The sequence below is a fragment of the Chromobacterium fluminis genome (genome assembly GCF_011602385.1).
In the GTDB taxonomy this organism is placed as follows: domain Bacteria; phylum Pseudomonadota; class Gammaproteobacteria; order Burkholderiales; family Chromobacteriaceae; genus Chromobacterium; species Chromobacterium fluminis.
This window is the reverse complement of sequence record NZ_JAAOMA010000016.1, coordinates 1-54,950: the sequence shown is the minus strand read 5'-3', so window position 1 is coordinate 54,950 and position 54,950 is coordinate 1. Positions and strand designations below refer to the sequence as shown.

The 54,950-nt window shown below is 64.0% G+C and carries 55 protein-coding genes (1 of these 55 running past the window's edge); 28 read left to right on the top strand and 27 right to left on the bottom strand.

The window, feature by feature from the left end; translation table 11 throughout:
* The 3 genes in view from HA052_RS12860 to HA052_RS12850 are tightly spaced (each overlapping or abutting the next) and all read left to right on the top strand, a layout consistent with a single transcriptional unit that may run on beyond the window.
* On the top strand, positions 1-98 hold the 3' end of the coding sequence (locus tag HA052_RS12860) for a PilW family protein (protein ID WP_166452221.1). Its footprint begins 754 nt before the window's first position; only the last 98 of its 852 coding nucleotides appear in the window; the start codon falls outside the window, past its left edge; its stop codon occupies positions 96-98.
* On the top strand, positions 95-778 hold the full coding sequence (locus HA052_RS12855; RefSeq protein ID WP_166452220.1) for a pilus assembly protein: 684 nt from the start codon (positions 95-97) through the stop codon (positions 776-778). Before HA052_RS12860 ends, HA052_RS12855 begins: the two co-directional genes overlap by 4 nt.
* A complete protein-coding gene (locus tag HA052_RS12850) occupies positions 775-1,200 on the top strand; it encodes a type IV pilin protein (RefSeq protein WP_166452261.1) in 426 nt (141 codons plus the stop codon). Before HA052_RS12855 ends, HA052_RS12850 begins: the two co-directional genes overlap by 4 nt.
* Here the strand turns inward: HA052_RS12850 and HA052_RS12845 are convergent.
* From HA052_RS12845 to metX, 4 genes are read right to left on the bottom strand one after another with little or no spacing between them, the layout of a single operon-like run.
* The gene (locus tag HA052_RS12845; protein WP_166452219.1) at positions 1,197-1,550 is read right to left on the bottom strand and encodes an MliC family protein; all 354 of its coding nucleotides are present in this window, start codon (positions 1,548-1,550) and stop codon (positions 1,197-1,199) included. The two genes, HA052_RS12850 and HA052_RS12845, sit on opposite strands and share 4 nt — an antisense overlap.
* A complete protein-coding gene (locus HA052_RS12840; RefSeq protein WP_166452218.1) occupies positions 1,547-2,815 on the bottom strand; it encodes an AmpG family muropeptide MFS transporter in 1,269 nt (422 codons plus the stop codon). The genes HA052_RS12845 and HA052_RS12840 overlap by 4 nt, the downstream gene beginning before the upstream one ends.
* A gap of 52 nt (positions 2,816-2,867) precedes the next feature.
* The gene (metW, locus tag HA052_RS12835) at positions 2,868-3,473 is read right to left on the bottom strand and encodes a methionine biosynthesis protein MetW (protein WP_166452217.1); all 606 of its coding nucleotides are present in this window, start codon (positions 3,471-3,473) and stop codon (positions 2,868-2,870) included.
* On the bottom strand, positions 3,470-4,612 hold the full coding sequence (gene metX, locus HA052_RS12830) for a homoserine O-succinyltransferase MetX (protein ID WP_081549048.1): 1,143 nt from the start codon (positions 4,610-4,612) through the stop codon (positions 3,470-3,472). Before metX ends, metW begins: the two co-directional genes overlap by 4 nt.
* A gap of 220 nt (positions 4,613-4,832) precedes the next feature.
* Between metX and HA052_RS12825 the strand changes: the two genes are divergently transcribed.
* The 5 genes from HA052_RS12825 to ybaK all read left to right on the top strand — a co-directional run bounded on the left by HA052_RS12825 (position 4,833) and on the right by ybaK (position 8,261).
* Positions 4,833-5,015: a protein MIGRI gene (locus tag HA052_RS12825; RefSeq protein ID WP_043635174.1), complete on the top strand. Its 183-nt coding sequence runs from the start codon at positions 4,833-4,835 to the stop codon at positions 5,013-5,015.
* Between the two features lie 88 nt (positions 5,016-5,103).
* On the top strand, positions 5,104-6,039 hold the full coding sequence (gene mnmL, locus HA052_RS12820; protein ID WP_166452216.1) for a tRNA modification radical SAM protein MnmL/YtqA: 936 nt from the start codon (positions 5,104-5,106) through the stop codon (positions 6,037-6,039).
* A gap of 73 nt (positions 6,040-6,112) precedes the next feature.
* Entirely contained in the window at positions 6,113-7,030 is a 918-nt protein-coding gene (gene msrP / locus HA052_RS12815) for a protein-methionine-sulfoxide reductase catalytic subunit MsrP (protein WP_166452215.1), read from the top strand.
* Between the two features lie 10 nt (positions 7,031-7,040).
* A complete protein-coding gene (msrQ, locus tag HA052_RS12810) occupies positions 7,041-7,670 on the top strand; it encodes a protein-methionine-sulfoxide reductase heme-binding subunit MsrQ (protein ID WP_166452214.1) in 630 nt (209 codons plus the stop codon).
* Between the two features lie 108 nt (positions 7,671-7,778).
* Positions 7,779-8,261 (top strand): Cys-tRNA(Pro) deacylase, encoded by a 483-nt coding sequence (gene ybaK, locus HA052_RS12805; protein WP_166452213.1) that lies wholly within the window; start codon positions 7,779-7,781, stop codon positions 8,259-8,261.
* On the opposite strand, the gene HA052_RS12800 is transcribed toward ybaK, so the two are convergent.
* From HA052_RS12800 to HA052_RS12770, 7 genes are all read right to left on the bottom strand, one after another.
* Positions 8,245-9,006: a substrate-binding periplasmic protein gene (locus HA052_RS12800; protein ID WP_166452212.1), complete on the bottom strand. Its 762-nt coding sequence runs from the start codon at positions 9,004-9,006 to the stop codon at positions 8,245-8,247. The genes ybaK and HA052_RS12800 overlap by 17 nt on opposite strands.
* A gap of 73 nt (positions 9,007-9,079) precedes the next feature.
* Positions 9,080-10,528 carry a 4Fe-4S binding protein gene (locus HA052_RS12795; RefSeq protein WP_166452211.1) on the bottom strand — a complete coding sequence of 483 codons (1,449 nt, stop codon included), beginning with the start codon at positions 10,526-10,528 and terminating at the stop codon, positions 9,080-9,082.
* The gene (locus HA052_RS12790; RefSeq protein WP_166452210.1) at positions 10,525-11,349 is read right to left on the bottom strand and encodes an FTR1 family iron permease; all 825 of its coding nucleotides are present in this window, start codon (positions 11,347-11,349) and stop codon (positions 10,525-10,527) included. The genes HA052_RS12795 and HA052_RS12790 overlap by 4 nt, the downstream gene beginning before the upstream one ends.
* Positions 11,350-11,417: 68 nt before the next feature.
* Entirely contained in the window at positions 11,418-11,753 is a 336-nt protein-coding gene (locus tag HA052_RS12785; RefSeq protein WP_081548981.1) for a cupredoxin domain-containing protein, read from the bottom strand.
* 125 nt (positions 11,754-11,878) lie between these two features.
* The gene (locus HA052_RS12780) at positions 11,879-12,421 is read right to left on the bottom strand and encodes an iron transporter (RefSeq protein ID WP_081548983.1); all 543 of its coding nucleotides are present in this window, start codon (positions 12,419-12,421) and stop codon (positions 11,879-11,881) included.
* 327 nt (positions 12,422-12,748) lie between these two features.
* A complete protein-coding gene (asnB, locus tag HA052_RS12775) occupies positions 12,749-14,608 on the bottom strand; it encodes an asparagine synthase (glutamine-hydrolyzing) (RefSeq protein ID WP_166452209.1) in 1,860 nt (619 codons plus the stop codon).
* Positions 14,609-14,722: 114 nt separating this feature from the next.
* Positions 14,723-15,916, bottom strand: coding sequence for an MFS transporter (locus tag HA052_RS12770; RefSeq protein ID WP_277345097.1), 1,194 nt, complete (start codon positions 15,914-15,916; stop codon positions 14,723-14,725).
* 101 nt (positions 15,917-16,017) lie between these two features.
* Between HA052_RS12770 and HA052_RS12765 the strand changes: the two genes are divergently transcribed.
* Positions 16,018-16,797, top strand: a complete 780-nt coding sequence (locus HA052_RS12765; protein WP_166452207.1) for a helix-turn-helix domain-containing protein — start codon at positions 16,018-16,020, stop codon at positions 16,795-16,797.
* On the opposite strand, the gene wrbA is transcribed toward HA052_RS12765, so the two are convergent.
* The gene (gene wrbA / locus HA052_RS12760) at positions 16,794-17,393 is read right to left on the bottom strand and encodes an NAD(P)H:quinone oxidoreductase (protein WP_081548989.1); all 600 of its coding nucleotides are present in this window, start codon (positions 17,391-17,393) and stop codon (positions 16,794-16,796) included. The two genes, HA052_RS12765 and wrbA, sit on opposite strands and share 4 nt — an antisense overlap.
* Positions 17,394-17,523: 130 nt before the next feature.
* On the opposite strand from wrbA, the gene HA052_RS12755 reads away from it, so the two are divergent.
* Positions 17,524-18,726 (top strand): YihY family inner membrane protein, encoded by a 1,203-nt coding sequence (locus HA052_RS12755; RefSeq protein ID WP_166452206.1) that lies wholly within the window; start codon positions 17,524-17,526, stop codon positions 18,724-18,726.
* On the opposite strand, the gene HA052_RS12750 is transcribed toward HA052_RS12755, so the two are convergent.
* On the bottom strand, positions 18,678-19,499 hold the full coding sequence (locus tag HA052_RS12750) for a DUF3025 domain-containing protein (protein ID WP_206118891.1): 822 nt from the start codon (positions 19,497-19,499) through the stop codon (positions 18,678-18,680). The two genes, HA052_RS12755 and HA052_RS12750, sit on opposite strands and share 49 nt — an antisense overlap.
* A 26-nt stretch (positions 19,500-19,525) precedes the next feature.
* The gene (locus HA052_RS12745; RefSeq protein WP_166452204.1) at positions 19,526-21,790 is read right to left on the bottom strand and encodes a sensor domain-containing diguanylate cyclase; all 2,265 of its coding nucleotides are present in this window, start codon (positions 21,788-21,790) and stop codon (positions 19,526-19,528) included.
* 151 nt (positions 21,791-21,941) lie between these two features.
* On the opposite strand from HA052_RS12745, the gene cysG reads away from it, so the two are divergent.
* The 10 genes from cysG (at position 21,942) to msbA (ending at position 33,539) form a co-directional block, all read left to right on the top strand.
* Complete coding sequence (gene cysG, locus HA052_RS12740) at positions 21,942-23,333, top strand: siroheme synthase CysG (protein ID WP_081548995.1); 1,392 nt, start codon at positions 21,942-21,944, stop codon at positions 23,331-23,333.
* A 188-nt stretch (positions 23,334-23,521) separates the two neighbouring features.
* Positions 23,522-23,929 carry a PTS sugar transporter subunit IIA gene (locus HA052_RS12735; protein WP_043635143.1) on the top strand — a complete coding sequence of 136 codons (408 nt, stop codon included), beginning with the start codon at positions 23,522-23,524 and terminating at the stop codon, positions 23,927-23,929.
* The gene (locus HA052_RS12730; protein ID WP_019100446.1) at positions 23,916-24,185 is read left to right on the top strand and encodes an HPr family phosphocarrier protein; all 270 of its coding nucleotides are present in this window, start codon (positions 23,916-23,918) and stop codon (positions 24,183-24,185) included. The genes HA052_RS12735 and HA052_RS12730 overlap by 14 nt, the downstream gene beginning before the upstream one ends.
* Before the next feature lie 22 nt (positions 24,186-24,207).
* Positions 24,208-25,947 (top strand): phosphoenolpyruvate--protein phosphotransferase, encoded by a 1,740-nt coding sequence (gene ptsP, locus HA052_RS12725; RefSeq protein ID WP_081548997.1) that lies wholly within the window; start codon positions 24,208-24,210, stop codon positions 25,945-25,947.
* 19 nt (positions 25,948-25,966) lie between these two features.
* Positions 25,967-27,049, top strand: a complete 1,083-nt coding sequence (gene rfaQ / locus HA052_RS12720; protein ID WP_166452203.1) for a putative lipopolysaccharide heptosyltransferase III — start codon at positions 25,967-25,969, stop codon at positions 27,047-27,049.
* A complete protein-coding gene (locus HA052_RS12715) occupies positions 27,046-28,197 on the top strand; it encodes a glycosyltransferase family 4 protein (protein ID WP_166452202.1) in 1,152 nt (383 codons plus the stop codon). The genes rfaQ and HA052_RS12715 overlap by 4 nt, the downstream gene beginning before the upstream one ends.
* Before the next feature lie 155 nt (positions 28,198-28,352).
* Positions 28,353-29,315 (top strand): glycosyltransferase family 9 protein, encoded by a 963-nt coding sequence (locus HA052_RS12710; protein ID WP_166452201.1) that lies wholly within the window; start codon positions 28,353-28,355, stop codon positions 29,313-29,315.
* A complete protein-coding gene (locus HA052_RS12705; protein ID WP_166452200.1) occupies positions 29,308-30,630 on the top strand; it encodes an O-antigen ligase family protein in 1,323 nt (440 codons plus the stop codon). The genes HA052_RS12710 and HA052_RS12705 overlap by 8 nt, the downstream gene beginning before the upstream one ends.
* Positions 30,623-31,726, top strand: a complete 1,104-nt coding sequence (locus tag HA052_RS12700) for a glycosyltransferase family 4 protein (RefSeq protein ID WP_166452199.1) — start codon at positions 30,623-30,625, stop codon at positions 31,724-31,726. Before HA052_RS12705 ends, HA052_RS12700 begins: the two co-directional genes overlap by 8 nt.
* Positions 31,727-31,778: 52 nt before the next feature.
* Complete coding sequence (gene msbA / locus HA052_RS12695) at positions 31,779-33,539, top strand: lipid A export permease/ATP-binding protein MsbA (protein WP_166452198.1); 1,761 nt, start codon at positions 31,779-31,781, stop codon at positions 33,537-33,539.
* Positions 33,540-33,740: 201 nt separating this feature from the next.
* On the opposite strand, the gene HA052_RS12690 is transcribed toward msbA, so the two are convergent.
* The 8 genes from HA052_RS12690 to HA052_RS12655 all read right to left on the bottom strand — a co-directional run bounded on the left by HA052_RS12690 (position 33,741) and on the right by HA052_RS12655 (position 40,915).
* Positions 33,741-34,124 carry a type IV pilus assembly protein FimV gene (locus HA052_RS12690; protein ID WP_240937354.1) on the bottom strand — a complete coding sequence of 128 codons (384 nt, stop codon included), beginning with the start codon at positions 34,122-34,124 and terminating at the stop codon, positions 33,741-33,743.
* A 197-nt stretch (positions 34,125-34,321) separates the two neighbouring features.
* On the bottom strand, positions 34,322-35,401 hold the full coding sequence (gene aroB, locus HA052_RS12685) for a 3-dehydroquinate synthase (RefSeq protein WP_166452197.1): 1,080 nt from the start codon (positions 35,399-35,401) through the stop codon (positions 34,322-34,324).
* A gap of 2 nt (positions 35,402-35,403) precedes the next feature.
* Complete coding sequence (gene aroK / locus HA052_RS12680; protein ID WP_166452196.1) at positions 35,404-35,964, bottom strand: shikimate kinase AroK; 561 nt, start codon at positions 35,962-35,964, stop codon at positions 35,404-35,406.
* A gap of 70 nt (positions 35,965-36,034) precedes the next feature.
* Entirely contained in the window at positions 36,035-38,149 is a 2,115-nt protein-coding gene (locus HA052_RS12675) for a type IV pilus secretin PilQ (protein ID WP_166452195.1), read from the bottom strand.
* On the bottom strand, positions 38,146-38,664 hold the full coding sequence (locus HA052_RS12670; protein ID WP_081549015.1) for a pilus assembly protein PilP: 519 nt from the start codon (positions 38,662-38,664) through the stop codon (positions 38,146-38,148). Before HA052_RS12670 ends, HA052_RS12675 begins: the two co-directional genes overlap by 4 nt.
* A gap of 12 nt (positions 38,665-38,676) precedes the next feature.
* Complete coding sequence (locus tag HA052_RS12665; RefSeq protein WP_166452194.1) at positions 38,677-39,291, bottom strand: type IV pilus inner membrane component PilO; 615 nt, start codon at positions 39,289-39,291, stop codon at positions 38,677-38,679.
* Positions 39,288-39,878, bottom strand: coding sequence for a PilN domain-containing protein (locus HA052_RS12660; protein ID WP_166452193.1), 591 nt, complete (start codon positions 39,876-39,878; stop codon positions 39,288-39,290). Before HA052_RS12660 ends, HA052_RS12665 begins: the two co-directional genes overlap by 4 nt.
* The gene (locus HA052_RS12655) at positions 39,878-40,915 is read right to left on the bottom strand and encodes a pilus assembly protein PilM (protein ID WP_240937353.1); all 1,038 of its coding nucleotides are present in this window, start codon (positions 40,913-40,915) and stop codon (positions 39,878-39,880) included. The genes HA052_RS12660 and HA052_RS12655 overlap by 1 nt, the downstream gene beginning before the upstream one ends.
* Before the next feature lie 190 nt (positions 40,916-41,105).
* On the opposite strand from HA052_RS12655, the gene HA052_RS12650 reads away from it, so the two are divergent.
* Entirely contained in the window at positions 41,106-43,469 is a 2,364-nt protein-coding gene (locus tag HA052_RS12650; protein ID WP_166452192.1) for a penicillin-binding protein 1A, read from the top strand.
* Positions 43,470-43,553: 84 nt separating this feature from the next.
* Here the strand turns inward: HA052_RS12650 and gdhA are convergent, their stop codons facing one another.
* The gene (gene gdhA, locus HA052_RS12645; protein WP_166452191.1) at positions 43,554-44,894 is read right to left on the bottom strand and encodes an NADP-specific glutamate dehydrogenase; all 1,341 of its coding nucleotides are present in this window, start codon (positions 44,892-44,894) and stop codon (positions 43,554-43,556) included.
* A gap of 399 nt (positions 44,895-45,293) precedes the next feature.
* On the opposite strand from gdhA, the gene HA052_RS12640 reads away from it, so the two are divergent.
* Positions 45,294-45,650, top strand: a complete 357-nt coding sequence (locus HA052_RS12640; RefSeq protein WP_019103334.1) for an NADH-quinone oxidoreductase subunit A — start codon at positions 45,294-45,296, stop codon at positions 45,648-45,650.
* A 132-nt stretch (positions 45,651-45,782) separates the two neighbouring features.
* Here the strand turns inward: HA052_RS12640 and HA052_RS12635 are convergent, their stop codons facing one another.
* From HA052_RS12635 to cobA, 4 genes are read right to left on the bottom strand one after another with little or no spacing between them, the layout of a single operon-like run.
* A complete protein-coding gene (locus tag HA052_RS12635) occupies positions 45,783-47,045 on the bottom strand; it encodes a hypothetical protein (RefSeq protein ID WP_166452190.1) in 1,263 nt (420 codons plus the stop codon).
* Entirely contained in the window at positions 47,042-47,254 is a 213-nt protein-coding gene (locus HA052_RS12630; protein WP_166452189.1) for a DUF2249 domain-containing protein, read from the bottom strand. The genes HA052_RS12635 and HA052_RS12630 overlap by 4 nt, the downstream gene beginning before the upstream one ends.
* Positions 47,251-47,679 (bottom strand): hemerythrin domain-containing protein, encoded by a 429-nt coding sequence (locus HA052_RS12625; RefSeq protein WP_048409437.1) that lies wholly within the window; start codon positions 47,677-47,679, stop codon positions 47,251-47,253. Before HA052_RS12625 ends, HA052_RS12630 begins: the two co-directional genes overlap by 4 nt.
* Positions 47,676-48,572 (bottom strand): uroporphyrinogen-III C-methyltransferase, encoded by an 897-nt coding sequence (gene cobA, locus HA052_RS12620; RefSeq protein ID WP_166452188.1) that lies wholly within the window; start codon positions 48,570-48,572, stop codon positions 47,676-47,678. The genes HA052_RS12625 and cobA overlap by 4 nt, the downstream gene beginning before the upstream one ends.
* Before the next feature lie 90 nt (positions 48,573-48,662).
* Here cobA and HA052_RS12615 point away from each other — a divergent pair, with 90 nt between their 5' ends.
* The 6 genes from HA052_RS12615 to HA052_RS12590 all read left to right on the top strand — a co-directional run bounded on the left by HA052_RS12615 (position 48,663) and on the right by HA052_RS12590 (position 54,532).
* Complete coding sequence (locus HA052_RS12615) at positions 48,663-49,154, top strand: c-type cytochrome (protein WP_277345094.1); 492 nt, start codon at positions 48,663-48,665, stop codon at positions 49,152-49,154.
* Between the two features lie 33 nt (positions 49,155-49,187).
* Complete coding sequence (locus HA052_RS12610; protein ID WP_048409438.1) at positions 49,188-50,615, top strand: cbb3-type cytochrome c oxidase subunit I; 1,428 nt, start codon at positions 49,188-49,190, stop codon at positions 50,613-50,615.
* Between the two features lie 360 nt (positions 50,616-50,975).
* A complete protein-coding gene (locus HA052_RS12605) occupies positions 50,976-51,551 on the top strand; it encodes a cytochrome c oxidase subunit 3 (RefSeq protein WP_240937351.1) in 576 nt (191 codons plus the stop codon).
* A gap of 65 nt (positions 51,552-51,616) precedes the next feature.
* A complete protein-coding gene (locus HA052_RS12600) occupies positions 51,617-51,871 on the top strand; it encodes a cytochrome C oxidase subunit IV family protein (RefSeq protein WP_048414063.1) in 255 nt (84 codons plus the stop codon).
* Between the two features lie 10 nt (positions 51,872-51,881).
* Complete coding sequence (locus HA052_RS12595) at positions 51,882-52,685, top strand: CbbQ/NirQ/NorQ/GpvN family protein (protein ID WP_107800714.1); 804 nt, start codon at positions 51,882-51,884, stop codon at positions 52,683-52,685.
* Positions 52,686-52,690: 5 nt separating this feature from the next.
* Positions 52,691-54,532: a nitric oxide reductase activation protein NorD gene (locus HA052_RS12590; RefSeq protein ID WP_166452186.1), complete on the top strand. Its 1,842-nt coding sequence runs from the start codon at positions 52,691-52,693 to the stop codon at positions 54,530-54,532.
* The last annotated feature ends 418 nt before the right edge of the window (positions 54,533-54,950 follow it).

Sequence of the window (54,950 nt, the reverse complement as noted above, 5' to 3'; positions counted from 1 at the left end):
TGTCGCTTGAGATTCAGTCGGATGGCCGCCGGCAGGGATGGACCACGGTGGTGGCGCTGACGCCGGCCCTGCCGTGCGCACTGGAGCCGAGCGGATGAGGGGCCTTCGGCCGCGCGGCGCCGTGTTGTGGCTGATCCTGCCGCTGCTCAGCCTGTTGACGGTGCTGGCCATGGGAACCGCCCGTTCGGTAGCGGTGGAACAGCGCGCCACTCGCAATCTGGCGGAACAGCGGGAGTTGCGGCTGGCGGCGCTGCAGGCCTTGCGGGCGGCGGAGCGGCGGGTCTTGGACTTGAATCTCCGCTTCGAGGACGGCCTTGCGGGCGAAAGCGGCGTTCCCTGGCAGGGCGACGGCCGCGGTTTGGGCTGGTTCATGCCGGACTGTCTGTCCACCATTGCCGGCGTCGGTTATGGTTTGTGCGCGACCGAGCCTGATTTGTGGCGGCGCAGCGTGCAGATCAACGGCGCGCGGTGGCCGCTATTGCATCCTTGCGGACCCAGTCGTCCGCTTGAGCCGACGCCGGACCGTCCGCCGACATCATGCTTGCCGGCGCGGATACGAGCTGGGCAGCGTTGGAGCCCGCCGCGCTATGTGCTGGAGTTGCTCAATCCGGCGTTTCGGTTCGTCGGCGTCGACGGTCGTTTGTTCCGGATCAGCGTGCGGGTCTGGGGCGAAAGCGAACGCAGCGCGCTGACGGTGCAAAGTTGGTTCTGGGCCGGCGCGGGCGCGCAGGCCGGCCGCGGCGGGCGCTTGAACTGGCGGCAATTGGAGGAAGAATGAGGGCGCAAGCTGGGATGACCTTGCTGGAGTTGCTGGCGGCGATGGCGGTGACGGCCATCCTGGCCGCGATGGCCTGGCCGGCCTATCAGCAGCAGATATTGCGCGGACAGTTGGCGGAGGCGCGCGCGGCGCTGTTGGAGAATCTCCATTATATCCAGCGCTGGCATTTGGAAAACCGTTCACAGTCGGCGTCGTGGCCATCCTTGCCGCGACCGGGCACGCGCGAGTTCGAAATCAGGCTCGGCAGCGTCAGCCAGGGAGCGGACAGTGCAGGACAAGCCAGTTTTCGCTTGTTGGCCAAGCCCAGAGCGGGACACCGTTTGGCCGGCCGTTTGCAGTTGAGCCTGGATCAGGACGGCAATCTATTGCAGTGCGGGCCGGATGAGTCTGGCCCGCAGTTATGCGGGGCCTGGGGAGATTAGGCGTTGTCGGCCGTCGCGTGAAGCTGGATCTTGCGGCAACCCTGCGCCAGTACGCGGCCGCCGCGGGTGGTCAGGCGCGCCTGTTCGTCCAGCAGCGACCAGATCAGTTGCTGGCTGACGTAACGCTCGCCCTGGGCGACCTTGGCCGGCGTCAGCCGATAGCGGTGACTGTTCCAGTTCAGCTGGATGGCGGCGCCGCTTTGCGGCGACGGATACTCCACTACCACCATTTTACTGCCGTTGCAGCGGTATTTGACGGTTTGCATGGCCGTGTCGGCCGAGGCCGACGCGGCGGCGCAGAATGCGCTCAGCAGCGTTGCGCCGAGCAACGCTGGTTTCCATGCCTTCATGCTCCCTCCTTTTCCCTCCATGGGGCGACTTTCAGCAACAACACCATGCCGGGCAGCGCCAGCGCGGTGCACAACAGGAAAAAACTGCTCCAGCCTATGGCGTCGATGATGTAGCCGGTAGAGGCGTTAGCCAGGGTGCGCGGCACCGCCGCCAGGCTGGTGAACAAAGCGAACTGGGTGGCGGTGTAGGCCGGGTGGGTGCTTTTGGCGATGAAGGCGACGAAGGCGGCGGTGCCGAGACCCACGCCCAGCGCTTCGAAGCCGATGACCACGGCCAGCATGCTCAGTTCATGAGCGCCGATGGAGGCGAAACGGCCATAGCTGGCCAGCCAGGCGAAACCGAGGATGGACAGCACCTGCACCACGCCGAAGGCCCACAGCGCCCGGTTGATGCCCAGCTTGATCATCCACAGGCCGCCGAGCAGGCCGCCTATCACCGCCGGCCACAGCGCGGCGTGCTTGGCCACCAGGCCGATCTGGGACTTGGCGTAACCCATGTCCAAGTAGAACGGCGTGGCCAGCGAGGTGGCCATGCTGTCGCCTAGCTTGTACAGGAAGATAAAGCCCAGAATCCAGGCGGCGCCTTGCCAGCCCTGGCGTGTGATGAACTCATGGAAGGGCTCGACCACGGCTTCTCGCAGCGTTTTGGGCGCTTGGCCGGCAAGTCTGGGCTCGCTGACTTTCAGCGTCATCAGTACGCCGGGAACCATGAACAAGGCGGTGATCAAGAAGACGCGGTCCCAGGGGATGTGATCCGCCAGGATCAAGGCAAGCGAACCAGGCACCAGACCGGCCAGCCGGTAGGCGTTGATGTGCACGGTATTGCCAAGCCCCAGTTCGTTGTCGCTGAGAATCTCGCGGCGATAGGCGTCCAGCACGATGTCCTGGCTGGCGGAGAAGAAGGCCACGCCCACCGCCAGCGCGGCGATGCTCCAGATGTGCTGGGCCGGGTTGAACAGGCCGAAGCCGGCCATGGTGACGATCAGCGCCAGCTGGGTCAGCAGCATCCAGCCGCGACGGCGGCCCAGCAGCGGCGGCACGTAGCGGTCCATCAAGGGGGACCACAGGAATTTCCAGGTATAGGGCAGGCCGATCAGCGCGAACAGACCGATGGCCTTGAGGTCGACGCCTTCGCTGCGCAGCCAGGCGGGAAGCAGGTTGATCAGGGTATACAGCGGAAGACCGGATGCGAAGCCGGTGAAGACGCAGATCAGCATCGTGCGCGAGAAGACGTCGCGCCGCCAGTCGATGGTTGTGTTGCTCATGGGCAGGCCAGTTTCTACGGATCGCGCGGCGGGACCGGCCCGCCGCTTGTTGTTATTGGCGCGCCACCCGGTAGAACGCCAGGCTGCCGCGCAAGTTGGGCATGAAAGTTACCCGTTTGACCCCATTCATCACCACGCGTTCCACCACGCGCAGCCGATTCTTGGCGCACAGCGCTTCAAAGTCGCCGAGCATGCACCAGTGAATGTTGGGCGTATCGTACCACTGGTAGGGGATGGTGTCGGAAACCGGCATGTGGCCCTGCAGGATTTGCCAGCGGTTTTCCCAGAAGCCAAAGTTGGGAAAAGTGACGATGGCTTCGCGGCCTACGCGCAGCATTTCGTTGAGAATCTGCTCGGTTTCGCGCATCGCCTGTATGGTTTGCGACAGCACTACGTGGTCGAAGGCGTCGCCGTCGAATTCAGCCAAGCCGGTTTCCAGGTCGCCTTGCAGCGCATTGACGCCGGAGGCTACGCATTTGACGACATTGCCCACGTCCAGGTCCACGCCGTAACCAACCACCTGTTTGTTGCGGTTCAGCCAGGATAGCAGCGCGCCGTCGCCGCAGCCCAAATCCAGCACCCGGCTGCCGGGCGTGATCCAGTCGGCTATCAGGCTCAGGTCGGCGCGCAGCGGCTCCGTGGTTTGCGGGGCGTTCATGCTTGCACCTCCCGCGCCACGCGGTCGAGGTAGGCGCGCATTAATTGGACATAGGGCTCGTCGGTCATCAAAAAGGCGTCGTGACCGTGTACGGACTCGATTTCGGCGTAGGACACCGGCCGGTTGGCGGCCACCAGCGCCTTGACGGTTTCGCGCGAGCGCTCCGGCGAAAAGCGCCAGTCGCTGGTGAAGCTGGCCACCAGGAATTGGGCGCTGGCCTTTTTCAGCGCGGCGACCAGATCGCCGCCAAAGCTCTTTGCCGGGTCGAAGTAATCCAGCGCCTTGGTCATTAGCAGATAGGTATTGGCGTCGAAGGTGTCGGAGAATTTGTCGCCCTGATAGCGCAGATAGGATTCGATCTCGAACTCCACGTCGTAGCCGAAGCGATAGTCTCCGGAACGCAGCATGCGGCCGAATTTCTCGCCCATGCCGTCGTCGGATAGATAGGTGATGTGGCCGAGCATGCGCGCCAGCCGCAGGCCGCGTCGCGGCAGCGCGTCATGGGCGTAGAAGTCGCCGCCGTGGAATTCGGGGTCGGTGATGATGGCCTGGCGCGCCACGTCGTTGAAGGCGATGTTCTGCGCCGACAGTTTGGGAGCGGACGCGATCACCAGCGCGTGGGCAATGCGCTCCGGGTAGTCGATGCTCCACTGCAAGGCCTGCATGCCGCCCAGGCTGCCGCCTATCACCGCCGCCCAGCGTTCTATGCCCAAGCGGTCCGCCAGGCGCGACTGGCTGGCGACCCAGTCGGACACGGTGACGACGGGAAAGGCGGAGCCCCAGGGCTGGCCGGTGTCGGAGTTGACGCTGGAGGGGCCCGTGCTGCCGTGACACCCTCCCAGGTTGTTGACGCCCACCACGAAGAAGCGGCGGGTGTCGATGGGCTTGCCGGGACCAATCATATTGTCCCACCAGCCGGCGGCCTTGTCGTCCGTCTGGTAGCGGCCTGCTACATGATGGTGGCCGGACAAGGCGTGACAGATCAGGATGGCGTTGCTTTTGGCGGCGTTGAGTTCGCCATAGGTCTCGAAGCGCAGCTGGTAGCCTTGCAGTATGGCGCCGCTATTGAGCGCCAAGGGGGTATCGAACACGGCGGTTTGAGCCGTAACGATGCCGACGGAGTCGTGGGAGTCGGACATGATGACTTGAGTGCCTCTTTTGCTATTTTCGGCATGCGCGGCTTTGGCCATGCTCATGCTGTCGCTCCACCGGCGGCCGGTCTGTGCCGGCCATTCTCGTCGCGGAGCCTCCTGTAGGCTACAGTCAGGACTTTAGCATGTCTTGAGCCGCCGGCGACAGCGTCTTGCCAGCCGCGGCGGCGCGCCGGATAATCGGGCGACTTTCCTTCTCTGGCCCGCCATGTTCGGTCGTCTTTTCAAGTTCTTCGTGTTGTGCGGCGTACTGCTGATGTTGGCGCGCTGGCTGCTCAACCGCCGCCAGCGGCAGAGCCTGCACGAGCTGTTCAGCACGCTGGCGCTGGCCCTGCTGGTCAGCGCCGGGCTGTTTTCGGTGCTGTATCTATTGGGCTGGCACCGTCTTTAAGCGCCTCCGCGGCATCAATTCTTGATCCCGCTCAGCGCCTCCGGTTCGTCCGCTTGCTAGACTGCCCGGCTTTGGGCTTTGTTTGGCAATGGACCTGACCCGGCATCTGCATACCTTTGGTTATTATCTGAAGCGCCGTTTCGGCGAGCCGGTGCATAAATTATCACTGGCGGGCGATTTCACCTGTCCCAACCGCGACGGCACCTTGGGGCGCGGCGGCTGCACCTTTTGCAATGTGCGCAGCTTCGGCCGCGATCCGGCGGCTTTGTCGATCAGCGAGCAATTGGCTCGGGAGAAAACCAAGACCGACCGCGCGCGCCGTTATCTGGCTTATTTCCAGGCTTATACCAGCACCTACGCCGAAACCGAGCAGCTGCGCCGTTTGTACGACGAAGCGTTGGCCGGCGCCGACGTGGTGGGCTTGTGCGTCGGCACCCGGCCGGATTGCGTGCCGGACGCCGCGCTGGCTCTGCTGGCGGAATATCAGGACCAAGGCGGCGAGGTATGGCTGGAGCTGGGGCTGCAGACCGCGCACGACCGGACCCAGGCTCTAATCCGACGCGGCCACGGCCTGGCCGAATATCGCGATGCGGTGCGGCGCGCGCATGCCCATGGGCTCAAGGTGTGCACTCATTTGATCGCCGGTCTGCCCGGAGAGGACGCGGCCGCCGTCCACGCCTCGCTGAACGCGGTGTTGGACATCGGCGTGGAAGGGTTGAAGTTGCATCCGTTGATGGTGGTGCGCGGCTCGCGGATGGCGGCGCAATACCGGCGCGGCGAAGTAGCGCCGTGGAGCCTGGACGACTACGCCGAGTTGGCGGCCAGCCTGATCCGCCATACCCCGCCGCAGGTGGTGTACCACCGGGTTTCAGCCACCGCACAGGCGCCAACCCTGATCGCGCCGGACTGGTGCGGCCCGCGCTGGACGGCTTTGCAGGCCATAGGCCGGCTGCTGGCGCGAGACGGCGGCCAGGGCAGCGCTTTGGGGCGGGCCTGGCGGGCGGATGAAGAGCCGCTTGCGTAAATTATCTGCGTGAACGATTGTCAGATTCAGGAGCCGCTCCCGACTCATGGGGGTAGAGACCGGAGACACCGCCATGCTGATCAAGAAACCCGCCGATATTTCCTCGTCGGACATCACGCCGGAAGGCGTATACCTGAATCGCCGCCACTTCATGTTGGGCAGCGCCGGCTTGCTGCTGTCCGCCGAGACGCTGGCGGCGCTGGCCGCCAAGAAAAGCCCGCTGTCGACCTTGGCCGGAAACGACAAGGCCAATAGCCTGAAAGAGATTACCGGCTACAACAATTTCTATGAATTCGGCACCGACAAGGCCGACCCGGCGGCGAACGCCGGCAGCCTGAAAACTCGACCCTGGAACGTGCTGGTGGACGGCGAGGTGGCCAAGCCGCGCAGCTTCGGCATCGAGCAGCTGTTGAAATTTCCGCTGGAGGAGCGTATTTACCGGCTGCGCTGCGTCGAGGGATGGAGCATGGTGATTCCGTGGGTGGGTTTTCCACTGGCCAGCCTGCTTAAACAGATGAATCCGACTTCGCGCGCCAAGTACGTGGCCTTCGAAACCCTGCAACGGCCGGCGGAAATGCCTGGTCAGCGCGGCCGGGTGCTGGACTGGCCCTACCGCGAGGGCCTGCGCATCGACGAAGCGATGCATCCGCTGACCATTCTGGCTGTGGGCCTCTACAACGATGTGCTGCCCAATCAGAACGGCGCGCCCATCCGTCTGGTGGTACCGTGGAAATACGGCTTCAAGAGCATCAAATCCATCGTGCGCATCCATTTGCAGGAAACCATGCCGGCCACCAGTTGGAATCTGGCCAATGCGCGAGAGTACGGTTTCTATTCCAATGTGAATCCGGAAGTGGATCATCCGCGCTGGAGCCAGGCCAGCGAGCGCCGTATCGGCGAATTCTTCAAGCGCAAGACGCTGATGTTCAACGGCTACGGAGAGCAGGTGGCGGGTTTGTACCGCGGCCTGGATCTGCGCAAGAACTATTGATGGAGCGGGGATGACGACTTTGCGCCTTAAATCCGCTGCCGCCCGTCCTGCCGACCGCGTGTTGGCCGGGTTCAAATGCCTGTTGTTTGTGGCCTGTCTATTGCCGCTGGCGCGCGCCGCCTGGATCGTGTTGTCCGGAGAGGCGGTGAACCCGGTGGAGTTCATCACTCGTTCCACCGGTACCTGGACCCTGATTTGGCTGCTGGCGACGCTGGCGATGACGCCGTTGCGGCGCTTTGGCGTCGGCGGTTGGCCGCTCAAGTGCCGGCGCATGCTGGGCCTGTTCGCCTTTTTCTATCTGAGCCTGCATTTCCTGACCTATCTATGGCTGGATCAGTTTTTTGATTGGGCCGGCATCGTCAGGGATATCTACAAACGCCCCTTCATCACCGTCGGCTTTGCCGCGCTGTTGTTGATGACGCCGCTGGCGCTGACCTCGACCCAAGGTTGGATGCGCAGGCTCAAGCGCAATTGGGGCCGGCTGCACCGGCTGGTGTATCCGACGGCGCTGCTGGCGGTGGTGCATTACTGGTGGCTGGTGAAGAAGGACTTGAGCCAGCCCTTGATCTACGCGGGGGTCTTGGCTGTGCTGCTTGGGCTGAGGCTGTGGTGGCGTTGGCGCCGGCCGGGCGGAGTTTGATTTGGGGCAAGGTCGCTGCCGCCGTCGGGGACGCCGCGCGGATTGGAGTTTGCCTGGCGGCGCGCAAACTTCTACAGTGGCGTTTTGTTTTTTCAGGCAGTGAAGATCATGTCCAAGGAAAAGGCCCCGGTCACTCAGGCGATCCGGGTATTGCGCGAACATCATGTCAGCTTTAGCGAGCATTTGTACAAGTACGAGGAAAAGGGCGGCACCACGGTGTCGGCGCGCGAGCTGGGCGTGGACGAACACTGCGTGATCAAGACCTTGATCATGGAAGATGAGAACAAGCGGCCCTTGATCGTGCTGATGCACGGGAACCGCGAAGTGGGCACCGGCATGCTGGCCAAGCAGATCGGCGTCAAGAAGGTCCATCCCTGCGATCCCAAGACGGCGGACAAGCACAGCGGCTACCAAGTAGGCGGCACCAGCCCGTTCGGCGCTCGCCATCCGATGCCGGTGTATATGGAAGCCAGCATCTTGGAGTTGGAGCGCATCTACATCAACGGCGGCAAGCGCGGTTTCTTGATCGGCGTCGATCCCAAGGACGTCGAGCGGGTGCTGAAGCCGATTCTGGTCAGCGCCGCGGTTTGAGTTCGGGGAAGTTGCGCTGATAAATGGCCTGCAGGCTGCCGTCGGCCTGCATGGCTTGCAAGGCCTGATCGATCTCGCGCCGCAGCTTGGCGATGTTGGGGTAGCTGCGCGAATACATCAGCGACAGCGGGGTGGCCTTATTCAGTGGCGTGGGAATGTAGGCGAAGTCGCGCTCGTGTCCGCTGGCCTGGGTGCGGGTCAGGAATAGGCCGCGTTCCAGCGTCAGCGGCGCCAGATCGAGATGGCCGATTTGCAGCAGCTTGATCGCGCTTTCCTCGTCGCTGGTGTTCAGCGTGTTGAGCCGGTATTGCTGGAACAGCGGCTGATACCACTGACCAAGCTGCACGCCGATGCGGTAGGCGCGCAAGTCGGCCAGGCTGCTAAAACCGTTGGGCGGATTGGCGAGCCGGGGCTTGTAGTAGAAGAAAAAGCTGCTGCTGCGAATCAGCGGCGGCGAGAAGTCGAAACTGAGCGCGCGCTCCGGCGTCGGCCGGTAGGGAAAGGCCGCCGCGGCGCGGCCGGCCTTGATGGCGGCCTCCGCGCGAGGCCAGCTCATATAGTGAAAACGCGCGGTATAGCCGGCGCGCCGGCAAGCTTGGCGCACCATGTCGGCGAAGACGCCGTCGGCGGTGAAGCTGCGCGACACATAGGGCGGCCATTCGCCCGTAGCGAAGTCTATCGCCGGTGTTTCGGCGCGGGCGGGCGCGGCCAGGCAATAGAGAGCAAGCAGTAGCGGACGCCACATGGCGCGACTCCAGAATCAGGGTGGGAGCATGCTTTGTTATCGCACAGCGTCCACCCCGCTGCCAGCCGAACGGCTACCACCACCAGAACATGAAGCCCCAGGCGGCGTCCACCAGAGCCAGCGCCGCCAGCAAGGGAATCAGAGCTAGCAACTGGCGCAGGCCGGAGCTCCAGCGAGCGAGGATGGCGCGCCCCAGCCACAAGGACCACAGATTGGCGCCGGCCAGCAAGGCTAGCCGCGCGTCGTTGGCCCAGAACATCGGCACCCCTTCCGCCTTCAGCAGCGTTACAGTCAGGGCGGACAGGCCAAGAAACACGCCGCAGCCGGCCAGCGGGATCAGGCTTTGGGCCAGGTGGTGCAGGCGCTGAATCCGCCAGGGGCCGGCAATGCGCACGCCGGCGGCCAGGCACAGCAACAGGCCGCTGCCCAGCACCAGCGCGGTGGCCAGCACGTAGCTGATCAACGCCGCGCCGTCAAGCCAGGAGAACACGTCGTTATGCTGCGGGTAGTGGGTCAGCAGCCACCACGGCGCCTCGGTGTCCAGCGGCCACAGGATGTCATGGTCCACCAGCCATTCCGCCGCCGCCTGTTTCATGGCCACGAACCAGGGGCTCATGGTCCAGTGGAAGGCGCCCATCGCCACGCCCAGCAGGCCGTAGACAATCAACGCGGTTTGCCAGCCGTCGGCCTCCTTGGCGGCGACCTTGACCACTTCTTCAGTGGGCGAGCGCAGGCTTAGTTCGATGGCGTCGCGATGGCCGCTGCAACGGCCGCACATATGGCAGCCGCTGCCGCCTTGCATATGGCGCAGCGGTTGCAGCGGCGCGCAATCCACCGCCTGTATCGGGATGGTTTTGCCTTGCTGCGAGGCTTTCCAGGCGGCCTCGTCCACGCGGTAATACATCGGCGCCAGCTTGGACAGCAGGCCGAACACGCCGTTGACCGGGCACAGGTGGCGACACCAGGCGCGTTTGCCGCGGGTATAGATGAAGCCGACGATCACCGCGGCCACGGTGGATCCGCCCAGCACCAGCAACGCGGCCTTAGGGTATTGGTAGACGCTGACCAGTTGGCCGTAGATGGTGGTCAGAGCGAAAGCGACGAAGGGCCAGCCGCCCCAGCGCATCCAGCGCGGGATAGGACGCCCCAGGCCTTTTCTGGCCGCCCACTCGGACAAAGCGCCTTCCGGGCAGAGAACGCCGCACCACAGCCGGCCGAACAGCACCATGGACAACAGCACGAAGGGCCACCAAATGCCCCAGAACACGAATTGGGCGAAGATGGTTAGATTGTTCCAGATTCGGGCGCTGTCTTCCGGCAAGTCGAGGCAGGCAGGCACGATCAGCAGTGCGGCGTAGACCAGCACCACGCCCCATTGCAGCGCGCGCAGCAGGCCGGCGTGATCCCGCAGCCACAAGCCGACGGCGGCCATGAAACCCTGGGCCGTCGGCTGGCGACAGGCACCGCCGGCGCGCGCGGCGACATCGGCGGAATGGGGAAGCGGCGGGCGGGCGGATTTCATGCTGTTAGCATCTGCTTGCGGTTGCGCCACTGGAACAGCGCCCAGATCGTCGCCCAGAACAGCGCGTAGGCGATCAGGCTCATCAGGGCGGGGTGGGCGCGGTAGCCGGTGAGCGAGGCGATGACGCCGCCGGTGGGGCTCATGTCGTCAAGCAGCGCGGAGCTGTCCCACAGCGGATCGATCAGCGCCGGCAGAATGTCCATCGAGATCAGCTTCTCCACGCCGCTCAGGAAGAGCGAGGCGCCCAATAGCAGCAGCATGATTTCGGTGATGCGGAAGAACAAGCGCCAGGACAGATATTTGCCGCCTAGCTGCAATAGATAGAAGGTCAGGAAAGCCAGACCCAGGCCTATCACGGCGGCAAAACTCATGCTGGCCAGCGTGGAGCCGTCGGCCTCGGCCAACATGCCGTAGAGGAAGACTACGGTTTCGCTGCCTTCGCGGGCGATGGCGATGGCGGCCAGCAGGGTGACGCCCCACCAGTTGGCGTTGCTGGCGTTTTCGCGCAGGCCGGCCTCCAGTTCTTTCTTCAACGTGCGGCCATGCTCGCGCATCCACAGCACCATGTGCACGATCAGCGCGGCGGCGGTGAACACCATCACCATCTGGAAAACGTCTTGAGCGCCGGCCATCAGGTTGCTGGCGGCGAACAAGGCCACTGCCAGGCCGACGGCGGCGAGCAGGCCCAGCGCCACGCCAGCCCATAAATAGCGTTTGCCGGCGGCGCCGGCCGGATTCTGGTTCATCCAGGCGTTAAGAATGCCGACGACCAGCAAGGCCTCGACGCTTTCGCGCCAAACGATGAATAGAACTTGTCCCATGTAGTGTGCTCCTGCTAACGGCGGTAAACGGCTAGGGAGGCGGCGGAGCGCCTCCGGCTGGGCGGCGTTTACTTGGCGACGATGACGCCTTGGCCTGTCTTCATATGAAATTCGTCGAAAAACTTGTATTCGCCGGGAGACAGCGGCTGGAATACCAGGAAGGATTCCGCGCCGGGGCCCAGCACCTTTTCCTTGCGCAGCGGCGTGCTTTCAAATTCGGCGGGCGTCTTGCCGGCGTTGATCACTTCAACCTTGAACTTCTTGCCGGCCGGCACTACCAGACGGGCGGGCGTGAATACGCCGTCCTTCATCACCAGCTTAAACACCGGCATCTCGTCGGCGAGGACGGACATCGACACTAGGCAGGCCGCGATGGCGGCCAGGAGCATGCGTGCGAACTTCATCGGAAAGGGTCTCCGGATTAAAAACAGCGCAGGCGGGGGCATGCGCTGTCTTATTTTAACGCATGAGAATGACTGGCGTTTACATTCTCATTCGCATTAATCCTGTTTTTGCAAGAACAAGGGGATTAATAGCCGCCTTTTTTGCCGATGCCGGCATAAGTAAACTCATAGTTGAGTTCGAAAGGCTTGAACCACGGGCCCACGCCGGTTTCCTTGTCGATATGGCGGCCGAAGTGGGCGTGCTGATTGGCCGACGGCGGCAGGATGGTGTATTTCAGCTTGTATTTGCCCGGGCCTTGCAGCTTGATGTTGTCGCCGTAGTGCGGGCCGTCGTTGGCCACCATCGGCATCAGGTCGCCCTTGAGCACTTCCTTGCCGCCCACCTTGCTCAGTTCGTACTTAACCACCAGATAGGGCATCCATGCGCCTTCTTCGAAGCCGTTGGGATTGTTCTTGGTGGCATGGATGTCGGCCTCCAGGTGGATGTCGGATGCCTCCGCCTTGCGCATCATGCCTTCCGGTTCCATCTTGGTCGGCTGTAGGTAGACCGCGCCGATCTCCATGCCGTTCTTCAAGGCCGGCTTGCCGATCGGGTATTCCTTGGCCATGGCGGCGGCGGAAGCGGTCAGTACAGCGGTGGCGATAGCCAGTTGGACAAAGCGACGCATATTGTTTCCTTTTGGTTTCAATTGAATAGGGCACTGCTTGGCGGCGAAGGACACCGGCCGGGCGGATAAGCGTTTATTTTTGGTTTGCTTGGCCTGCCTAAAAATACTAATGCTAATCATTATCATTTTCAAACGAAAATGTGTTGTCGAATGTAGCAGATGCGACGCCGAGCGGCGCTGGCCATAGGAATGGCATGCGCCGCGTCGGCTCGCTAGATTGAAAATGCCTTTGAAGCCTGCTCCGCAATGCTTATGCGTCGTTTGCGCATGTTGCTTTCCCTGCGGGCTGCCTCTTGCCTAGCTCTTGTTCGCCAGTCTTTGGACGGCTTATCGGTCTTGCGCTGCCAGCAGGCTTAGCTGCCCCAGGCTTTCATCCAGAATCAGCAACTGCAGCATCTGCTCGGCCAGATGCTCGGCCCCGTTTCGGTAGGCTGCGGCGAAGGCGTCCACCGCGGCGGCGTCGAGCTGGCCGCGGCTGAGCTGAGCCAGACGTTTGCCCAGGCCGTCCATGCGCGGGGCCAGGCTGGTTTTCAGCCAGCCGGACAGCGGGGGATTGAAGCCGCGCTTCTTGCGCTGGAAGAAGTCCGCCGGCAGCGCCGGATGAACGGCGCGGCGGAAGATCAGCTTGGCCGGCTGGGTGAAGCGCTGCTTGCCGTCCACCGCCAGCAAAGCCTGGTAGAAGCGATGATCCACCAGCGGGGCTCTGCCCTCCAGGCCGTGGGCCATGGTGCACAGGTCGGACTTTTGCAGAATGTAGTCCGGCAGATAGTTGGCGAAGTCTATGGCCAGCAAATGATGCAGGCCGGCCGGCGCATTGGCCGGCGGCGGGCCGATGTCGTCCGGCGCGCGCCAGTGGCAGAGCCGCGAGAGCGGCCGGTTGTTTTGCAGGAACAGGCGTTGGCCGGGGGTGAAGCCGGAAAAGCGCAGCGAATAGGCGTCTTGCCAGCTCATCGCCAACTCGGTGGCGAGTTTGCCGGCGCCTTTGCCGTCCAGCGAGGGCTTGATCGTCAGCGGCAGTTTGATCAGGCTGCGCCAGCGAGTACGCAGATGTTTGTTGACGCGCTTGTAGCCGGCCAGCAGCTCATCGCCGCCGTCGCCCAAGAGCACCACTTTGACGTGGCGGCTGACTTCGCGCGCAAGGTACCACGTGGGGAAGCTGGACGGATCGGCGAAGGGTTGATCGAGGTCGGCGACGATGCGTTCGAAGTCGGCCGCCAGATTGTCCGGCATCTGCACCGCCAGATTGGCCAAGCCCATCCGTTGCGCGGAATCGGCGGCGTCGGCGGCCTCGTCCAGCTTGGATCCGGGGAAGGCGGCGGTGAAACTGCTGAATTGCGTCAGTTGCTGCGTGGCCAGCCGGCTGGCGATCACGGTGGAGTCTATGCCGCCGGACAAAAGCACGCCCAGCGGGCGGTCGGCGACGGTACGCATCGCCACCGCGCGGTCCAGTTCTTGAAGCCAGTCGCCGTCGTCCTTGGCCGGTTGCCAGTAGCGCAGTTTGCGCAGCGAGCGGGTGTCCAGATCAAACTCCAGCCGGTGGCCGTTTTCCAGGCGCTGTATGTGGCTGAACAGGGTGGCGGGCGCCGGGATGTAGCGATGCGCCAGATAGGCGTCGATGGCGTCGGCGGAAAAGTCGCGCTGCTGCGGCGGCAGGAAGGGCAGCACTGAGCGTACCAGCGAGCCGAAGGCGAAGTTGCCGTCCAGCAGCGAATAGACCAGCGGTTTCTCGCCCATGCGGTCGCGAGCCAGATGCACCTTGCGCTGTTTCAAATCCAGGATGGCGAAGGCGAACATGCCGCGCAGCCGCTGCAACAGAGTTTCAATGCCCCAGGCCTGATAGCCGCGCAAGATGAACTCGGTGTCGGAGTGAGTGGCGAAATGCGCGCCGCCGGTCTCCAACTCGGCCTTGTCGGCGTCCCAGTCATAGACTTCGCCGTTGTAGCAGATCCAGACCTGGCCATCGTCGCTGACCATCGGCTGGTTGGCGATGGGCCGCGGGTCGATGATGGACAGCCGCGCGTGCAGCAGCGCGTTGTGGATATCGCCGTCCGCCGCCGGCTGCCAGTCGGCGTTCAGCAATAATTGATTAGCCGCGTCGGGGCCGCGCCGGCCCAGCTCAGTCAGCATGGCCTGGGCGGTGGCCGCGGCGGCGGGGCGTTGCGAGAAAAAGCCGGCGATTCCACACATGATTTTCTGTCCGAATGGGCAACGCGCCCGGCAAGCCGCCGAGCGCTCAGACGGCGCCGCAGGCGCGTTGGAAAAATTGAATGGCGGAAGTATCCGGGCTGGGCTGCGCCAGTGTCAAACCTTGTCGCCGCGCAGATCCGGCAGCAGTGCAGCCACCAGGCCCAGCAGCGGCAGGAAGGCGCATAGCTGATAGACGAATTCGATGCCGCGGCTGTCGGCCAACTGGCCCAGCACCGCGGCGCCGATGCCGCCGATGCCGAAGGCGAAGCCGTAGAACATGCCTGACACCATGCCCACCCGGCCCGGCAACAGTTCCTGCGCGTAAATAATGATGGCGGGGAAGGCGGACGCCAGCACAAAGCCTATGCCCAGCGACAGCACGCTGGTCCAGAGCAGATTGACGTAGGGCAGCAGCAAGGTCAGCGGCGCGATGCCGAGGATGGAGAACCAGATCACTCGCTTGCGACCGATGGCGTCGCCGATCGGCCCGCCGAAGATGGTGCCCAGCGCGACCGCCAACAGGAACAAGAACAGATGGAACTGCGCGGCCTGCACGGCCAGGCCGAAGTGCTTGATGAGATAGAAGGTAAAGTAGCTGGTGATGCTGGCGGTGTAGAAGTATTTGGAGAACAGCAGCACCAGCAAGGCGAACAGCGTCAGCTTCACGCGCGCTGGCGACAGCGGCGGCGGCGTAGTGGCGGCGGCGGCTTTGGCCTTGCGCTGCTGATGGCTGTACCACTGGCCGATCTTGAACAGCACCGCCATCGCCAGCAAGGCGGCCAGGCCGAACCAGGCGATGCTGCCCTGGCCCAAGGGGATGACGATCAGTGCCGCCAGCAGCGGCCCGCTGGCGCTGCCTGCGTTGCCTCCCACCTGAAAAATGGATTGGGCCAGGCCGGGGCGGCCGCCGGAGGCCATGCGGGCCACCCGCGACGATTCCGGATGAAATACCGAGGAGCCTGTGCCCACCAGCGCCGCGGCCAGCAGCAGCAGGGGGAAGCTGCCGGCGCTGGACAGCAACAACAGGCCGCACAGGGTGGCGCCCATGCCCAGCACCAATGAGTACGGCATCGGTTTCTTGTCGGTGTAGAGCCCCACCAGCGGCTGCAGCAGCGAAGCGGTGCATTGGTAGGTCAAGGTCATCAGGCCGATTTCAGCAAAGCTGAGCTGGTAATTGCCTTTAAGCAGCGGATAGATCGCCAGCAGCAGCGATTGCAGCATATCGTTGAGGAAGTGAGAGAAACTGATGGCGCCCAGCACGCGGAAACGGGTGCTGTCTTGATCTGGCGCGGCGGCGGCGGTGGTCATGGGCTTGAGAATCATTCAGCTAGTGGATGAATGCCATACTAGCGAGCAAAATAGCGTCCGTCCTGCCAAAATAAGGCAGTTATCTTTGCAAAAGAGGCATTGTGGCGGACTTCGACCATTTGCATGACTATGACGGCGGCGCGGCCCCGGTGGTTGGCAAGGCGCGTGATTACCCGGCCGGCGGCGTTTCGCCGCGCCACGCCCACCCCACGGCACAGCTGTTGTACGCTGTGGAAGGCGTGATGATGGTCACTACCGATCAGGGCCGATGGATCGTGCCGCCGACGCGCGGCATCTGGCTGCCCATCGCCACCTGGCATCAGGTGAATATGCTGAGCCGGGTGCGGATGCGCACGGTGTATGTGCGCGGCGACGCCTTGGCCGGCCTGCCGGCGGAGTGCTGTGTGCTGGCGGTGTCGCCCTTGCTGCGCGAGCTGATCCAGGCCGCGACCGGCGTCGCGGTGCCTTACCCGCCGGACAGCCGGGCGGAACGGGTGATGCGGTTGATTCTGGACGAGATCCGCAGCCTGCCCAGCCTGGCTTTGTCCTTGCCGCAGCCGGCGTCGGTGGCGCTGGATCAACTCTGTAGGCAGTTGCTCAGCCACCCCGGCGATGCGCGAGGCGTCGCCGAGTGGGCGGCGCAGGCGGCGATGGACCCGCGCACTCTACAGCGCCGTTTTCAGCGCGAGACCGGGCTGAGCTTCGGGCAGTGGCGACGTCAGGCGCGGCTGATCGCGGCCTTGGAGCGTCTGGCGCGCGGCGCCAGCGTGCTGGAGGTGGCGCTGGATCTGGGTTATGCCAGCCCCAGCGCCTTCGCGACGATGTTCAAGCGCGAGCTGGGGGCGTCGCCGAGCGCCTTCTTCGACGCGCCGCAGCTTTAAACCGGGGCGGCCAGTTTCAGCGCAATTTCTGCCAGCCGGCGCCCCTGCGCCAGCGCCAGTTGTTTTTCGTCGTCGCTGATGGCTTGTTCGTTGCGCACGCCGGCGACATGGCTGACGCCATAGGGCGTGCCGCCGGTGCTGGTCCGGGTCAGCGCGGTTTCCGTGTAGGGCAGGCCCACCATCAGCATGCCGTGGTGCAGCAAGGGCACCATCATGGTCAGCAGGGTGGATTCCTGGCCGCCGTGCAACGAGGCGCTGCTGGTGAACACGCAGGCGGGTTTGCCGGCCAACGCGCCCTGCATCCATTCCGGGCTGGTGCCGTCCAGAAAGTATTTCACCGCCGCCGCCATATTGCCGAAGCGGGTGGGGCTGCCCAGCGCCAGGCCGATGCATTCAACGAGATCCGTGGCCTCGACATAGGGCGCGCCGGCCTCGGGGACGGCGGCCTCGGTCGCTTCGCAGACCGCGGACACCTTGGGCACAGTGCGCAGCCGGGCCTGGCAGCCGGGCACGCTCTCGATGCCGCGGGCGATCAGCCGGGCCAGTTCGCGGGTGGCGCCGTGCTGGCTGTAGTAGAGCACCAGGAGGTCTTGCATGGGTTTGGGGCCTTCCTTGTATGGGATCAAAAACGATAGGTCGCGCGCCGCCGCGCAAGCGGGTGCATGATAAAGCAACTCTTTACGGCTTGCCTGATCCGCGCTTTGCCATTATTTTGCCGGGATGCAAATGAGTCGAATCGAACCGTATCTGGGCTTCGCGCGCTTTCTTGCCCGGCGCATGGGCAGCCATCGCGTCGCGCAAGTGTCCGGCAGCCTGACCTTCACCACGCTGTTGGCGCTGGTGCCCTTGTTCACCATCGCCTTGACGGTGATTTCCGCGTTTCCAGTGTTCTCTGACCTGAGCACCCGTTTCAAGATCATGCTGCTGTCCACGCTGGTGCCGGAATTCGCCGGCAAGGTGATCACCGTCTATATGCGTCAGTTCGCCGACAACGCGGAGAAGCTGACCGCCGCCGGCATCGTGATGCTGGGCGTCACCGCGCTGATGCTGATGTCCACCATAGACCGCACTTTCAACGCGATCTGGGGCGTGCGTCGCGGGCGGCCGTTATTGCAGCAGAGCATGGTGTACTGGACGGTGCTGACGCTGGGGCCGCTGGTGTTGGGCGGCAGCCTGCTGGCCTGGCGCAGCCTGTTCAAGATCAGCAAGTTTGACCACGCGTTGCCGGTGTTGGCCAATATGGTGGAGGCCGGCGGATCCATCTTGCTGACCGCTCTGGTGCTGTCGCTGTTGTACCGCATCGTGCCCAACCGCTTCGTGCCGATCAAGCACGCCAGCGTCGGCGCCTTGCTGACCGCGATCTTGTTGGAGGCCACGCGCGCCTTGTTCGGCTTCTACATCGGTCAGGTGGCTAATTATCAATTGGTGTACGGGGCTTTCGCCAGCATCCCGATTTTCCTGTTGTGGGTGTATTGCCTGTGGATGGTGGTGCTTAGCGGCGCGGTGTTCACGGCATCGCTGTCCTATTGGGAAGGTGACGCCTGGCGGCGGCGCTTTGAGCCTCGGCGGCGTTTTCTCGACGCGGTGGAGGTGTTGCTGCTGTTGGACGAGGCGCAGAACCGCGGGGAACTGCTGAGCCCGGTGAAGTTGCGCAGTCAGGTGAAGGTGGGCTACGACGAACTGGGCTGGGTGCTGGATATGTTGAGCTCCCGCGGTTTTGTTCAGAAAAGCCAGCGCGACGGCTGGGTGCTGGGCAAGAAGTTGTCGGCCATCTGCATGGTGGAGCTGTTCGAACTGTTCGTTTATCGCAGCGACAACTACCGCGACGACGATGTCGGCGCCGGCGTGGAAACCCTGTTGGGGCCGATGACGGCCGAGCTTCAGTCGGTGACGCTGGAGGATTTCGCCCGCCGCGTCGGCCGGAAATAATCGCGGTTGGCGTAGAAGGCCGGATCTTTGTTGTCCGGCCACCAGCCGGGAATGCCTAGCAGCGGCAGCGGCCACAGCGAGCGGGGGGCCGGCATGAAGCCGTCGTCGTCCAGCCGCCGCGCCAGCGCCTCGTCCAAGTGCGCCAGACGGCGCGCCTCTTCCCAAGTAAAGAATTCCGCCGGCACCGCCAGCGGCAGCGCCTTGCCGCACCAGCCGATATGCGGCCGCAGGCCGACTTCGAACAGCGCGTGACCGATGGCGTGGACGCCGATGCGACGGTCCCAATCTTGGCGATGTTCCAGAAACAGGCGCTGCCATTCCATATCGTCCAGCATCCGGCTGAAAGCCGGGTCGGCGACGGCGACGATGACGCCGCATTCGTCCAGCAGCGTGGCCGCGTCGCGCAGGGGGCCGCGCTTGGTTTCTCCGCGGGCGATGGCGCGCAGGTGGCGGCGGTTCAGCGCCTGCTTGCTCAGCGGCCAGGCCAGCCAGGCCAAGGCGTTGAACCAGTCGTGCCAATTGCCGCTGCGGGTGGGAATCTCTCCGGTATGGCCGATGTGCATCTCGTAATAGGCTTCCGGCTCTAGATCGCAGGCAAAGCGCAGCGCGGGTGGCAGCGCGTGTGGGCGTTGTCGCCGGTAGCGCTGCAGCAGCAGGTCGTAGTCCGCCTGCTCCGGCCAGGAAGCAGGGGCGATCAGCTCGGCGGCGTCGCGTACGGGCAGATATAGCGGGTGGGAGAGATAGTCGGTTTGCCAGGCGCTCACGGTGGACATCTTGGAAAGAGATTCAAGCCGGCATTTTAGCGCAATAGCAGCAATTCCTCGCCGCTGATGCAGTTGCGACCGTTGTGCTTGGCCTGGTACAGCTGCTTGTCCGCCCGGCCCAGTACTTCGTCGATTTCAGTTTCGTCGGCGCGCAGCACGGCGACGCCTATGCTGACCGTGTATTGTAGAGAGCCTGCCTCACCGCCCGGCAGGCGGGCCTCCGCGACGATGCGGCGCAGGCGTTCCGCCGCCAGCAGCGCGTCTTCCATCCGCGTGTCAGGCAGTACCGCGGCGAACTCCTCGCCGCCCAGGCGGCCGCAGATGTCGGTGCTGCGCAGCACATTGCGGCAGCTTTGGGCAAAATGGACGATCACCTCGTCGCCCTTGGCATGGCCGTATCGATCGTTAATGTTCTTGAAGTGGTCCAGATCCATCATCAGCACCGTCAAGGACAATTGATAACGTCGGTTGCGCTCGATCTCGCGGCTGGACAACGCGATGAACTGACGGCGGTTGCACAGACCGGTCAGTTCGTCCAGGGTGGCGAGCTGATAGAGTTTTTTCTCGTGGGCGTCGCGTTGCAGCGCGATGGCGATCAGATGCGTGCTGCGCTGCGCCAACTGCAGTTCTTCCGGCTCGGGTTGGCGCGGGTCAGGGTGGTAGATGGCGAAAGCGCCGAGCAGTCGGCGGTCGCTGGAGAAAATGGGCGTCGACCAGCAGGCGCTCAGGCCGAAGGGGGCCACCAGTTCGCGGTAGCCGGCCCAAAGCGGGCTATTGGCGATGTCATCGACGATGACCAGGCTTTTGCGGTGGACGGCGGTGCCGCAGGAGCCGGCCTCCGGACCCACCGGCACTTGCTCCAGCAGTTTGCGATAGCCGGGCGGCAGGCTTTGGCCGGCCGCCAGCCGCAAGGTTTCCCCTGTGGCGTCCAGCAGCATGATGGAGCAGACGCCGCGATTCAACTGCGACTCCATCATCCGGCAGATCTGATTCAGCGTGTCTTGCAGCGGCGTATTGCCGGCGATCATCTCCATTACCGCGTTTTCTTCCGCCAGCAGACGTTCGCTCTGGCGGCTGTGGGTGATTTCGCGCTCCACCGCCAGAATGCTGCGCAGCTCGCCGCCCAGGCCGAATTCGGGGAATAGCCTCACCTCGAAAATGAAGCGCCGGGCGCTCAGGCTCAGTTCCAGTTCGAAGCAGCGAGCCTCGCCGCCGGAGATCAATCGCTCACACTCCTCGGCAAAACGCGCGCGCGCGGCTTCGGGCCAGGCTTTGTCGTGGACGCTGCGGCCGAGGTGTTCCTCGCGGGTCAGCGTCGAATAGCGGCTGACGCTGCGGTTGATGAATTGGCAGCGCAGCTCCAGATCGTAACGGGCGATGACGTCTTCCGAGTTCTCCACCAGGGTGCGGAATTCCTGTTCCCGGCGCAGCATCGCGGACTCGGCCAGCTTGCGCGCGGTGACAATCTGGCACAGCGCGTGGATATGGCTGATGCGGCCCACTTCGTCTTTGTGAAACTGGGTGCGTTGCTCCAGCCATTCCCAATGACCGTGAGCGTGACGCACGCGGAATTCCATGCCGCAGGCGCTTTCTTGTCTTTGCTCCGGGTGGCTTAGCAGGGCGGTGAACAGCGAGCGGTCTTCCGGATGAAGCAGCTCCAGCCAGCGTGAAAACGCCATGCGCTCGGCGTCCACCGGCAAACCCAACAGGGCGTGCAGCGTTTGAGGTGCGCCGCGCACCGCTTGGCCGGCCAGGTCGAACTCCAGCAGACCCAGCCGCGCGTCCTGCAGCACTAAGCGCCAGTCTCCCAGTTCGCCGCCGGGGCCGTGGGCAGAGGGCTGTGTTTGCAGGCGCAACAAAAGATGGCCGGGGAGCGGGCAGGGCAGGGGAAAGGCCAGCAAATCGGCATGGGCCGCCAGCAGGCCGTCGCGATGGCCGGGGTGGCTCGGGTCCAGCAGCAGCGCGAGGTCGTGCCGGCTGAAGCCGTAACCGGTCAGACCGCCGTCTTGGCGCACGGGCGCCGGCGCGTAGTCCGAGACGGCGAGGAGGCGACCGGCGGCGTCGGCCAGCGCCAGTGGCTGTCGGCTGTCCCGGACCTGCCGGCTGAGCGTGGCCAGCTGTCGTCGGCCTCGCCATGGCGGCAGGCCCAGCAGCGCCAGCAAGGGGACGAGAAGTGGCCAGCCGGCGAGCCAGTCCGGCGTCGCGGCTTGCGCGTAGTCGGCCCCGAACAGGCACAGCGAGCCCGCGGCGGCGAACAGTCGACGGTGCGGACTGGCCCGGCGGCGTAAGGCTGGGTTCAAGCGGTTCTCCGGAGGCGCGACGGCGCGCAAAGCTGCAATGATGGCATCAGGCGCAAAACAGGGCGCTTTTCGTAATATTGATAGCATTCGCCAGCGTCGTTTTTATGCAACAAATGCAGTATGCTGCAAACATTGTTGCGGAGCTGGCCAAATGGATTACTTCCCGATCTTCCTTAAATTGCAAGGCGCATCCTGTTTGCTGGTGGGCGGCGGCGAGGTGGCGCTGCGCAAAGCGCGGCTTTTGCTGTCCGCCGGCGCGGAACTGACGGTGGCGGCGCCGGCGTTGACGCCTGAGTTGGCCGAGATGGCGAGGCAGGGCCAACTGACGCATTTGTGCGCCTGTTTCGAGCCGGCCCAGCTGAGCGGCCGGCGTCTGGTGGTGGCCGCCACTAATGAGCGCGAGGTCAACCGCCAAGTTTCCGTGTCCTGTCAGGCCTTGAATATTCCCGTCAATGTGGTGGACGACCCTGAGCTGTCCAGCTATATCACTCCGGCCATTGTCGATCGTTCGCCCTTGGTGATCGCCGTGTCGACCGGAGGCGGGGTGCCGGTGCTGGCGCGCTTGATCCGCGGCCGGCTGGAAAGCCTGATTCCTAGCGGGTTTGGGCGGTTGGCGCGTTTTGCCGCCGATTTCCGCGATCGGGTCAAGGCCGGCATTCCCGACGTTGAGCGCCGTCGGGCGTTCTGGGAGTCGGTGCTGGAGGGGCCGCTGGCCGAGGCGGTGATCAACGGCGACGAGGCCGCCGCCGAGCAGGCGATGGAGCGACGGCTGGAGGATGCCGGAGCGCAGACGGCGCAGGGCGCGGTCTATCTGGTGGGGGCGGGACCGGGTAATCCGGATTTGTTGACCTTCCGGGCGCTGCGACTGATGCAGCAGGCCGACGTGGTCTTGCACGACAATCTGGTGGCGCCGGAGCTGCTGGAGCTGGTTCGACGCGACGCCGAGCGCATTTACGTGGGCAAGGCCAGAGCCAACCATGCGTTGCCGCAAGGCGACATCAATCTCTTGATGGTAGAACTGGCGCAACAAGGCAAGCGGGTATTGCGGCTTAAGGGCGGCGATCCGTTCACCTTCGGACGCGGCGGCGAGGAGATCGAGACGCTGGCGGCGCATGGCGTCGCCTTCGAAGTGGTGCCCGGCATTACCTCCGCCAGCGGGGCGGCGGCGTACGCAGGCATCCCGCTGACCCATCGAGATTACGCGCAGTCGGTGACCTTTGTTACCGGCCATAAGCAGGACGGCAGCATTCAGCTTGACTGGCCCGCGTTGACGCGGCCGGCTCAGACCGTAGTAGTCTACATGGGCGTGTCCACAGCCCAGGAGCTGTGCCACGCTTTCATCGAGCACGGCAAGCCGGCGACGACGCCGGCCGCCGCGGTGGAGTGGGCGACCACCGAGCGGCAGCGAACGGTAGCGGGCACGCTGCGGGATCTGCCGGAACTGATGTCCAAGCATCATATCGCTTCGCCCGCCTTGATCATTGTCGGCGAGGTGGTGGGATTGGCGGACAAACTGGGCTGGTATCGGACCCGGGTCTGTTGACGTTTGTTTTACCGTTGCGCTGCCCGAGAAAAGCGCGCTATACAAGGCGGAGGGCCGCGGCTAACGTAGATGTCGGCAGACCCTCGGAGAATACTGCTGATACAATGGCGGACTGACGTGTTGATCAACCTTTTTGCTTCAGCGTCCCGGCCCCGCGCCGACGACGCTGCCAACATGAAGAATCTGGCATGGTAGGTGTATTGATAATCGCGCATGGCGACTTGGGGCGCAGTCTGGCGGATTGCGCCAGGCATATCCTGGGCCGAGAGCCGGAAAATCTGGCATTGATGGCGGTCGACAAGACCGATGACCCGGAAAGCAAGCAAGCCGAAGCCCAGTTGCTGGTGGACAGGCTGGACGCGGGCGACGGGGTGGTGATCCTGACCGATATGTATGGCGGCACGCCGTCCAATATCGCCAGCCGGCTGATTCGGCCGGGGCGAGTGGAGGCGGTGGCCGGGGCGAGTCTGCCCATGGTGGTCCGAGCCTTGTGCTATAGCAGCCAGCCGTTGGAAATCGTTGTGAGCAAGGCGATCACAGGCGGCCTGGAGGGCGTGCTTTATATTATTCCGGGGGAAGGCAATGCTGCGAATTGAAGTGGAAATCATCAACAAGCTCGGCTTGCATGCCCGCGCCTCCAGCAAGTTCACTCAACTGGCCAGCCGCTACAAAAGCGATATCTTCATTGCGCGCAACAATCGCCGTGTCAACGGCAAGAGCATCATGGGCGTGATGATGCTGGCGGCGGCCAAGGGAGCGACCGTGGAGCTGGAGGTGAGCGGGGAGGATGAGCAAGTGGCGTTGGATGCCCTGGTGGCCCTGATCAACAACCGATTCGACGAAGCCGAATAAGCCGGAGCCTGAGGACGGGACGATGAGTATCATCCTGCACGGGGTGGCCATAGGCGGCGGCATTGCCATTGGCCGTGCCCATTTGATTTCGCGCAGCATGGACGATGTCGCGCACTATCTGCTGGAAGACGAGGAAGTCCCGGCGGAATTGGCGCGCTTCGATGAAGCCATCCGCGACACTCGCAAAGAGCTGGAAATGTTGTGGGGCAGCATTCCAGAGAACGCGCCGGCGGAGCTAGGCGCCTTCCTGTCTTTGCACATCATGCTGTTGGGCGACGTCACCATCTCGCGCGAGCCGCGCGAAATCATTGAAAAACAGCGTTGCAACGCCGAGTGGGCGTTGAAGCTGCAATGCGAGTCCTTGGTCGAGCAGTTCGACGCGATCGAGGAAGACTATCTGCGCGAACGCAAGAACGATGTGCTGCAAGTGGTGGAGCGCATCTTCAAGAACCTGGACGGCGACGTGCCGCAACTGCCGGCGCCGGAAGACCTGGTCGACGACCACATTCTGGTGGCGCACGATCTGTCGCCGGCCGACATGGTTTATTTCAAGGACTCCAATTTCGCCGCCTTCGTCACCGATGTCGGCGGCGCCACCTCGCATACCGCGATTCTGGGACGGAGCCTAGACCTGCCGTCCGTGATCGCCTTGCATCATTCGCGAGAGCTGATCCGCGAAGACGAGTTGATCATCGTCGATGGCCTGCAAGGCGTGGTGATCATCAATCCTGACGATTTGGTGCTGGCGGAGTACCGCCGCCGGCTGCGCGCCTGGCGCGACGCCCGGCGCAAGCTGTCGTCTATCCGCAAGTCCAACGCCAAGACACAGGACGGCACCGCGATCGAATTGCTGGCCAATATCGAGCTGCCGCAGGACGTGGAAGACGTGCGCAAGTCCGGCGCGGTGGGCGTGGGCTTGTTCCGCAGCGAATTCCTGTTTCTGGGCCGCGACACTTTGCCGGACGAGGACGAGCAGTACGAGGCCTACCGGCATGTGGCGGAAACCATGAAGGGTTTGCCGGTGACCATCCGCACCATGGATCTGGGCGCGGACAAGAACCCGAAATGGCTGAACCACGCGGTGGCGGACAATCCGGCGCTAGGCCTGACCGGCATCCGTCTATGCCTGGCCGAGCCGCTGATGTTCCGCGAGCAATTGCGAGCGCTGCTGCGCGCCTCGGTGCACGGCAAGATCAAGGTCTTGTTTCCGATGGTGAATTCGCTGCCGGAACTGAAACAGGCGTTGGCGCAATTCGAATACGCCAAGCAGGAGCTGCGCGAGGAGAAGGTCGCCTATTCGGAAGAGATCGAAGTGGGCGCGATGATAGAAATCCCGTCGGCGGCGCTGGTGGTGGGCAGCTTTCTCAAACATATCGACTTCCTATCGGTGGGGACCAACGATTTGATCCAGTACACGCTGGCGATCGACCGCAACGACGATTCGGTCAGCCATTTGTACGACCCTATCCATCCGGCGGTGTTGAAGTTGATCCTGCACACCATCAAGGCTGGCATCAAGGGCGGGGTGCCGGTGTCGGTGTGCGGCGAGATGGCCGGCGACGCCAGACTGACGCGTTTGCTGCTGGGCATGGGTCTGCGCAAGTTCTCCATGCATCCGGCCAACCTGCTGGCGGTCAAGCAACAGGTGCTCAATACTCACCTGGATCAGATCGCGCCGATTACGGCGCGCATGCTTAGAAGCGAAGACCCTGATAAAATCGCCGATCTTTTGCAACAATTGAATGCCGAGCCGGGTGTCTGATCCGGCTTTTTCCTTTCTTATGCTGAACGATCCCATCGACCTGAACGCCGTGCGGCGGGTGCTGGTCATCAAGCTGCGCCACCACGGCGACGTGCTGCTGACTTCGCCGCTGTTTTCCGCGCTGCAACAGCAGGCGCCGCATCTGGAGATCGATGCGCTGGTCTACCACGACACCCGGGAAATGCTGAGTCTTCACCCGGCTATTGCGCAACTGCACACCATAGATCGCAATTGGAAAAAATTGGGGCCGCTGGGCCAGTACCGCGCCGAGCTGGGTTTGCTGAGCCGTTTGCGCGCCCGCGGTTACGATCTTGTGATCACGCTGACCGAGCATAATCGCGGGGCTTGGCTGGCGCGCTTGCTCGCGCCGCGCTGGTCTGTGGGCCCGCAGGGTCCTTATGGGCGCTTCTTCAAAAAGAGTTTCACCCACCGCTATCTGCAGGTGCCGGGCAATCGCCGCCACACTATTGAGATCCATTTGGACGCTCTGAGGCGTATCGGCGTGTATCCGGACGCAAGCCAGCGCGAGTTGGTGTTGGTGCCGGGGCACAACGCCGAGGCCACGCTGGCGGCCAAGCTGGCCGAGCGCGGTTTGCGGCCCGGCGCTTACATCCTGGTGCACCCGACCTCGCGCTGGTCGTTCAAGAGCTGGCCGGCGGAGAAAATGAGCGCCTTGATCGACGCCTTGAGCGCGCGCGGCGAACAACTGGTCTTGTCGGCCGCGCCGGGCGCGGAAGAAATGGCGATGATCGCCGACATCGAAGCGCGGCTGGAACGGCCGGTGGCCAGCCTGGCCGGCGCGCTGAGCTTGAAGGAGTTGGCGGCGGCAATAGACCAGGCGCGCTTGTACATCGGCGTGGACTCGGTGCCCATGCATATCGCCTCGGCGATGAAGACGCCTTGCGTCGCCTTGTTCGGCCCGTCGGGGGATATTGAATGGGGTCCGTGGCAGGTGCCGAACCGGGTGGTGTCGGAGCCTATGGCCTGTCGCCCCTGCGGCAACGCCGGTTGCGGCGGAGGCTGGCAAAGCGAATGTCTGCAGCGCATCACAGTGGACGCGGTGTTGGCGGCGGTGGACGCGGTCTTGAAGGAGAGCGCATGAAGCGGCTGGCGATTATCCGGCAGAAATACAACCCGGCGGGCGGCGCGGAGCGCATCGTCAGCGCCATCGTCAAGCAATTGCAGGCCGGCGGCGAGTTCAGCCCGCTGTTGATCAGCCGCAATTGGGAAAGCCTGCCGGGGGTGGAAACGGTGGGGGTCAAGCCGTTTTATCTGGGCAGCGTTTGGCGCGACTGGAGTTTCGCCCGCGCCGCGCGCGCCGCATGGACGCAGGCCGGCGCCGATCTGGTGCAATCGCACGAGCGTATTCCCGGCTGCCATGTGTTTCGCGCCGGCGACGGCGTGCACGCCGCCTGGTTGGACGCGCGGCTGGAGGGCGCGTCCTGGTGGCGGCGCTTGGCCACCTTCTGCAACCCTTACCACCATTACATGTTGCGCACCGAACGAGCGATGTTCCGGCATTCGGCATTGCGGGCGGTGATCTGTAATTCGGCCTTGGTGCGAGACGACGTGGTGGGCCGTTTCGGCGTGAACCCGAGGCGTTGCGTAGTGATCCACAACGGCGTGGACAGCAACTTTTTCAATCCGGCGGCAGCGCGCGAGCAGCGGGAGGCGTTGCGCGAGCGCTACGGCATTCCGTCGAAGGCGCCGGTGTTGGTCTATGTGGGGTCCGGTTTTGAGCGCAAGGGCGTGGCGCAGGCGCTGCGCGCCGTCGCGCCGCACGCCGCCGTGCATCTGGTGGTGGTGGGCGGAGACAAGAAGCTGGCGCGCTATCAGCGGCTGGCGGCCCGGCTGGGCCTGTCCGAGCGGACGCACTTTACCGGTCCGCAGCGCGATGTGCGCAGCCATTACGGACTGGCGGACGGTTTCATCCTGCCTACGCTGTACGAGCCGTTTGGTTCGGTGGTGATAGAGGCCATGGCCTGCGGCTTGCCGGTGCTGACCAGCACCCGCTGCGGCGGTGCCGAACTGCTGGAGCCGGGCGTCACCGGCTGGCTGGCCGAGGCGGGGGATGCGGCCGCCTGGCAAGACAATGTGGCGGCCTGGCTCGCCGCGAGCGCGAACTGGCCGCGCAGCGGGGAGCTTGCGCGCGCGCGGGTGGCGGGCTTGAGCGAGAGCAATATGGTGGGGCAGATGCTGGCCTTGTACCGGGAGCTGTCGTCCGGCGTCGAGCGCGGGGCCGGCGAATGAGGCCGGGGCGTTTCCCCGGGCGCTTGCTGATCTTCGCCGCGCTGTTGCTGCGCTTGCCTTGGCAATGGCTGCGCCGCAAGCCTGACCCCGAGCGCACGCGCCGTGTCTTGATCCTGCATCAGTTTCTACTGGGCGATGCCTTGATGGCGACCAGCTTGCTGGCCAAGGCGCGCGAGCGCTTCCCCAAGGCGGAGATCGTGCTGGCTTGCCCGCCGGGACAAGCGCCGCTGTATGAAACGCGACCGTATGGTATTCGGCCGCTGCCTTGGCAGCCGCGCGATTTTACTTCAATCCGGCGTTTGTTCGCCGAAGAGCGTTTCGACATCGTCTACCTGATGGGTGAAAACAGGCTGAGTTTCCTGGCGCGTGCGATGGGCGCTCGCTGGATAGTGGGCTTTGCCGGGGAAACGCCGCTTTATAAAAACTGGCTGTTGGACGAGGCGGTGCCGTACGCCGGGCAGCCGGAAGCCTGGACCGACACCGCCTCCCGTTTGATCGATGGGCCCGAGCCCCGGCTGTTTCGTTTGCAGGATTGGCCGACGGCTGCAGAAGGGTTGCCGTCCTTACCGGAACGTTTCGTCGTGCTGCACGTCGGCGCGAGTTCGGCAACCCGCTTTTGGCCTGCATCCAGCTGGGAGCAGGTCGCCGCCACAGCGCGGGCTTGCCGGTGCGCGGTAGTGTGGTCGTGCGGGCCCGGGGAGCAGCATTTGCTATCGGCCATCGAGGTGGGGCCGGACGATATCGTCATGGCCGGCACGCTGAGCCTGGTGCAATTGCGTGATGTTTTGAGCCGTGCCAGAGCCTGCGTATGCCCGGACACCGGCATCGCGCATCTGGCCAAAGTGGCGGGCGCGCCCTTGCTAATGCTGTTCGGGCCGGGCAGCGAGACCTTGTTCGGCGCAAGCCGTTTTTTCGCCGGCTTTACCTGCGTTGGCGTCGGCCCTGCGTGGTTTCCTTGCCGCAATCAGCGCAGCGTGCATTATCGCGATGTCGATTGGGCCTTGCGTTGTTTTAGAAAATTTGGCGATCAGGCCGGCGAATGCCGCCAGGCGCAATGTATGGCTGCGATACCTGTCGGGCTGGTGGCCGAGACCTTGGAAAAACTTCTGCATGAATGATCATCTGAGTATTGAGCCGCGCTGGCATGGCCGCTTGGCTATCGGCCTGTCCTTGTTGTTTCTGACCTTGGCCAATGTGTCCCACACGATCGCGTTGCGTTATGTGATCTTGTTGTTGATGCTGGTTCTGGTGGCGAAAAACTATGCCGACCTCAAAAGCGGCTGGCGCGAGCAAGGCCGGCCGTTGACGGCCATGGGCGCGTTCTTGCTATACGCCTTGCTTCACACCCTATTGCTTTCGATGTGGCCGGAAGCCTCCGTCAGCGAATTCCGCAGCCAGCTATTGATCGGGGGCTTGTGGTTTGTGGCTGGCTTGGCTTTGTTCCGCCCCCCTCGGCGCTGGACGATTTCGGATTTGGTCATCACTGCCGGTTGCGTATTGGCCTTGGTCGAGTTTGCCCATGGCGCTTACGTCTATCTGACTACGGGCTTGTGGCCGTATATGGAGGCGTTTACCACGGCTACCAAGCTTGAATTCACCTTCTTTATGAATTTCGTGTTGGCGTTTATCGTGGCGGCTTATTGCCTGGGGCGAGGTGCTAGACGAAAGATCACACATATTCCTAGTTGGGGACTGAGTTGTGCCGCTGCTTTGATTCTGTTTGTCAGCCTAAAGGCCGGGGCACGTAATGGCATGATTGGCCTTGTTTACCTGATGCTGTCGATGTTGCTTGTTTATACAGTATTTGAAGGCGTCAAGATTGGTTGGGGCAAAGCTCTGGCTATTGGGGCACTAGTCCTGGTCGGTGCCACTAGCATTACGATTTACACTGTGCGGCAAGATAGCCGCAATCAGATATTCTTTGAGTCGGCCACTGCGGGTTGGCATTATGCCGATACTAAAGCCTGGTTGCGGATGGAGCCTCAGCCCAAATTGTCAAATGGCATGGATGTGGATGGTTCCGCCTATGAAAGGGTCGCTTGGATTCATAGCGGCCTTGATCTCATCGCGGCCAAGCCCATGGGCTATGGCTATAGCCGCAATGCGTTCACCAATGCGCTAACGGCGACGGGCCATCCCAATCAGGTCGGTCACAGCCACAGCGGTTTCATTGATCTGGGCGTGGGTTTGGGCGTGGGCGGCATCGCGCTATGGCTGGCGTTTTGCGGCGTGCTGATCTGGACCGGTTATCGGGCCTTCCGTCTGAGGCGCGATACGTTGGGGCTGGTGTTGATGCTGGTGACTTGCGGTTTTCTTGGACGCATGTTGCTGGAAAGCGTGAACAAGGATCATATGCTGCATATCTTCCTGTTCACCGCCGCCGCCCTGTTGGCGGAGCTGAGACAGCGTGAGAAAGGCGCCGCGCATGCGTGATTGGGTGCTGTTCACCGAGTCCTCTCCCAATGTCGGCGGACAGGAACTGCAGCTGATGCAGCAGATGCGCCTGCTGGGTGAGCGTGGCTTTCGCCCGGTGCTGGCCTGTAGGCCGCAGACGAGGGTGATGGAGGTGGCGTGCCAGCGCGGGCTGGAAGTCTTGCCGCTGCGTTTTCGAAACAGCCTCCACATGCCATCGATTTTGGGCTTAAGCGCCTGGATGCGCCGTCATCGTCCGCGGCTGGCCATTTGCCACAGCGGTCACGACAGTAATAATCTGGCTATTGCCGCGCGGCTGATGGGGCGCTGCCGGCCCTTTCTGCTGCGCTCGCGCACTTATCAGCCTGGCCAGGCTTCGGCCTGGAGCTATAACCAGCTGATGGACGCGACCATGTTGCCCAGCGCTTATCTGAAGCGCTGTTTGCTGGAGAATCCGGCAATCCGTCCCGAAAAGCTGCACGTGGTCTATCCCGGCATCGATTTCGACGCTCTGGATCAGGCCGCCGCGCTGCCCTTGCCGCCAGAGTTGGAGCTGTGGCTGTCCCGTTCCTCCGGACCTTTGCTGGTGCAAGCGGCGATGTTGCGCGGGGAAAAAGGGCATAGGACGGTGTTAGCGGCCTTGGACTTGCTGAGAGACAAGTGGCCGGACGCGCGTTATCTGATTGCCGGAGAAGGGCCGGAGCAGCAGGCGATCGCCGGGCTGGCGCGGCAGTTGGGTTTGCAGGATAGAGTGTTGTTGGCTGGGGTGGTGAGCCCGGTGGCCGCCTTGCTGGAGCGCGCCGACCTGGTATTGATGCCGTCCAGCTACGAGCCCTTGGGCATGTCGCAGATCGAGGCGCTGGGTCTGGGCGTGCCGGTGATCGCCAGCGACACCGGCGGCATCCCTGAGACCATGAGTCATGGCGAAACCGGCATGTTGGCGCCGCCGGGAGACGCTCCCGCCTGGGCTTCGGCGATTGATCTGGCGCTGAGCCAGCCGGCAATGATGAAAATCTGGGCCCAAGCCGGGCGCGCCGATGTGCGTTCGCGCTTTGCGCCGGAACAAAACCTTCGGGGTATCCTGGAACTCAGCGGCTTGAACGCTCCGGGGATTTGATGCTCTGACTTATGACCGCCCCGTGGGCGCGGGCGTTGGATGATAGAAACGAATGAAGAATTCTTTGCAAAGCAACTGGGCGATTTATCGCCGTTTGCTGGGATATTTGGGCCGTTACTGGAAGGTCTTCCTGATCTCGCTGGTGTCGATGACGGTGGCGGCCTTGACCGAGCCGGCCTTCGCCCGCCTGATGAAGCCCTTGATCGACAACGGCTTCGTCAACCGCGATCCGCATGCGATCGCCTGGGTGCCCTTGGCCATCATCGGCGTGTTCGCGGTGCGTGGCGTCACCAGCTTCATCAATGAATACACTTCCAGCTGGTTGACTGGACACCTGGTGCAGACGCTGCGCGAACAGATGTTCGCCAAGATGCTGCGTCTGCCAGTGCAGTACTACGCCGACAATCAGTCGGGAAGACTGGTGTCGCGGATCTCCTACGACGTCAATCAGGTGACTGAGGCCGGCTTCAGCGTGATTACGGTCACGGTCAAGGACGGAGTCACTGCAATCAGCCTGCTGGCCTGGCTGTTGTATATCGATTGGCAGCTGACTCTGATCTGTCTGCTGGTGTTGCCGGTGGTGTCTTTCTGCATGCGAATAGTGGGCAAGCGGCTGCGCAATCTATCACGCGAGAACCAGCAGAATATGGCCTTGTTGACCCAGGTGTTGGGCGAGGGCATCAATTGCCAACGCGTGATCAAGGTCTATGGCGGCGAAGCGCGCGAGAGCGAGCGTTTTCGCCAAGCGGCGGCGGCGATCCGCCGCAACGCGGTCAAGCAGAGCGCGGCGACATCCGCTAACACCGGCGTTACTCAGCTGATGATCGCTTGCGCTTTGGCCGCCATCCTGTATTTCGCCACGCTGCGTGCCCAGGGCGGCGCTTTCACCGCTGGCGACTTCATGTCCTTTCTGACCGCGATGATGTTGCTGTTCGCGCCGGTCAAGCGCATCACCGGCATTGCCCAGGCCATGCAGCGAGGCTTGGCGGCGGCGGAGTCGGTCTTCGATTTTCTCGACTTGCCGGAAGAGCCCGATCACGGCCGAACCGCCTTGCCGCGCACCCGCGGCAAGTTGCAGCTCTCGGGAGTGAACTTCGGCTATCCGGCGGCGGAGCGGCAGGTGCTGAGGAACATTAATCTACAGGTTCAGCCCGGCGAGACCATAGCCTTGGTGGGTTCGTCCGGCAGCGGCAAAACTACCTTGGTCAGCCTGATACCGCGATTTTACGATCCGGACGGCGGCGAGATTCGTTTGGACGATGTGCGCTTGCAGGATATGCCCCTGAGCGATCTGCGCCGGCACATCGCCATGGTGAGTCAGGACGTGGTGCTGTTCAACGACAGCGTGGCGGCCAATATCGCCTACGGCGAAGCGTCGCACAGTCGCGAAGCGGTGGTGGAGGCGGCGCGCGCGGCTAATGCGCTGGAGTTCATCGAGGCGATGCCGGACGGTTTCGACACCCTGATCGGTGAAAACGGCGTGCGTCTGTCCGGCGGGCAGCGCCAGCGCTTGGCGATTGCCCGCGCCTTGTTGAAAAACGCGCCGCTGTTGATTCTGGACGAGGCGACCTCGGCTCTGGACACCCAGTCCGAGAGGTTGGTGCAGAGCGCGCTGGAAAACCTGATGAAGAATCGCACCACTATCGTGATTGCCCATCGTCTGTCGACGATAGAAAACGCGGATCGCATCGTGGTGATGCATCAGGGAGAGATTGCCGAAGAAGGCTCCCACGCGCAGTTGCTCGCGCGAGGGGGGCTCTACGCCAAGCTGCATAGCCTGCAGTTCAAGGACGAGGACGCGGCTGCGGAATGAGCGCGGGCGCGGAGATGCAATCAAGCCGGCCATGGCGGAGGCCATGGCCGGCTTGATTGCATCGAGGACTCGGAACGTGTTTACGATCTCGCGAGCTAAGCCGAAAACGGCTGAGAAAGCGGAATGATCATACGGTACATGAGCATTTCGAGGACGTTTTCAACGCCGTATCGTCGACGCGCAGCAGATTGTAAGCAGTTCTCAGAGCTTGATTTCGAACAGCGGGTCCTGCGGCGCTAAGCGACGGCCGTTCTCCTGAATGGTGTGCCAAACCGGCTGGTCTTGCACTTGCGACTGAACGTCGCGCGCCAGCAGGCAGTAGGCCTCGCGATTGCATTCGCTGGAGTAGGCTCGCAACAAAGTGACCTTGGCCGGCAGATCGTCCGGATTGTCGCGCAGCGAATCCTTCAGCACCCGCACCGCGTCGCGGGTACGGCCATAGGCGAGGAAAACTTCCGCCTCGCCCACCGGATCGATGCCGCGCTGACACGGCTTGGTGTAACGTACTTTCTTCCATAAGAATTGCAGGGCGTAATATCCCGCCATCAGTCCAAAACTGGCGGCAAACGCGCTCAACGCTACCATGTGGCTTCTCCCCTTCCGCTTTGCAACGACTTGGCCTCGCCGGCGGTTCCCCGATATTGTGCGCTCTGGCTTCAAGCTTTATGCGGGGCTGACCAGCCGGCCTTCTCCATCTCCGGTAGATTCATTATTCTGATGAAGCGGCGCTAGCGGCAATCCGTAGAAATCCTTATCGGATCTGTACCGATGCCGTTTGAACGCTAACTATTGCTGTTCAGTATTTTCTCGAGTATTGCAGAGGGCAGGCCGGCCTGAATAGTGGCTTGGCCCAGTTGTTGCAATAGCACAAATCGGATGGTGCCGGCTTCCACCTTCTTGTCGTGGCTCATCAGCTCCAGCCAGCGCGCCATCGGCATCCGCGGGCTCTTGACCGGCAGGCCGGCGGCGGCCACCAGGCCGCGCACGCGTTCAACGTCTGCGGAGGACAGCCAGCCCAATTCGGCGGAGGCGGCGGCGGCCAGCACCATGCCGGCGCCGATGGCTTCGCCGTGCAGCCAGACGCCGTAGCCCAGGCCGGCTTCGATGGCGTGGCCGAAGGTGTGGCCCAGATTGAGCAGGGCGCGCACGCCTTGCTCCTTTTCATCCTGGCCGACGATGTCCGCCTTCATCTCGCAGCTTCGCTTGACCGCGTGCTGCAGCGCGTCGGGGTCGCGCGCGCGCAGGCGCGGCATGTTCTCTTCCAGCCAGCCTAGGAAGGCGGCGTCGCCCAGCAGACCGTACTTGATCACTTCGGCGAGGCCGGCGGACAACTCGCGCTCCGGCAGCGTGTCCAGCAGCGACATGTCGGCGATCACCGCCTTGGGCTGGTAGAACGCGCCTATCATGTTCTTGCCTTGCGGATGGTTGATCGCGGTCTTGCCGCCGACCGAGGAGTCGACCTGCGCCAGCAAGGTGGTGGGGATCTGGATAAAGGGCGCGCCGCGTTGATAGCAGGCGGCGGCAAAGCCGGTCATGTCGCCGACGACGCCGCCGCCCAGCGCGATCAAGGTGGTCTTGCGTTCGGCGTTGCGCGACAGCAGCGCGTCGAAAATCAGGTTCAGCGTGTTCCAGTCCTTATGCTGCTCGCCATCCGGCAAGACAACGCTGAAGGAATCGATCCGGTGCCGGGCCAGCGCTTGCTGCAGCCGGGCCAGATACAGCGGCGCCACGGTCTCGTTGCTGATGATGGCGACCTTGGGCAAGGGTAGATGGGGAAGCAGCAACTCGACCTGTTCCAGCAAGTCCCGGCCAATGTGAATCGGGTAACGGGTGTCGGGCAGGATCAGGTCGAGAGTAATCACAATCAGCTTCCTTGTTCGGGGCGGTGTTTGGGGGGGAGGGCGGAGAGCTGCTCCATCAGATGGGCAACCAGCAGGCTGACATTCTGCTGCGTGGTGTCGACGACGATGTCGGCAACTTCGCGGTACAAGGGGTCGCGTTCCTGAAACAGGCTTTCCAGCTTGCCCCTGGGGTTGGCGATCTGCAGCAATGGGCGGTTTTTGTCGTGCAGGGTGCGGGCCAGCAAATCGTCTATGGTGGCGCGCAGATAGATCACGGTGCCGTGAGCGGCCAGGCAGGCGCGGTTTTGAGGACGGATGACGGCGCCGCCGCCGGTGGCCAGCACGATGTTGTCCAGGCGGGCGAGGTCGGCGATGACCGAGGTTTCCCGGTCGCGGAAGCGCAGTTCGCCTTCGATGTCGAAGATGGTCGCGACGCGTACGCCGGTCCTGGCCTCGATCTCGTGGTCAGAGTCGTAAAAGGTTTTGTCGGTGCGCCGCGCCAAAGCTCGGCCTACCGTGGTCTTGCCCGCGCCCATCAAGCCGACCAGAAAAAAATTGCCTGCCGGTTTCTCCATGGCAGGCATTGTAGCCGAGCTTGGCCGCGCTGTCTTTCGGCGTTGCAGCAGCGCCTGGGGCGCTGCCGGGGCCGGGGTTTTACTGATTATTGCCGCTCAGGTCCTCCACCACGCGCGGTGTGATGAAGACCAGCAATTCAGTGCGGTTGTCGTACTTCTGCGAGCTTCGGAACAGGGCGCCCAAGAAGGGAATGTCGCCGAGCAGCGGCACTTTGTTGACGACATCGCTGATTTGTTGCTGGTAAATGCCGCCTATCACCACCGTGCCGCCGTTCTCCACCAGCACCTGGGTGGTGACCTTCTTGGTGTCCAGTGCCGGAGTGCCTCCCACGGTCAGCGTAGGGCTGACGCTGTCCTTGTTGACCTTGATGTCCAGCATCACGTGGTTGTCCGGCGTGATCTGCGGCTTGACGTTCAGGCTGAGCACCGCCTTTTTGAACGAGGTGGAGGTGGCGCCGCTGGACGAGGCCTCTTGATAGGGGATCTCCGTGCCCTGTTCGATGGTGGCTTCCTGCCGGTCCGCGGTCATGATGCGTGGACTGGAGATCACCCGTCCCTTGTTCTCGGTCTGCAGCGCCTGCAACTCCAGACCGATGATGGCTGATTTGCCAACGGTGTACAGTGCGGTTAGGGAGCCGGCGGGGTTGGTGATTGGTAGATTGATGCCGGGCTTGATTACATAGGGGGTGGCGGTGGCGTTGTTTAGGCGACCATTCGCGTTGGTGATGGCGTTGTCCAGCCCGCCGCCGGAAATGATGCCGTTGCTGGTAAAACGGTCATAGGACAGCTTGACGCCCAGATTGCGGCTCCAGTTGTCGGTGGCCTCGACGATGCGCGCTTCGATCAGCACCTGTTTCACCGGCACATCGGTCTTGCCTATGATGTCGCGGATCTTGTCTATGGTGCTGCCGGTGTCGTTGATGATCAGGGTATTGGTCTTAGGGTCGATCAGCGCGCTGCCGCGCTCGGTCAGGATGCTTTCCTTCTTGCCGGTGGTGTTCGTGCCGTCCAGCACCTTTTTGAAATCCTCCGCCGAGCGGTAGCGCAGAACGAAGGTTTCCGAACGTACCGGTTCCAGCGTGGCCAGTTGCTGCCTGGCCTCCTGCACCTGCTTGTCGCGCGCCAGCAACTCCTCGCGCGGCGCAATCTGAATGATGTTGCCGGCGCGGCGCTGGTCCAGGCCCTTGGTTTGCAGGATGAGGTCCAGCGCCTGGTCCCAGGGTACGTCTTTCAGTCGCAGCGTGATATTGCCGTTGACCGAGTCGCTGGTGACGATGTTGAGGCCGGTGAATTCGGCGATCACCTGCAAGACGGTGCGCACTTCGATGTTCTGGAAGTTTAGAGACAGCTTGTCGCCTTTGTACTGCGGTTTCTGGTTGGCGTCGGCGCTGGCTGCGGATTCCGGCGCCGGCCGGCGAATTTCGACGACCAACTGGCCGTCGGTCTGGTAGGAGGAGAAATCCCAGTCGCCTTGCGGCTGGATCTGGATGCGGCTGTTGCCGCCCTGATTGCGGGCGTCGATCTTGGACACCGGGGTGCCGAAGTCGGACACATCCAGGCGTCGCTGATTCTGCCTGTCCAGTTGAGTGCCCAGTACGTCCACCAGCAATTGTTTGCCTTCGCGACGGATATCGACCGGGGTATTGGCGGACGGCAGCTTGATCTCCACCCGGCCTTCGCCGTTCTTGCCGCGGCGGAAGTCCAGCGCCAGCGGCTGAGCGCTGGCGATCTGGGCCTGGCTTGGGCGCGCGGCTGTTTGCTGGCTTGCCGCGGGGCGCTCCACCGGCGTGGCGGCTTGAGCGGCGTTGCCCAGGTTCGGGTTCAGCGTGACCCGCAGCGTGTTGCCGGCCACGCTGCTGCTGTACAGCGCGTTGCGGCTTAGGCTGAGCACCAGCCGGGAACGGCCGTTGGCCTCCACCGCCACCGCGGATTTTACCAGCGGGCCGCCGAAGTCTTGCTGCGGCTTGGCCATCTTGACGCTGGCGCCGGCGAAGTCGAAGGCAATGCGCGGAGGGTTGGCGATGGCGAAGCTGTTGGGCTGGACGGCGGGGCCGTCAAAGCTGACTTGCAGCACCTGTTGGTCGCCGTCGCCGTTGGCGAGCTGGATCGCGGTGATCGCCGGGCCGGCGTCGGCGAAACTGAACAGCAGGGACAGGCCCAGCCCGGACAACAGTTTGATGGAGTGCTTGCTCATTTGTTTTGCCCTTGTTCGTCCAGGTACATGCTGGTGTTGCGCTGCACCCATTCTCCGTTCAAATCTTCCACGGTCTCAGTCAACTGGATGTCCGTGTCGCCGACTTTCTTGATCTGGCCGAAATTGGGCCCGACAAAATTACCGGCCTGAACGCGGTAAATCGCGCCTTCCGGCGTGCGTACCAGGCCGTAGTTGGCGCCGCCGCGGCGGATGACGCCGACTATCTTCAACTTGTCCAGATCGTAGTTTTCCAGCGCTTCGCGCGGCCGCTTCATGTCCGGCGCGTTCGCCAGGTTCTGGTTCTTGGCCGCGGCGAGTTTCTGCGAATTGAAGGGGTCTAGCAGGTCGAAGGCCTGGTAGGCGAACGGCTGGTAGGGCTGCGCCTGGGGCAGCGGCTCAATCTGGCCGCGCAGGCCCTGGGTGCTGGTTTGCATCCACTGGCGCAGATCATCGGTGTCGCTGCTGCCGCAGGCGGCGAGCAACAAGGGCAGTAAGCAAGCGAGAGTTCTTGTCATGGGGTTTGCGGCTCACTTGTTGGCGGGGGCCGGCTGCGCGGCCCGCTCCTCGGGCTCCAGCGCGCGGAAAGTCTTGGCGGTGGCGTCCATGGTCAGGCGCGGTCCCTTGGCGTCCGGCGTCAGGCTGATGTCGACGATGGTGACGATGCGGGACAACTGCGCCACATCGCTGACGAAGGCGGCCAAGTCGTTATAGCTGCCGGTCAGGCGAATGGTGATCGGCACTTCCGCCATCTCGGCCGTCTTGATTTCCGGATTGGGCCGGAACAGCTCGAACTGTAGCCCGCGGCCGATGCCGGCCTGGTTGATCTCGGTCAGCAGCGTGTCCATATTGGATTTGGTCGGCAGTTGCTTGAGCAGGGCGCCGAAGGAGGCGTCGATCTCCTTCAATTGCTGTTGCAGCGCGTCCAGATTGACCGCCTGGCGCTTCTTGTCGACATAAGTCTGCTTGAGCTGCTCTTCCTGTTGCTTGGCGCCGTTGAGGCGGTCCAGTTCATCGCTGAGCACGAAGAAGTAACCGAGGCCGACGAAGCAGGCGACCAGCAGCGCCAGCGCGATGGCCTGGCCCTGCAGCGGCCAATTGGTGATGTCCTTGGGATCCAGCGTGCGCAATTCGTCCAGCGTCATGGTTTGGCTCCGGGGGCGGCGGCGGGCTGGCCGGTTTTGGGCGGGGCGGCTTCACGCAGGCTGCAGTTCAGGGTGAATTCGTTGGCGCGCTGGCCGTTGATGCTGGCGGCCTTCACTTCGACCAGCACCGGCACGTCAAAAACATTGGATTGCGCCAGGCTGCGCATATAGTTGGAAACCCGAGCGCCGGACAGCGCGTAGCCGGACAGCGTGAATTGGTTGCCGGCCTGTTTGAAGCTTTTCAGATAAACGCCGTCCGGGGTCTGGCGCACCAGTTGGTCGAAAACGTGCACGCCCTCGTTGCGGCCCTGTTCCAGCCGTTCCACCAGTTGCTTGCGGGACAGCAGATCGTCGCGTTGCTTTTTCAAGGTGCCGATATTCTTGATCTGGCTGTCCAGCTTGGAGATTTCGCCTTGCAGGAAATCGTTGCGCTGTTGTTGATGGGACAGGCGGCTGCCGATGATCAGATAGCTGAGCACCACCAAGGTTAGCGAGGCCACCAGCGTGAGTCCCAACATCACCTGGAAGCGCAGGCGATGCGCCGCTTTTTTCTGTTCGCGGTGCGGGAGGAGGTTGATGCGTATCATCAGTCGAACCTCCGCATGGCCAAGCCACAGGCCACCAGCAGCGCCGGCGCGTCCATCAGCAGTTCCTTCAGACGGATATGGCTGGATTGCACCATGGTGCTGAACGGGTTGGCGATCATGGTGCTGATCTGGGTGCGGCCGGCCACCGCGTCGTCCAGGCCCGGCAGCATGCTGCAGCCGCCGGCCAGCAGGATGTAGTCGACGCGCAGGTATTGCGACACGCTGACCGTGGTGTAGAAGAACTGCAGCGCGCGCTGTATCTCCTGCGCCAGCGAGTCGACGAAAGGATGCATCAGTTCGGACTCATAACCGTCCGGCAGGCTCATCCCGCGTTTGCCGCTTTCCGCTTCTTCGTAGCTGATGCCGTAGCGGCGCTGGATGTCGCGCGTCAATTGCTGGCCGCCGAACACTTGTTCGCGGTAATAAACTTGCTGGTTGTTGCGGATGACGTTGCAGTGAATGCGGGTGGCGCCGATGTCGAACAGGGCGAAGGTCTGGTTCATGCCCTGTTCCGGCAACTGCTGCTCGACTTGTTCGAAAGCCGTCATCATGGCGAAGGACTCGACGTCCACTACCTGAGCGCGCAGGCCGGCCATTTCCACCACCGCCACGCGCTCTTCCACTTTTTCCTTGCGGGCGGCGCAAAGCAGCACTTCCAGATCGTCGATGCTGGACGGCGCCGGCCCCAGCACCTGATGGTCCAGGTTCACCTCTTCCAGCGGGAAGGGAATGCTCTGATTGGCTTCGGATTCGATCAATTCCGCCAAGTTGTCGGTTTGGCTGACCGGCACCAGCAGCTTCTTATAGATAGCCATCGCCGTGGGAATGGCGATGGCGACGTGGCGGGTGGGGCTGCCCAGCCGCTTCCAGGCGCGGCGCAGGGTTTCCGCTATGCCTTCGATGTCCACCAGGTTGCCGTCGCTGATCGCGTCTTTGGGCAAGATTTCAATCACATAGCGCTCAACCTGGCAATTTTTACCCGAGCGGGATAGCTCCACCAGTTTGATGGCGGTGCTGCTGATATCCAGTCCCAACATTGGAACATTTTTAGCCTTCCCCAATCCAAGTTGTTCTAGCCAGGGAGGGGCGGATTTGAGTTTGTCGATAAGCATCAGGTGCCTCGATTGGTCCTATGCGACAGTTTTTTGGCCTGTCGCTGCCATTGTTTGTCTTGCCTGCTTTCACAAGACGTTATAATCCGGTTTCCAGTGAAAGCCCATTGTAAATATGCTAAGACGAATCCTCGCAATACTTGCAGGTCTGTTTCTAGGTGGAGCCGTATTGGTTGCTGGCGCAGGCGCCATTGCAATCATCATAACCTACCCGCGCTTGCCGAGTCTTGATGTACTGACGGACTATCGTCCGAAAATTCCCCTTCGCGTATATTCCGCCGATAATCAACTGATAGGCGAATTCGGCGAAGAGCGTCGTTCTTTCTCCCGCATCCACGAAGTGCCGCAGCTGATGAAGCAGGCGGTGATGGCGGCAGAGGACGAGCGTTTCTACCAGCACAGCGGCGTCGATTATGTCGGCGTTGTGCGCGCGGCAGTGGGCAATCTGGTGTCCGGACACGCCCGTTCCGGCGCCAGCACCATCACTATGCAGGTAGCCAAGAATTTCTTCCTGTCCAGCGAGAAAACCTTTACCCGCAAGTTCAACGAAGCGCTGCTGGCCTTCAAGATCGAACACACGCTGACCAAGGACCAGATCCTGGAGCTGTACTTCAACCAGATCTATCTGGGGCAGCGCGCCTACGGCTTCTCCGCCGCGGCTCAGGCTTATTACGGCAAGCCGCTGGCGGACTTGTCCGTGGCGGAAATGGCGATGCTGGCCGGCCTGCCCAAGGCGCCGTCCGCCTACAACCCCATCGTCAACCCGGACCGCGCCCGTCTGCGCCAGCAATACGTGCTGCGCCGGATGCGCGAGCTCAACTTCATCACTCAGGAGCAATACGACGCCGCCTTGGCCGAGCCGATGAAGCTGGCCAGCCAGAGCGCGGACAGCAGCAGCCAGCCGGCGCAGTATGTGGCGGAAATGGTGCGCCAGGCGATGTATGAACGCTATCGCGAATCGGCGTACACCGAAGGTTTCAAGGTCTACACCACCCTGGACAGCCGCCATCAGAAATGGGCGTACGACGCCTTGCGCGCTGGCCTGGTGGATTACGACCGCAAGATGGGCTACCGCGGCCCGGAGAGCACGGTGGAACTGTCCGGCGCCGAAGGCGAGCAGCAGACCGAGGCGCTGGACGACGCCATCAGCGAGCTGCGCGACAGCGGCGACATGCTGCCGGCCATCGTCTTGTCCGCCAGTCCGTCGGAAGTGCGCGCCTATATGCGCGGCGGCAAGGTGGCGGTGATCAAGGGCAACGGCCTGGATTTCGCCCGCCGCGCTCTGGGCGGCAAGGCCAGCGCCGCGCAGCAGATCCGTCGCGGCTCGGTGATCCGCATCCGCGCGCATGAAAAAGGCTATTGGGAAATCGTGCAAATGCCGGAAGTGGAGGGCGCTTTCGTGTCCATGGATACCCGCACCGGCGCGATCCGCTCGCTGGTGGGCGGTTTCGACTTCAACCGTCGCAGCTTCAACCATGTGACCCAGGCCTGGCGTCAGCCCGGCTCCACCTTCAAGCCCTTCATCTACTCCGCCGGCATTGAGCGCGGCCTGACGCCGTCGACGATGATCAACGACGCGCCGCTGTCGGTGGTGGGCGCGGACGGTCAGCGCTGGGAGCCCAAGAACGACAACGGCAAATTCGCCGGCATGATCACCATGCGCGGCGGCCTGACCCAGTCCAAAAACCTGGTGTCGGTGCGGGTGCTGATGGCTACCGGCACCGATTACGCCCAGCAGTACATCCAGCGTTTCGGCTTCGCCGCCAAGCAGCATCCGGCCTATCTGACCATGGCGCTGGGCGCCGGCGCGGTGACGCCGCTGCAGATGGTGGAGGGCTACTCGGTGTTCGCCAACGGCGGCTACCGCAGCAAAGGCTATTTCATCGACCGCATCGAAGACCAGTCCGGACGCGTGCTGGCCAAGACCGTGCCCACCGTCGCCGGTCAGAACGCGCCGCAGGCGATAGACCCGCGCAACGCCTTCATCATGAGCTCCATGCTCAAGGACGTGGTGCGCTACGGCACCGGCTACCGTGCGATGAGCCTGGGCCGCACCGATCTGGCCGGCAAGACCGGCACCACCTCGGATTGGAAGGACGCCTGGTTCGTCGGCTACAACCCCAATCTGGTGGCCGCCGCCTGGGTGGGCTTCGATCAGCCGCGCTCGCTGGGCCGTTATGGCTACGGCGGCACCGCGGCGCTGCCGGTATGGATCAACTACATGGCCAACGCGCTCAAGGGCCAGCCGGAAGTGGACATGCCGGTGCCGGAAGGCCTCGTGGTCAAGGCCGGCGCCGGCCAGCGCGGCGGCGACGAGTACTACTACGAAGAATTCCAGAAGACCAATCCGGAACTGAAGGTGGATAACCACGGCGCGGTGCCGGGCGCGGGCGGCGACGCCAGCGGCGGCGCCAGCGAGACGCCGGACAAGCCGGCCGCTCAGGATGCGGTGGAGAACGTCAAAGACCAGTTGTTCTAAGATCGTGAACAGGTTCTAAAAACGCTTTCCATTCAATACTGCATAGCCCCGCCTTCCGGCGGGGCTTTTGCATGGGTGGCTAGCTCAGATCACGCCTTGCGCCAGCATCGCCGCGGCCACCTTGCCGAAGGCCGCCACATTGGCGCCGCGGGCGTAGTCGACCGCGCCGTCCGGCTGACTTCCATGCCGCACGCAGGCCTCATGAATCTCCTCCATGATCCTGCGCAGCCGGGCGTCCACTTCCTGAGCGCTCCAGGGCAGGTGGGTGGCGTTCTGGCTCATTTCCAGGCCGGACACCGCCACGCCGCCGGCGTTGGACGCCTTGCCGGGCGCGTACAGCGCGCCGGCCCGCTGAAAGCGCTGCGCCGCTTGGGCGGAGCAGGGCATATTGGCCCCTTCCGCCACGCAGAAGCAGCCATTGGCCAACAAGGCTTCCGCGTCGTCGGCGTCCAGCTCGTTTTGCGTGGCGCAGGGCAGCGCGATATCGCAGCGCAAACGCCACGGCCGCTGTCCAAGGAGAAAGTCCAGGCCGTGGTGGGCGGCGAAAGCGGCCAGCCGGCCGCGGCGCTGGTGCTTGTGTTCAACCAAGGCCGCCAGCAAGTCCGGGCTGAGGCCGTCCGGCAGGCTGAGCGTGCCTTCCGAATCCGACAGGCTGATCACCCGGACGCCCAGCGCCAGCAGCTTTTCCGCCGCGTACAGCGCGACGTTGCCTGAGCCGGACAAGGCCGCGCGTTGGCCGGCCAGCGTTTGTCCGCGCGTGGCCAGCATGCGTTCGACGAAATACGCCAGGCCGTAGCCGGTGGCCTCCGGCCGCATCAGGCTGCCGCCGTAGCTCGGCCCTTTGCCGGTGAACACGCCGGAAAACTGATTGCTCAAGCGCTTGTGCTGTCCGAACAGATAGCCGATCTCGCGCGCTCCGACGCCGATGTCGCCGGCCGGCACATCGGTTTCGGCGCCGATGTGGCGGAACAGCTCGCTGGCGAAAGCCTGGCAAAAACGCATCACCTCGCCCTCGCTTTTGCCCTTGGGGTCGAAGTCAGCGCCGCCTTTGGCGCCGCCCAGCGGCAGGCCGGTCAAGGCGTTCTTGAAGGTTTGTTCGAAAGCCAGGAATTTCAGCGTGCCCAGCGTCACCGAGGGGTGGAAGCGCAGGCCGCCCTTGTACGGGCCCAGCGCGCTGTTCATCTGCACCCGGTAGCCGCGGTTGACCTGGACGCGGCCGTGATCGTCCACCCAGGACACGCGGAATAGGATGACGCGCTCCGGTTCCAGCAGCCGCTCCAGCAGGCCGTGGTCGAAGAGGTGCGGATGGCTGCCGAGGAAATCGTCCAGGCCGTGCAGCACTTCCGCCGCAGCCTGGTGGAATTCGGTCTGTTCCGGGTCGCGCAGGCGGACCCGGTCCAATAAAGTTTGGAGAGCATGATGCATGGACAAGACCTTTGGTGTGGCGGGCCGCGCAGGCGTTGGCGGCCCTGTGTTGTCATGGGTCGTGTGAAAGAGCGGTCCGCAGCGCCGAAGCTTGATATGAGTTGTGAGCGAGGTGTCCGGCGAAGCGGTGGTATGTCTGCCTGGCCGCGGGTGGCGGGCGAGCTTGCCGCGGAGCGGCGGGGGCGAGCGGGTCCGATCGGACGCGGGGCCGTGAGCCGCGTCGCTCGGGGTGGCCGGACGGCGCGGGAAACCTCAGTGTAACCGATATCCCCGTTGCTCTCCCCCCGGCCTGGTCGTCATGACGGGCCGCTTTCCAACGGTATATTTCCCCCAAGGTGCAAACTTGGCGCTTGGGGGTGGTCTATCTCTCTTTCCAAACCATTCGGAGGAGTAGGCCCCATGCTGCAGAATTACTTTCCCATCCTGTTATTCATCGTTGTCGGACTGCTGGTGGGCGTGGTGCCGCTGCTGATGGGCAAGTTGCTGGGGCCTAATCGGCCGGATCCGGAAAAACTGTCGCCGTATGAATGCGGCTTCGAGGCTTTCGAAGACGCGCGCATGCGCTTCGACGTCCGCTACTACCTGGTGGCCATCTTGTTCATCCTGTTCGATCTGGAAGTCGCCTTCATGATCCCCTGGGCGGTGACGTTGAAGGAGCTGGGCGGTTTTGGCCTGGGCGCGATGGCGGTGTTCCTGGGCGTGCTGGTCGTCGGCTTCATCTATGAATGGAAGAAGGGCGCTTTGCAGTGGGACTGACGATAGGCTGAGCCATCGCCCTCACCCGCGCCCGCTTTGCCGGCGCGGGTTTGTTTTTGGGGCGCGGCTCCGTCGGCTTCGGAACCTGTTCAACGCCGTATCGCCGAAGCGCGGCAGACTTTGAACAGGTTCTCAGGCCAAGGCGAGCCGGCCGGCGAGATAGCGACGCAACAAGGCCGCGGCCAGTCCGGCCCAGTAAAGCCCCAGGCCCAGCGTGGCGGCGTACAGCGGCAGGCGGTAGCCGCCGATGATCCAGGCCAGGCCGCAGCCGACCCAGACGCCGTGCAGGCTCAGCAGCCGGCGGTGCGCGGCCTCGCCCAGCAACTCATGGGTGGCCGGCAATTGCCGCCTGGGCAGGCCGCGCTGCTTCAGGTCCAGCCAGGCGAGGAAGGGCAGGATCTTGCCCTGCATGGCGAGCACCGCGCCCAGGCCGAAGCCGCCCAGCCAGAGCCAGCCGGCCAGCATGGGCGGTGATTCCGACAGCGGCAGCAGCCGCGCGGCGAGCGCGCACGGCGCGGCCGCCGTCATCCAGATCAGGCAGGCTTGCCAGCCGCGGCGCAAAGGGTCGGCGCGGCGCTGGCTGCGCCCCAAGGCGTTCAACTGCCGCAGGCCCTGCCACAGCACGAATAAGCCCAGCGCGGTCAGCAGGCTGTCGACGGCGACGGGCGCCCCCCAGATCAGCGCGGCGCTGCTCAGACACAGCAGACCGAACAACAGCGTTTCCCGCGACAGCCGCCCCGTCGCCGGCGGCGGCGTGACCAGAAACATCGAGATCACCGTGCGCGCCACCGACAGCACCAGCAGCCACAGCCAGCCCAGCGCCGCCCACAGCACGTGATTGTCCAGCAAGGGGCCCAAGGGCAGCGCGACGCGGCCGCCCAGCAGCAACACCAGGGCCGCGCCAAGACAGGCGGCGACGGCCAGGGCGCACAGCGCCAGCCGCAGGCCCCGGCTGCCGGCGTCCCGCGCCGGGCTGCGCAGCAAGCCGCGCAGGCCGAACAGCGCCGGCGTCAGCAAGGCCGGCGTCAGCAGTGCGGTGCCCGCCTGCAGCCACAGCGGCGACAGGCCCTGGTGAAAGCCGGCCACCAGAAGCGCGCAGCCGGCCTGCAAGGGCAGAAAACAAGCCAGTAGCAGCCGGCGCGGATGCGGAATCGGCACCCCCGCCGTGACCGCCAGCAACTGCCACAAGGATCCCAGCATCGCATTGCCCAGCACGCCCAGCGCCAGAGCGTGGGTCAGCGCCAGCACCTCGGGTAGAAAGCGCGAGGGCGCGCCGTCAGGCAGCATCGCCAATAAGGCCGCCGTCGTCAGCAGCCAGCAGGGCGCGGCTAGCATATGGGCCAGCGGCAGCCATAGCGGCGGCGCCTGCTGGTAGTCCAGCCAGGCCTGGCTCATAACCGACTCAGAATCAGCACGACGCCGCCGTCCCCCGACAGTTCAAAGCGATACAGCAGGCCGGCTTTTTCCAGCATGGGCAGCAGCGGGGTGGGATGGTGGGGCAGCACCCAGGCGAGGCTGTCGCCGGGCCGCATCTGTTCGGCGGCGTCCAGGATGATCTCCATCGGCTCGGGCGGCGCCAGGTGGCGCAGGTCTTGCGGGGTCATGGCTGCGCGCCCTCCGCAATCAACTCCGCCATCTCCGGCAGCGCTTGCGCGCACATGGGGTAGAGCACGTTTTCTTCCTTCATATTGTGTTGCTGCATCAGGATGAGCAGGGTGTCGTTCAGGCCCAGGAAAGCTTGCAGATGCTGCGCGGCCAGCGCCTCGTCCATGTCCTCCAGCAAATCCCGCATGTCCTGATGCTCCATGCGCATGATGCGGGTCGGCCCCATGCTGCTGCCGCTGGCGGCTTCGAAAGCCGGGAACAGCGCGTCTTCTTCAACGGCGAAATGCGCTTCCATCTCCCGGCGGAAAGCCTGGAAATGGCTCAGGGCCAAGGCCCAGTCCTGCGCGCGGGCCGCGGTTTCGCAATCGGCGAAGCGCGCGTCGCAGGCGCGGTGTTGCTCAACAAGGGTGTCGATGGCGCTCATGGCGTGTACTCGTGGGATGGAGCGCGCAGTATGGCCGCTGCGGCGGGGGCGGCTGAATGACCGGGATCAAGGAATCCCAAACCCTGGCCCAGCCCCGCGCGCAGCGCCGCCAGTTCCTGATGCAAGCGCACCACCCCGCCTATGATCAACAGCGCCGGCGCGCGCAGCCGGTATTGCTCCGCCAGCCGGCCCAGCTCGGACAAGCGGCCGCAGACGCAGCGCTCGCCCGGCATACAGGCCTGCTCGACAATGGCCACCGGCGTATCCGGCGCGCGGCCATGGCTTAGCAGCCGCTCCGCGATGACGGCGGCCTCGCCCAAGCCCATATAGACCACCACGGTTTCGTCCGGCCCGCTGTCCGCGGTCCAGGCCAGCGCCGACGCGCCTTCGCGGCGGTGGCCGGTGACGAAGCGGCAGCCCTGGGCGTAGTCGCGGTGGGTCAGCGGCAGCGCCAGGCTGGCCGCCGCGCCCAGCGCCGCGCTGACGCCAGGCACCGCCTCGCAGCGGATGCCGGCGGCCAGCAGCGCGCGCATCTCCTCGCCGCCGCGGCCGAACATGAAGGGATCGCCGCCCTTCAGCCGCGCCACGCGCAGGCCCTGGCGCGCCAGCGCGATCATCAACTGGTTGATTTCGGCCTGCGGCAAGGTGTGGCGGCTGGCGCGCTTGCCGACGCAGACGCGCCGGGCCGAGGGCGGCGCCAGTTGCAGGATCTCGGCGTCTATCAGGTGGTCGTACAGCACCGCGTCGGCCTGGGCCAGGCGCTGCGCGGCGCGCACGGTAAGCAGATCGGCGCAGCCGGGGCCGGCGCCCAAGAGCGCGACGCTGCCGGGCGGAAAGGGCGGGGCGGCGGCGTTCAGTCCGGCGCGGGGAAGGGGGGTGACAGGGCGGATCATGGCGGCCTCCTTGCGGTTGGCGATGGCGGATGGCGCCAGTGTAGGAAACCGGAGGGCCGGAAATCGTTGATTCGAATCAATGCTCCCGGGATGCCCGAATCCGTACAGTTCGGCCCGAGTACCGCGCTGGCGGTGCAAGCATTCGAGGAGGACATGATGAGCGCGAGCTTCACCAAATCGACCGCCCGCAATATTTTTTACGGCGGCTCGGTTTTCTTTTTCCTGTTGTTTCTGGGGCTGACCCTGGACACCACCCTGGCCCTGCCCAGCCATAACGCCAAGGCCCAACTCACCGAACAAGCGGTGCGCGGCAAGAAGATCTGGGAGACGCGCAGTTGCGGCGGCTGCCACACCCTGCTGGGCGAGGGCGCTTACTTTGGGCCGGAGCTGGGCAACGTCTACGTGCGCCGCGGCCCGGAATTCATCAAGGGCTGGATGCAGGCGATGCCGACCAACGCGCCGGGCCGCCGCCAGATGCCGCAGTTCCATCTGAACCCGGCCGAGCTGGACGACCTGGTGGCCTTCCTGAAGTACGCGTCGCAGATCAACACCAATAACTGGCCGCCCAATATCGAGGGCTGATCCCGTCCCATCCCTTCATCTTTGGAGAACACAATGAGCAACGCTACCGTGGCCACGCCGCCGCGCGGCGCGACCGCAGCTGTCGCGCAGGTGCGCTACCGCTCGCAGGCCGTGGCCAAACCCTATTTCATCGCCGCCATCGGCCTGTTTATTGGTCAGATCGTGTTTGGTCTGATCATCGGCCTGCAATACGTGATCGGCGATTTCCTGTTTCCCGCCGTGCCCTTCGGCACCGCCCGCATGGTGCACACCAACCTGCTGATCGTCTGGCTGCTGTTCGGCTTCATGGGCGCCGGCTATTACCTGATCCCGGAGGAGAGCGAGCGCGAACTGCACAGCCCGCGGCTGGCCATCATCACCTTCTGGGTGTTCCTGGTGGCCGGCGCGCTGACCATACTCGGCTACCTGGGCCTGCCCTACCATGAGCTGGCCCGGCTCACCGGCAACGATCTGCTGCCCACCATGGGCCGCGGCTATCTGGAACAGCCGCTGATCACCAAGGTGGGCATCGTGTTGGTGGCGCTGTCCTTCCTCTACAACCTGTCCATGACCCTGTTGGCCGGCCGCAAGACCAGCATCAGCATCGTGATGATGCTGGGCCTGTGGGGCCTGGCCGTGTTCTTCTTGTTCTCCTTCGTCAATCCCAACAACCTGGTGCTGGACAAGTACTACTGGTGGTGGGTGGTGCACCTGTGGGTGGAAGGCGTGTGGGAACTGATCATGGGCGCGATGCTGGCCTTCGTCCTGGTGAAAGTGACCGGGGTGGACCGCGAGGTGATCGAAAAATGGCTGTACCTGATCATCGCCATGACCCTGATCACCGGCATCATCGGCACCGGCCACCATTATTTCTGGATAGGCGTGCCGGCTTACTGGCAGCTGTGGGGCTCCATTTTCTCCGCGCTGGAGCCGGTGCCCTTCTTCATGATGACCCTGTTCGCCTTCAATATGGTCAAACGCCGCCGCCGCGAACACCCCAACCAGGCCGCCACCTTGTGGGCGCTGGGCACCGGGGTGATGTCCTTCCTCGGCGCCGGGGTGTGGGGCTTCATCGGCACGCTGTCGGTGGTCAACTACTACACCCACGGCACCCAGGTGACCGCCTCCCACGGCCACATGGCCTTCTACGGCGCTTACGTGATGGTGGTGCTGACCATGATCTCCTACACCATGCCGCTGCTGCGCGGGCGCGAGGCCAATTGCGCGCAGGCGCAGAAGGTGGAAAAAACCGCGTTTTGGGTGATGACCCTGTCCATCGTGGCCATCACCTTGTGCCTGACCGCCGCCGGCGCGGTCCAGGTGTGGTTGCAGCGGATGTCCGCCACGCCGCTGTCCTTCATGGAAACGCAGGAACGGATCATGCCCATCTACTGGGGGCGTTGGGTGTTCGGCATCAGCTTCTTCTGCGGGCTGGTGTTGTACGTGATCAGCTTCTTCGTTACCGGCAAGCGCGAGGATTGAGGGTAGTTTTGAGTGTGCTCATGATCTGAATCCGCTGCGCGGATAATGATTTTGATTGCCGGGGCTGCCCGGCGAGCAGGAAGGGGAATTTGCGCGGCCAAATTCCCCTTCACCCCAAAGGCCGCCCTGCAAGCCTGGCCTGCGGCTTCCCGCCGGTTCCCGTCAGGCCCGAGGCGCGGCTGAACTCGCACCGCGCTAACGTCGCGGTGCTCGAACAAGCAGCAGCTTAAAACCTCGGGCCTGCCACCCGTCGGCAGGCTTGAAGGGAGTTGGAGCGCGTCGAGCACGCGGCTTCCTCGCACCTTGCAAGCGGCACCCCTGGAACCCTAGGAAATCGGATAGAGCAAGATGGAGGCCCTTATGGGATTAAGCGCGCCGCCGGAGCGCCGCGTGCCGGGCGATCTGGCGATGTGGTGTTTCATCCTGGCCGAGCTGGCGGTGTTCGGCGTGTTCTTCCTGGCCTACGCCTGGACCCGCCGGCAACAGCCGGCGCTGTTCGCGGCAGGGCAGGGCGAACTGGAGCTGGGCCTGCCCACGCTCAACACCCTGCTGCTGCTGGCCGGCAGCGCCGCTGTCCTGGCCGCGCTCAGCGCCTTTTCCGCCGACCGGCAACGCGCCGGACGGCGCTGGCTGGCGCTGACCCTGCTGGCCGGCGGCGGCTTTCTCGGTTCGAAAGGCTATGAGCTGGTGAGCAAGGCCTTGCAAGGGATTACCATGTCCAGCAACGACTTCTGGATGTTCTACCTGTCGTTGACGGTGTTTCACTTCCTGCATGTGGTGTTGGGCATGGTGATTGTGGCGGCGGTGTGGCGGCTGGCCCGCGACGGCCGTTACAAGCCGGGATCGATGGACGAGGTGGAAACCGCCGCCGCCTACTGGCATATGGTGGATCTGGTGTGGTTGCTGTTGTTCGCCCTGGTCTACGTGGCGAGATAGAACGGCCGCGCAAAGCCTTATTTCGCATCAAGGCGGCCGCCGCGCCGCATCGGCATCATGCCCTCATGACTCATCCCACTCCTCTCGCGCAAACCGGCCTGTGGCTGTTGTTGTCCGGGCTGACCCTGCTGGCCGCCTGGCTGGCCGAAGGCGGCCGGCCGCCGCATCTGGCGCTGATCGCGCTGGGCCTGGCCTGGCTCAAGGGCGTGTTGCTGGTGGAGCGCTATATGGGCTTGCGCGACGCGCCTCGCTGGCTGCGCGCGCTGGTGCAGGGCTGGCTGGCGCTGGTGTCGGCCGCGCTGCTGCTCAGCTTTATCTGAAGGAACGCCGATGAACGCGCCTGAACTCCTGACTATCCCCGTCCCCTTCTATCAGCCGCAAGGCGCCGAGTGCGAGCTGTTCGAAGCCGCCTGGCGCCAGCAACTGCCGGTGCTGATCAAGGGGCCCACCGGCTGCGGCAAGACCCGCTTCGTCGCCCATATGGCGGCGCGGCTCGGCCTGCCGTTGATCACCGTCTCCTGCCACGACGACCTGAGCGCCGCCGACCTGGTGGGCCGCCACCTGATCGCCGACGGCGCCACCGTCTGGTGCGACGGTCCGCTGACCCGCGCGGTGCGGATAGGCGGCATCTGCTACCTGGACGAAGTGGTGGAAGCGCGCAAGGACACCACCGTGGTGCTGCACCCGCTGACCGACGACCGCCGCATCCTGCCGGTGGAACGCACCGGCGAAGTGCTGCAAGCGCCGCCGGGCTTCATGCTGGTGGTGTCCTACAACCCCGGTTACCAACACGTGCTGAAAACGCTGAAGCCCAGCACTCGCCAGCGTTTTGTCGCCATGAGCTTCGATTTTCCGCCGCCGGAAGTGGAAATCGGCGTGCTGATGCTGGAAAGCGGGATAGGCGAAGCGCTGGCGCGCCAACTGGTGACGCTGGCCGGCCAGCTGCGGCGCTTGTCCGGCTACGACCTGGAAGAAGCCGCCAGCACGCGGCTGCTGGTGTACGCCGCCAAACTGATCCAGGCCGGCTTGCCGCCCTGGCAAGCCTGCCGCACCGCGCTGGCGGAACCGCTGAGCGACGACGCCGATACCGTGGCGGCGCTGCTGGCGGTGATCCAGACCCAATTCCCCGGCTGAACGGCATGGAAGACATTGTCGGCGGCTGGTGGGACAAACTGGCGCGGCGCGCGGCGCGGCGCGGCTTTCCGGAATACGCGGCGGAGCTGGCGCAGGTGACGGCGCAAGCGCCGCTGTTCTTCCGCGCGATGGGCGGCGACCCGGCGCTGGCGCTGCGCTCCACCGTGGGCACCGAACACGGCGCGCGGCGCGGCTGGCTGCAACGGCTGGCCGGCACCGGCGCGCGGATGGAGCTGGCCTGGCGGGACAGCCAGGCGCTCTACCTGCCCGAGCGCATCGACTGCTTTCCCAGCGCCGCCCTCAACCGCGACTGTTACTTCTGGCTGCTGGCCCAGGCCGCCTACGCCGCCGACAGCGACGGCGACTGGCTGAGCCGCAACCGCCTGGCCGCGGCGCGCGCCTTGGCGGACATGCCGGGCCTGGCCGCCGTTTACCGCCGGCTGGCGGCGGCCGCCTTGGCGCAGCGGCCGAACCCCTCCGGTCTGCCGCCGGCGGAAGCCGCGGTGGAGCGCGCGATACAGGCGGCGTTGAGCTGGCCGGAACACGCCGTGACGCTGCCGCCGTTGAGCCGGCCGCCGCAGCCGGTGCCGCTGTGGCTGCACCCGGAACCGCCGCTGACGGAGGCCGAAGGGCAGGGCAGCCGCCATGCCGACGGCGAGCGCGGCGGCGGCAAGGACGCCCAGCGCCAACGCCGCCGCTACCGCGCCCGGCGCATGGAGCAGGACCAGCGCAAGAACGGCATGCTGATGGTGTTCCGCGCGGAAAGCCTGTTTACCTGGGACGAATACGTCAAGGTCAACCGCCACAATGACGACGACGATGACGGCAACGGCAACGGCAACGGCGAAATCGCCGCCGAAGACATGAACCGGCTGACCCTGGGCCAGGACGCCCATACCCGCGGCAGCCGGCTGCGCTTCGATCTGGACCTGCCGGCCGCCGCCTACGACGACACCCCGCTGGGGCCGGGCATCAAGCTGCCGGAATGGCACTGGAAGCGGCAATGCCTGGTGGAGGACCACTGCCTGCTGCGGCCGATGCTGCCGCGCGACGCCGCGCCGGCGCCGTTGCCGGAACGCTTGCAGCCGCTGGCGCGCCGGCTGCGGCGGCAATTCCAGGCGCTGGCGCCGGAGCGCCGTCGGCGCAGCGGCGAAACCGCCGGGCCGGACATCGATCTGGACCGGCTGATTCGCTTCCTCGCCGAACGGCGCGGCGGCGCGGCGCTCAGCGAGCCGGCGCTGTACCAGGACTGGCCGCCGGGCGAACGCAGCCTGGCCTGCCTGACCCTGGCCGACCTGTCGCTGTCCACCGAAAGCTGGCTGGGCGAAACCGGCCGGGTGATCGACGTGATCCGCGACAGCCTGCTGCTGTTCGCCGAGGCTTTGAGCGCCAGCGGCGACGACTTCGGCCTGTACGGCTTTTCCTCGCTGCGGCGGCAGGAAGTGCGCTTGCAGATCCTGAAAGACTTTGCCGACCGTTACGACGACGCCGCCCGCGGCCGCATCCTCGCCATCCGGCCCGGCTACTACACCCGCATGGGCGCGGCCATCCGCCAGTGCACCCGCATCCTGAGCCAGCGGCCGGCGCAGCGCCGTTTGTTGTTGCTGATCTCGGACGGCAAGCCCAACGATCTGGACCATTACGAAGGCCGCTACGGCATAGAGGACACGCGCCAGGCGGTGTTGGAAGCCCGCCGCGCCGGCCTGACGCCGTTCTGCGTCACCATAGACCGCGAGGCGGGCGACTACCTGCCGCATCTGTTCGGCCTCAACGGTTATGCGCTGGTGCGGCAGGCGGAGCGCTTGCCGCAGGCGTTGACCAGGCTGTATGCCAGCCTGACGTCGTGAGATTGGGGCGAATCAACTTTTTGTATCCGCTGCGCGGATGATGATTTTGATTGCCGGGGCTGCCCGGCGGGCAGGAAGGGGAATTTGCTCGGCCAAATTCCCTATCACTGAGCGAATCAAAGATTCGCACGTAGACACCCCAAAGGCCGCCCTGCAAGCCTGGCCTACGGCTTCCCGCCGGGTCCCGTCAGGCCCGAGGCGCGGCTGAACTCGCAGCGCGCTAACGTCGCGCTGCTCAAACAGGGCAGCCGCTTAAAACCTCGGGCCTGCCACCCGACGGCAGGCTTGAAGGGAGCGGGGGTAGCGTCGCATACCGGCTTGCTTCGTTGATGACACGCAAAGTCCTAAAAGTGGCGAACTGGCATAGTTGAACAAGTAATCAAGGAGTCCGGTGGTTAAACAGGTCCCGCTTCTCCCC

What these genes read in the sequence shown, in the direction of transcription:
- rfaQ (WP_166452203.1), top strand. Translation starts at nt 25,967, where the DNA reads ATGCTGAACGATCCCATCGACCTGAACGCCGTGCGGCGGGTGCTGGTC.
- HA052_RS12615 (WP_277345094.1), top strand. Translation starts at nt 48,663, where the DNA reads ATGCCCGAATCCGTACAGTTCGGCCCGAGTACCGCGCTGGCGGTGCAA.
- asnB (WP_166452209.1), bottom strand. Translation starts at nt 14,608, where the DNA reads ATGTGTGGAATCGCCGGCTTTTTCTCGCAACGCCCCGCCGCCGCGGCC.
- HA052_RS12595 (WP_107800714.1), top strand. Translation starts at nt 51,882, where the DNA reads ATGAACGCGCCTGAACTCCTGACTATCCCCGTCCCCTTCTATCAGCCG.
- HA052_RS12660 (WP_166452193.1), bottom strand. Translation starts at nt 39,878, where the DNA reads ATGATACGCATCAACCTCCTCCCGCACCGCGAACAGAAAAAAGCGGCG.
- gdhA (WP_166452191.1), bottom strand. Translation starts at nt 44,894, where the DNA reads ATGCATCATGCTCTCCAAACTTTATTGGACCGGGTCCGCCTGCGCGAC.
- msbA (WP_166452198.1), top strand. Translation starts at nt 31,779, where the DNA reads ATGAAGAATTCTTTGCAAAGCAACTGGGCGATTTATCGCCGTTTGCTG.
- cysG (WP_081548995.1), top strand. Translation starts at nt 21,942, where the DNA reads ATGGATTACTTCCCGATCTTCCTTAAATTGCAAGGCGCATCCTGTTTG.
- HA052_RS12635 (WP_166452190.1), bottom strand. Translation starts at nt 47,045, where the DNA reads ATGAGCCAGGCCTGGCTGGACTACCAGCAGGCGCCGCCGCTATGGCTG.
- HA052_RS12855 (WP_166452220.1), top strand. Translation starts at nt 95, where the DNA reads ATGAGGGGCCTTCGGCCGCGCGGCGCCGTGTTGTGGCTGATCCTGCCG.
- msrP (WP_166452215.1), top strand. Translation starts at nt 6,113, where the DNA reads ATGCTGATCAAGAAACCCGCCGATATTTCCTCGTCGGACATCACGCCG.
- HA052_RS12785 (WP_081548981.1), bottom strand. Translation starts at nt 11,753, where the DNA reads ATGAAGTTCGCACGCATGCTCCTGGCCGCCATCGCGGCCTGCCTAGTG.
- HA052_RS12800 (WP_166452212.1), bottom strand. Translation starts at nt 9,006, where the DNA reads ATGTGGCGTCCGCTACTGCTTGCTCTCTATTGCCTGGCCGCGCCCGCC.
- ybaK (WP_166452213.1), top strand. Translation starts at nt 7,779, where the DNA reads ATGTCCAAGGAAAAGGCCCCGGTCACTCAGGCGATCCGGGTATTGCGC.
- HA052_RS12675 (WP_166452195.1), bottom strand. Translation starts at nt 38,149, where the DNA reads ATGAGCAAGCACTCCATCAAACTGTTGTCCGGGCTGGGCCTGTCCCTG.
- metW (WP_166452217.1), bottom strand. Translation starts at nt 3,473, where the DNA reads ATGAACGCCCCGCAAACCACGGAGCCGCTGCGCGCCGACCTGAGCCTG.
- HA052_RS12655 (WP_240937353.1), bottom strand. Translation starts at nt 40,915, where the DNA reads ATGTTGGGACTGGATATCAGCAGCACCGCCATCAAACTGGTGGAGCTA.
- HA052_RS12770 (WP_277345097.1), bottom strand. Translation starts at nt 15,916, where the DNA reads ATGACCACCGCCGCCGCCGCGCCAGATCAAGACAGCACCCGTTTCCGC.
- metX (WP_081549048.1), bottom strand. Translation starts at nt 4,612, where the DNA reads ATGTCCGACTCCCACGACTCCGTCGGCATCGTTACGGCTCAAACCGCC.
- HA052_RS12640 (WP_019103334.1), top strand. Translation starts at nt 45,294, where the DNA reads ATGCTGCAGAATTACTTTCCCATCCTGTTATTCATCGTTGTCGGACTG.
- aroK (WP_166452196.1), bottom strand. Translation starts at nt 35,964, where the DNA reads ATGCCTGCCATGGAGAAACCGGCAGGCAATTTTTTTCTGGTCGGCTTG.
- HA052_RS12670 (WP_081549015.1), bottom strand. Translation starts at nt 38,664, where the DNA reads ATGACAAGAACTCTCGCTTGCTTACTGCCCTTGTTGCTCGCCGCCTGC.
- wrbA (WP_081548989.1), bottom strand. Translation starts at nt 17,393, where the DNA reads ATGCAAGACCTCCTGGTGCTCTACTACAGCCAGCACGGCGCCACCCGC.
- HA052_RS12630 (WP_166452189.1), bottom strand. Translation starts at nt 47,254, where the DNA reads ATGACCCCGCAAGACCTGCGCCACCTGGCGCCGCCCGAGCCGATGGAG.
- HA052_RS12735 (WP_043635143.1), top strand. Translation starts at nt 23,522, where the DNA reads ATGGTAGGTGTATTGATAATCGCGCATGGCGACTTGGGGCGCAGTCTG.
- HA052_RS12610 (WP_048409438.1), top strand. Translation starts at nt 49,188, where the DNA reads ATGAGCAACGCTACCGTGGCCACGCCGCCGCGCGGCGCGACCGCAGCT.
- HA052_RS12600 (WP_048414063.1), top strand. Translation starts at nt 51,617, where the DNA reads ATGACTCATCCCACTCCTCTCGCGCAAACCGGCCTGTGGCTGTTGTTG.
- HA052_RS12590 (WP_166452186.1), top strand. Translation starts at nt 52,691, where the DNA reads ATGGAAGACATTGTCGGCGGCTGGTGGGACAAACTGGCGCGGCGCGCG.
- HA052_RS12825 (WP_043635174.1), top strand. Translation starts at nt 4,833, where the DNA reads ATGTTCGGTCGTCTTTTCAAGTTCTTCGTGTTGTGCGGCGTACTGCTG.
- HA052_RS12845 (WP_166452219.1), bottom strand. Translation starts at nt 1,550, where the DNA reads ATGAAGGCATGGAAACCAGCGTTGCTCGGCGCAACGCTGCTGAGCGCA.
- HA052_RS12730 (WP_019100446.1), top strand. Translation starts at nt 23,916, where the DNA reads ATGCTGCGAATTGAAGTGGAAATCATCAACAAGCTCGGCTTGCATGCC.
- HA052_RS12665 (WP_166452194.1), bottom strand. Translation starts at nt 39,291, where the DNA reads ATGACGCTGGACGAATTGCGCACGCTGGATCCCAAGGACATCACCAAT.
- HA052_RS12840 (WP_166452218.1), bottom strand. Translation starts at nt 2,815, where the DNA reads ATGAGCAACACAACCATCGACTGGCGGCGCGACGTCTTCTCGCGCACG.
- HA052_RS12750 (WP_206118891.1), bottom strand. Translation starts at nt 19,499, where the DNA reads ATGTCCACCGTGAGCGCCTGGCAAACCGACTATCTCTCCCACCCGCTA.
- cobA (WP_166452188.1), bottom strand. Translation starts at nt 48,572, where the DNA reads ATGATCCGCCCTGTCACCCCCCTTCCCCGCGCCGGACTGAACGCCGCC.
- HA052_RS12705 (WP_166452200.1), top strand. Translation starts at nt 29,308, where the DNA reads ATGAATGATCATCTGAGTATTGAGCCGCGCTGGCATGGCCGCTTGGCT.
- msrQ (WP_166452214.1), top strand. Translation starts at nt 7,041, where the DNA reads ATGACGACTTTGCGCCTTAAATCCGCTGCCGCCCGTCCTGCCGACCGC.
- HA052_RS12755 (WP_166452206.1), top strand. Translation starts at nt 17,524, where the DNA reads ATGAGTCGAATCGAACCGTATCTGGGCTTCGCGCGCTTTCTTGCCCGG.
- HA052_RS12795 (WP_166452211.1), bottom strand. Translation starts at nt 10,528, where the DNA reads ATGAAATCCGCCCGCCCGCCGCTTCCCCATTCCGCCGATGTCGCCGCG.
- mnmL (WP_166452216.1), top strand. Translation starts at nt 5,104, where the DNA reads ATGGACCTGACCCGGCATCTGCATACCTTTGGTTATTATCTGAAGCGC.
- HA052_RS12625 (WP_048409437.1), bottom strand. Translation starts at nt 47,679, where the DNA reads ATGAGCGCCATCGACACCCTTGTTGAGCAACACCGCGCCTGCGACGCG.
- HA052_RS12850 (WP_166452261.1), top strand. Translation starts at nt 775, where the DNA reads ATGAGGGCGCAAGCTGGGATGACCTTGCTGGAGTTGCTGGCGGCGATG.
- HA052_RS12780 (WP_081548983.1), bottom strand. Translation starts at nt 12,421, where the DNA reads ATGCGTCGCTTTGTCCAACTGGCTATCGCCACCGCTGTACTGACCGCT.
- HA052_RS12690 (WP_240937354.1), bottom strand. Translation starts at nt 34,124, where the DNA reads ATGGTAGCGTTGAGCGCGTTTGCCGCCAGTTTTGGACTGATGGCGGGA.
- HA052_RS12715 (WP_166452202.1), top strand. Translation starts at nt 27,046, where the DNA reads ATGAAGCGGCTGGCGATTATCCGGCAGAAATACAACCCGGCGGGCGGC.
- ptsP (WP_081548997.1), top strand. Translation starts at nt 24,208, where the DNA reads ATGAGTATCATCCTGCACGGGGTGGCCATAGGCGGCGGCATTGCCATT.
- HA052_RS12700 (WP_166452199.1), top strand. Translation starts at nt 30,623, where the DNA reads ATGCGTGATTGGGTGCTGTTCACCGAGTCCTCTCCCAATGTCGGCGGA.
- HA052_RS12790 (WP_166452210.1), bottom strand. Translation starts at nt 11,349, where the DNA reads ATGGGACAAGTTCTATTCATCGTTTGGCGCGAAAGCGTCGAGGCCTTG.
- HA052_RS12605 (WP_240937351.1), top strand. Translation starts at nt 50,976, where the DNA reads ATGGGATTAAGCGCGCCGCCGGAGCGCCGCGTGCCGGGCGATCTGGCG.
- HA052_RS12650 (WP_166452192.1), top strand. Translation starts at nt 41,106, where the DNA reads ATGCTAAGACGAATCCTCGCAATACTTGCAGGTCTGTTTCTAGGTGGA.